This is a genomic window from Streptomyces bambusae (genome assembly GCF_019400985.1).
In the GTDB taxonomy this organism is placed as follows: Bacteria; Actinomycetota; Actinomycetes; order Streptomycetales; family Streptomycetaceae; genus Streptomyces; species Streptomyces bambusae_A.
Map to the genome: position 1 here is coordinate 1 of NZ_WTFF01000014.1, position 50,188 is coordinate 50,188.

The window sequence follows — 50,188 nt, forward strand, 5'->3', positions numbered from 1 at the left end:
GGCCTCGGCCGAGTTCGCGGAGCCGGCCGCCGGTGGGCCCGGCAGCGGCTGGTACTCCACCGCGCCCTTCGGCGCCACGGTCTCTCCCGCACCGCGCTCCGGGCCGGCCGCGGCCGCGCCCACGGCGACGTAACCGTCCCGCGCAGGGCCGCCGCACCCGGTCAGGGCCAGGGTGGCGGCGGCCGCGCACACAGCGAGGACGGTGCCCGGCGGTGTCGGCGGTGTCGGCGATCCCCTGCGACGCATCGCGCCAGTGTCGCTGACGGACCGTCAAATCACCAGAGCCGCACCGCTCATTCGCCGATGAGGCCCTGCCGCAGCTGTGCCAGGGTGCGGGTGAGCAGTCGGGAGACGTGCATCTGGGAGATGCCGACCTCCTCGCCGATCTGCGACTGCGTCATGTTGGCGAAGAAGCGCAGCATGATGATCTGGCGTTCGCGCGCCGGGAGTTTGGCCAGCAGCGGCTTGAGGGACTCGCGGTACTCGACGCCTTCGAGCGCGCTGTCCTCGTAGCCGAGCCGGTCCGCCAGCGAGCCCTCGCCGCCCTCGTCCTCCGGGGAGGGCGAGTCGAGCGAGGAGGCGGTGTACGCGTTGCCGACGGCCAGGCCGTCCACGACCTCTTCCTCGGACACCCCGAGCACGGCGGCGAGTTCCGGGACGGTCGGGGAGCGGTCGAGCTTCTGGGCCAGCTCGTCGCTCGCCTTGGTCAGCGCGAGCCGCAGCTCCTGGAGCCGGCGCGGGACCCGGACCGACCAGGAAGTGTCCCGAAAGAATCGTTTGATCTCGCCCACCACGGTCGGCATGGCGAAGGTCGGGAACTCCACGCCGCGTTCGCAGTCGAAGCGGTCGATCGCCTTGATCAGCCCGATCGTGCCGACCTGGACGATGTCCTCCATCGGCTCGTTGCGGCTGCGGAAGCGGGCGGCCGCGTACCGCACGAGCGGCAGGTTCAGCTCGATCAGGGTGTCGCGTACGTACGCCCGTTCGGGGCTGTCCATGTCCAGGGCGGCGAGACGCTGGAAGAGGGAGCGGGAGAGGGTGCGGGTGTCGATGGCTTCCGAGCGGTCGGACACGGTCGGCGCCTCGCTCTTGACGAGCGTGAGCACCTCGGAGCTGCCCTGTTCTACGGACATGCCACCCCCTTCAGGTCGCGGACGGTCGCGGCGGGCGTGACCGTCATCGGTAACGCAGCCTTCACCTGAATACCGGAGGCGGGGCTGCTCCAAACGCGGTTCCAGCAGAATGTCACATGTCGGCAACGCGCTGTAGCGCCAAGTCGACATATCAGTGCAGCGACAGACCGGAATGAGCCTGTTCTGTCGGCAAACGAGCTGAGGGACTTCACTCGTCCCGGTTACGCCTCGATCCTGTTTGCGGACCGCAGCCGCGCGAAGCTCCGCGCGAGCAGCCGGGAGACGTGCATCTGGGACACCCCGAGCTCCGCGCTGATCTGCGACTGCGTCAGATTGCTGTAGTAGCGCAGCAGCAGGATCCGCTGCTCCCGCTCGGGCAGCTGTACGAGCAGGTGGCGGACCAGGTCCCGGTGCTCGACCCCGGCCAGCTCGGGGTCCTCGTAGCCCAGCCGGTCCAGCAGGCCCGGCAGCCCGTCCCCCTCCTGGGCGGCCTCCAGGGAGGTGGCGTGGTACGAGCGTCCGGCCTCGATGCAGGAGAGCACCTCGTCCTCGCTGATGCGCAGCCGCTCGGCGATCTCCGGGGTGGTGGGGGTGCGCCCGTGCAGCGTGGTGAGGTCCTCGGTGGCCGCGTTGACCTGCACCCAGAGCTCGTGGAGGCGGCGCGGCACGTGGACGGTGCGCACGTTGTCCCGGAAGTACCGTTTGATCTCTCCGACCACCGTCGGCATCGCGAAGGTCGGGAACTGCACCCCGCGGTCCGGGTCGAACCGGTCGATCGCGTTGATGAGCCCGATCGTGCCGACCTGGACCACGTCCTCCATCGGCTCGTTGCGGCTGCGGAAGCGGGCGGCCGCGTAGCGCACGAGCGGCAGGTTGGCCTCGATCAGGGCCCCGCGGACCCGGGCGTACTCACCGGTGCCCGGCTCCAGGGTCTTCAGCTGCGCGAAGAGGACCTGGGTGAGGGCCCGGGTGTCGGCGCCCCGGCTCTGCGGCCGGGGGGCGGGCGGCAGGGTTCCCGGGGCGGGGGGCTGGGCCCCTGGGGCGGCGGTGAGGCCGGTGGGGCCGGTGGGGCCCGCGGGGGCGGAGGGCTCGTCCTGGGGGTCCTGCTGAGGTGGCACCTGAGGCGCAGTACTGGCCGGCACTGTCACGCCACCCCTTCATGTCAACTCGCGCAACACTTCCACCAAAAGCGGTCATAGCATCACAAGAGATGTGCACTGTGTGCAAGCACCGTATATCGCCGTGTTGAGGGCAAGTTGGACATCAAGCGGGCGTCGGTGAAAGTCGGTGAAAGTGGCGCGGCGCTTCCCCGTGCGGCTTCAGCGCACCAGTTCGGTCATGAAGCGGCCGATGCCGGTGGCCGCGTCCGAGATCCCCTGGAAGCCTATTTGGACGATCTCCGCGGCCTTGACCGGCTGGGTGATGATCGTGAAGAGGACGAAGACGACGAGCCCGCCCATGACGATCTTCTTGGTGTCCATGAGCGGTTTCGGCCTCCCCTGCCGGTCCTTGCACAAGTCGCGTGAGTCTAACCGGTCAGGTTCGGGCACTCACGCGCCGTATAAGGACCAACGGCCCACAGGTCCGGGCCCTTCGCCGAGCGCCGGGCGGAAGGGAAGGGTACAGAATCGGTCATGAGCCCACCGGTTCTGGCAGGAAACCGGAGGGCCGAGGGACAGGGCCTCACTGCGGGGCACGGGTCGCACGCTCCCCTGACGGCGGCCCGGGCCGACAGGTCCGTCCCCGTCGGGGGAAGCGGCGTGTCCCCCGAATGCCGCTTCCCCCGCCCGCACGGTACGAAGGCCCCGACCGGCCCCGGTCGGGGCCTTCGCGCGTCCGCAGCCGGACCGCCGTCCGCAGCCGGACCGCCGCCCCGCTGCCTGACCGCTGTCCGCTGCCCGACCGCTGTCCGCTGCCGGACCGCCGCCCCGCTACTGCACGGCGCCGGCCAGGCCCAGGACCGGCTGGACCGGGTCGACCAGCGGCTGGAGCTGGTCGGGCAGCGTCATCAGCTGGTTGAGCTGGTTCAGCTCGTTCAGCTTCGCGCCGATCTCCGGCACCGAGTTCGGTACCGCGCCCTCGGGCATGCCCGGGGCGGCGCTCGGCAGCTCCGGGAGCGTCAGCGGGGACGGAGGTGCGCCGGCGGCGGAGGCGGCGGGCGCGGCGAGGCCGGCGGCCGCGCCGGCGAGGGCGACGGCGGCGAGCAGGCGCTGGGTCTTGGTCATGCCGTGTCAACGGGATCCGCCCCGGGCCGGTCACGGCGCGCCCGCACGAGAGCCCGGTTCGTACGAACACGACAGCCTGGTCCGTAGGAAGCACGAGAGCCCCGGTTCGTACGAACCGGGGCTCTCGTCAGTGCGGTGGTGGAGGGATTTGAACCCCCGATGGGTTGCCCCATACTCGCTTTCGAGGCGAGCTCCTTCGGCCACTCGGACACACCACCGAGAGAGATCCTAGCCCACCCCGGGGAGTGCTTTGCAACTCGATACGCGTGGCCCTGCTCACCGTCGATACGCGTGGCCCGGCTCACCGCTCCCGGAAGAAGGCGGTGAGCAGGGCGGAGCACTCGTCCTCCAGCACCCCGCGGATCACCTCGGGCCGGTGGTTGAGCCGGCGGTCGCGTACGAGGTCCCACAGCGACCCGGCCGCGCCCGCCTTCTCGTCCGCCGCGCCGTAGACGACGCGGGCGACCCGCGACTGCACGAGCGCGCCCGCGCACATCACGCACGGCTCCAGGGTCACCACGAGGGTGCACCCCGGCAGCCGCCACTCGCCGAGCTTCGCGGCGGCCCGGCGGATCGCCAGCACCTCGGCGTGCGCGGTCGGGTCGCCCGTCGCCTCCCGTTCGTTGTAGCCGGTGCCCAGGACCTCGCCGGCCGGGCCGAGCACGACGGCGCCGACCGGCACATCGCCGGCCGGCACCGCCCGGGCCGCCTCCTGGAGCGCCAGGCGCATGGAGTCCCGCCACGGGTCCCGTACCGGGTCGGGGCCGGGGTCGTGCGTACTGCTGCCGGTCACTAGCGGACGGCCTCCAGCACCTCGGTCGCGCCGAGGGCGTCGGCGAGCTCCGAGAGGGCGTCCCCGTCGAGGGCCAGCAGCTTCTTGTGGTTCACGCCGAGGTCGTCCAGGAGGCGGGGGTCGCCGAGGGGGCCCGCCGGCACCGGCTCGGCGCCGCTGTCGCCCCCGTCGTCGTCCTCGTCGTCGGCGAACGCGGCGGCCGCGTCCTCCTCACCGTCCTCGGTGCCGTCGAGGTCCAGCTCGTCCAGCTCGTTGTCCTCCTCCTCGTCGCTGCCCAGCAGCTCGTCGGTGAGCATCGAGCCGTAGGAGCTGCGCGAGGCCAGGACCGCGTTGGAGACGAAGATCCGCGGGTCCTCCTCGCCGTCCACGCGGACGACGCCGAACCAGGCGTCCTCCTGCTCGATGAGGGCGACCACCGTGTCGTCGTCGACAGCGGCGGCACGGGCGAGATCGGTCAGATCCGTCAGCGACTCGACGTCGTCGAGTTCCATGTCGCTCGCTTCCCACCCGTCTTCGGTGCGCGCGAGCAGTGCGGCGAAGTACACCGTGACTCTCCCACTGGTCATAGGCGTGCCGGTTGGAGGTCCCCCCGGCCGGAGGTCGGGTCGGGGGGTTGAACGGCCTGATGCTTGCCGTTTCCTACCCCGCCCAATCGGCATCGTGGCAGAAACAGCGGCTTTGCGAGAGGTCTTCCGCGCTTGCGTCGTGCCGTGCCGCCCCCGCGGGGCCGCAACGAGGGCCCGTTCGGCAGCGGCACCCGGCGGCGCTCACCAGCGGAAGGTCCGCATCCGCATCTGTTGTCGCATCCGGGCGGCACGGGCGCGTCGGGGCTGCACCCGGTCGCGCAGCTCCCGTGCCTCGTTCAGTTCGCGGAGGAACTGCGCGCGCCGCGCCCTGCGCTGCGCCGCCGTCTCCGCGGTCTCGTCGTCTGCTGATGCTGTCGGCTGGTCGTCGGCCATCGGGCACCACCCCAGGCTGGTCCGGTCGTCCTCCTCCGCGTCGCGAAGCAGCCCCCCCGGTCCCAGCTTCCCCCGCGGAGCCGTTTTGATGCCACCCCCCGCGCCCTGCCCGTGGACTTCAGTCCCCCTCTTGAGCAGGTACGACGGCCACCGGGCAGGCCGCGTGGGTCAGCACGGCGTTGGCCACCGAGCCCATCAGCAGCGACCGGCCGAGCCGCCGGTGGTGCCGGCCGACGACGATCAGGCCCGCCTCCTCGGAGTCCTGGACCAGTGCCCCGGCCGCGTCACCGGGCACCGTGGCCACCTCGACCGGCACGTCCGGGTACCGCTCCCGGAAGGGCCGCAGCCGCTGCTCCTGCGAGCGCAGCATCTCCCGCTCGGCCGGCGCCCGGTCCTCGTCGCTCAAGGCCTCGGCCATCAGGTCCGGCGACACGACGGCGTACGGGCCGCCGACCACGAGCAGCGGGGAGGGCGGGACGGCGTACGCCGACAGCACCCGCAGGGCGGTGCCGCGGCGGGCGGCGGCCTCGGTGAAGGCGAAGTCGACCACGGCGTCGTCGGTCTCGGCGGCGTGCAGGCCGAGCACCACCTGCCGCTCCCCGGCCCCGGACCCCGGGGCCGGGGCGCTGCGCGCGTCGTGCGGGACGACCACGACGGGACAGGGCGCGGTCGTGGCCACCGCCCTGCTGTTGGAGCCCAGCAGCAGGGCGGTGAAGCCGCCCCGGCCGCGCGAGCCCATCACCAGCATCCTGGCGCCCCGGCCGGCCCCGCGCAGCGCCTCGGGTACGGAGCCCATCAGGGCCTCGTAGCGCAGGACGCCGGCCAGCACATCCGGGCCCAGGAACGCGCGGACCGGGTCGGCGGGCTCGGGGGCGGCGCTGCCCAGCGCCTCGCGGCGGCCGGCGTACCACTGGGTGTGGTCGGGCAGGACGTGGACGACCACCAGGGGCGCCCCGTGCCGTTCGGCGGCGGTGCGGGCCCACTCCAGCGCCCGGAGGCTGTGCTCCGAGCCGTCGACGGCCGCGACGACAGGTGCTTCGGTCACGACTTCAGGGTGGCACCGGCCCCCGCATCGCGCACGTGGCCACGGGGGGCGCCGACAGCGCGTAGCCTCTTGTGTTGCGGTTCGCGCGCTTGCGGCCGTTTTCGCAGGTCGGAACCCCTGAATGTCGAAGCTTTGGAGGATGCTGTGCGTCTGCAGGTCGTCGATCACCCCCTGGTTGCGCACAAACTCACCACGCTGCGCGACAAGCGCACCGACTCCGCCACCTTCCGCCGGCTGGCCGACGAGCTGGTGACCCTGCTCGCCTACGAGGCCACCCGGGACGTGCGGACCGAGCAGTCCGACATCGAGACGCCGGTCGCCGCCACCACCGGGGTGAAGCTGTCCCACCCGCGCCCGCTCGTCGTGCCGATCCTCCGGGCCGGCCTGGGGATGCTCGACGGCATGGTGCGGCTGCTGCCGACGGCCGAGGTGGGCTTCCTGGGCATGGTCCGCAACGAGGAGACCCTGGAGGCCTCGACGTACGCGACCCGCATGCCGGAGGACCTCTCGGGGCGGCAGGTCTACGTCGTGGACCCGATGCTCGCCACCGGCGGCACCCTGGTCGCGGCGATCCAGGAGCTGATCAAGCGCGGCGCCGACGACGTCACGGCCGTGGTGCTGCTGGCCGCGCCCGAGGGTGTCGCGGTGATGGAGCGCGACCTGGCGGGTACGCCGGTCACGGTCGTCACGGCGGCCGTGGACGAGCGGCTCAACGAGCACGGCTACATCGTGCCGGGCCTGGGCGACGCGGGCGACCGCATGTACGGCTCGGCCGAGTAGGCCCCGGGCCGACGGCAGGGGCCGGCGCCGGGGCCTGAGCGGCCCCGGCCGTCAGCAGGTCGGGAGCGGGGCCGGCTTGGGGTGGGCGAGCGTGTACAGCGCCTTGTCCGCCTCCTCCTTCGGACTCAGCTCCTTGAAGGCGTCGCCCAGGATCAGGTCGATGTCCGCGGTCTCGCGGGCGTCGGTCTGCTGGGTGACGCCGGCCAGCTGGGTGCCGAGGACCGAGTAGGCGCCCTTGTCGGTCTTGGGCGAGCCCAGCAGTATCCCGGTGCCGGGCACCTTCTTGTCGAAGTCGGGCGGGGCGTTCCCCACGTCACCGAGGGTGAACCCGCGCTTCTTGAGTTCCTCCGCGACGCCCTTGGCCAGGCCCGAGCGCGGAGTCGCGTTGTAGACGTTGACCTTGATCTGGCCGGGCTGGGGCAGGACCACGGGTGCCTGGGGGGCGACGGCCGGCGCGGCCTTCGTGCCCGCCTGCTTGGCGGCGCAGTCCTTCGCCGTGGCGCGGTGTTTGTCCTTGTCGCCCTGGAACACGTCGATGAGCTGCAAGGTCCCGTACCCGAGCAGGGCAAGGGCGAGGACCGACCCGAGGGCGGCCAGCACCAGGCGGCGGCGACGGCGGGGGCGGCGCATGCGCGGGTAGGCAGCTCCCGTGACGCGGTACTTTCCGCCCATGCCGGGGGGAGTGAGCATGCTCATGGGCGCAGCGTAGTGCGGCCCGATGACGATGCCTACTAAATGATCTGCTGATCGGGCAAGCCTGACCCGAAAGGCGCAATCAGCCCAGTTCGAGGACCCGGGCGTGCAGCACCTGGCGCTGCTGGAGCGCCGCCCGTACGGCGCGGTGCAGGCCGTCCTCCAGGTAGAGGTCGCCCTGCCACTTCACGACGTGGGCGAAGAGGTCGCCGTAGAAGGTGGAGTCCTCGGCGAGCAGCGTCTCGAGGTCCAGCTGACCCTTGGTGGTCACCAGCTGGTCGAGCCGGACCGGGCGCGGCGCGACGTCCGCCCACTGCCGGGTGCTTTCCCGGCCGTGGTCGGGGTACGGCCGCCCGTTTCCGATGCGCTTGAAGATCACACGGAAAGCCTACCGGGCCGGTGCCTGCGGGCGCAGCCTCGCTGCGTTGATGGAAAGGTGTCGAACGGGTCTATTTCGGGAGTGAGAGATGAGCGACAGCGCTTCCCCGGCCGACCGGATCGCCGCCGGGTACGCCTTCACCGGGCCCGCGCTCGACCTCGGGGCCCTGCTGTGGGACGGGGCCTGCCTGCCCGGGAAACAGGTCCGGATCCCGCTGTCGATGCTGGGCCGGCACGGCCTGATCGCGGGCGCCACCGGCACCGGCAAGACCAAGACCCTCCAGCTGATCGCCGAGCAGTTGTCGGCGCAGGGGGTCGCGGTGTTCCTCGCCGACATCAAGGGGGACGTCTCGGGCATCTCCGCGCCGGGCGCGGCGGGCGAGAAGGTCGCCGCGCGGGCCCAGGAGGTCGGGCAGTCCTGGGAGCCGGCCGGATTCCCGGCCGAGTTCTACGCGCTCGGCGGCATCGGCCCCGGCATCCCGGTGCGCGCCACGGTGACCAGCTTCGGGCCGGTGCTGATGGCGAAGGTGCTCCAGCTGAACCGGACCCAGGAGCAGTCGCTCGGGCTGATCTTCCACTACGCCGACGCCAAGGGCCTGGAGCTGGTCGACCTCAAGGACCTGCGCGCCGTCGTCGCGTTCCTCGTCTCCGACCGGGGCAAGGCCGAGCTGAAGGGCATCGGCGGGCTCTCCACGGCGACGGCGGGGGTGATCCTGCGGGCCCTGACGGCGTTCGAGCAGCAGGGGGCGGGCGCGTTCTTCGGCGAGCCGGAGTTCGACACGAGCGAGCTGCTGCGTACGGGTGCGGACGGGCGCGGGCTGGTCTCCGTCCTCGAACTGGCCGCCGTACAGGACCGGCCGCAGCTCTTCTCGACGTTCCTGATGTGGCTGCTGGCCGACCTGTGGGGCGAGCTGCCGGAGGTCGGCGACCTGGAGCGGCCCAAGCTCGTGTTCTTCTTCGACGAGGCCCACCTGCTCTTCGACGGGGCGTCGAAGGCGTTCCTGGAGTCGATCACGCAGACGGTGCGGCTGATCCGTTCGAAGGGGGTCGGCGTCTTCTTCGTCACCCAGACGCCGAAGGACGTGCCCGCGGACGTGCTGGGGCAGCTGGGCAACCGGGTGCAGCACGCGCTGCGGGCGTTCACGCCGGACGACGCGAAGGCGCTGAAGGCCACGGTGAGGACCTTCCCCCGTTCGGAGTACGACCTGGAGGAGCTGCTCACCCGGCTGGGCACCGGCGAGGCCGTGGTCACGGTGCTCAGCGAGAACGGCGCGCCCACCCCGGTCGCGGCCACGCGGCTGCGTGCACCGCAGTCCCTGATGGGCCCGATCGGGCAGGAGGCCCTGGAGGGGGCCGTCAAGGCCTCGCCGCTGTACCCGCGTTACGCCGAGGCGGTCGACCGGGAGTCGGCGTACGAGCGGATCAGCGCGGAGCAGGCGGCCGCCGAGGCCGCGGCGGAGGAGGCGGCGGCGGAGGAGGCGGAGGCGCAGAAGCGGGCGGAGAGGTCGGAGAAGGCGGAGAAGGCGGAGCGGGCGGAGCGGGCTGGGAAGGCCGAGAAGGCCGAGCAGGGGGCCGGGGCGGCGCGGCGGGAGCCCTCGCTGGCGGAACAAGTGGTGGGCAGCGGTGTCTTCCGCTCGCTGGCCCGGTCGATCGGCACCCAGCTGGGCCGGGAGATCTCCCGCTCGATCTTCGGGACGGCGCGCCGCCGCCGCTGACCGCCCGGGCTCCGGCTGATCGCCAGGACTCCGGCTGATCGCCGGACTCGCGCGGGCCCCGGCTGATCGCCCGGACCCGCGCGGCCCCCGGACCAGCCTCGGCCACCCGGACCGCCTCGGTCTCCCGGACTTCCTCCAGCCGGATTCGAGGCGCGCGCGTGCCCGGGCTGTGTCAGCCACTGTCAGACTCATGACATGCGGACCGAACTCACCGACACCACCTCCAGCCAGGTCGTCCGGGCCCTGCTCGCCGCCCGCCGGGCCATCGGCAGCCACACGACGGGTCTCACCCTGACCCTGCTGGTGGTCACCGACGAGGAGAACGCGTACGACGCCGTGCGCGCCGCGACCGAGGCCTCCCGCGAGCACCCGTGCCGGATCGTCGCGGTGATCAGGCGCACCGCGCGCGGCCCCCACACGCTGCGCCGCACCCGGCTCGACGCGGAACTCCGGGTGGGCGCGGACGCGGGCGCGGGCGAGGTGGTGCTGCTGCGCCTGCACGGCGAACTGACCGACCACGCGGGCACGGTGGTGCTGCCGCTGCTGGCGCCCGACGCGCCGGTGGTGGCCTGGTGGCCCGCCGACGCCCCGGCCGACCCCGCGCGGGACGAGCTCGGCATGCTGGCGCAGCGCCGGATCACCGACGCGCAGGAGGCCGCCGACCCGCTGGGCGTCCTCGACGAGCGGGCCGCCACGTACGCACCCGGCGACACCGACCTGGCGTGGACGCGGCTGACCTCGTGGCGGGCGCTGCTGGCGGCCGCCCTCGACCAGCGGCCGCTGACGGTCACGGCGGCGGGCGTGGAGAGCGAGGCGGACAACCCGAGCGCCGAGCTGCTCGCGCGCTGGCTGGAGGACCGGCTGGAGGTGCCGGTGGAGCGCGTGACGACCCGGGGACCGGTCATCACCCGCGTCCGGCTCGCCACCCCCGCCGGCGAGATACGGGTGGACCGCCCCGAGGGCGCCCTGGCCACGCTGGTCCTGCCCGACCGGGTGGACCGCAGGGTGGCCCTGAAGATCCGCGGCACCTCCGAGCTGATCGCGGAGGAGCTGCGGCGGCTCGACGCGGACGAGGTCTACGCGTCGGCGCTGCGGCGGCGGCCGGCCCAGGTGGCGCTCTCGGCGTAGTGGTTGTCGTAGACGGGCGAGGACGCCTTGATGTCCGCGACGGTGGCCTCGCCCGCGTTCACCCGGCCGAGCAGCCGGTAGTAGTCGAAGCGCTCCATGCCGGGCGCGAAGCCGACGAACACCTCTGCGGTGTGCCCGGCGGCCGGGGCGAAGGCGTGCTTGACGCCGGCCGGCACGGCGAGGAAGTCGCCCTTGCCGAGGGTCTTGACCTCGTCGTCGACGAGGACGTCGAGCCGGCCGTCGACGACGAAGAAGAACTCGGTGGCCTTGGTGTGGAAGTGCACCGGGGCTCCGGCGGCGCCCTCCTCGAAGGTGGCGGTGTTGCAGGTCAGACCGGGCTGGTCGACCAGCAGGGTGATCAGACTGCCGGGGCCGTCGGTGATGGCTTCGGCGGTGGCGTGGCGGGTGAGGTGCGCGTGCGTCGGCTGGCTCATGAAGATCACTCTACGGAGCTGTCCGACCCCTTTCAGGGGCCAATCGGGACGCGGAATCACCGGTCAATTCCTCAGTCATTGCCCCAGTCATTTCCCCTGCGCCTTGGCAGCCTTGGCGGCGGCCTTGGCCTCCTGCTTGTACGCGCGTACCTTCGCCAGCGACTCCGGTCCGGTGATGTCCGCCGCCGACCGGTACACGCCCGCCGCGCCGTACCCGCCGGCCGCCTCGCGCCAGCCGCTCGGTCGCACCCCGAGCTGCTTGCCCAGCAGGGCCAGGAAGATCTGCGCCTTCTGCTCCCCGAAGCCCGGCAGCGCCTTCAGCCGCCGCAGCAGCTCCGCCCCCGTCCCCGCGTCCGACCAGATCGCAGCCGCGTCCCCGTCGTAGTGCTCCACCAGGTACGCGCACAGCTGCTGCACCCGCTTGGCCATCGACCCCGGATAGCGGTGGACCGCCGGCTTCTCGGAGAGCAGCGCGGCGAAGGCCTCCGGGTCGTACGCGGCGATGGCGTGGGCGTCCAGGTCGTCGGCGCCGAGCCGCCGCGCGATCGTGTACGGGCCCGAGAAGGCCCATTCCATCGGTACCTGCTGGTCGAGGAGCATCCCCACCAGCGCGGCGAGCGGGCTCCGTGCGAGCAGGGCGTCGGCCTCCAGGTCCTGGGCCAGCCGCATCGTGATGTCCATGTCCTCCACGTCCTCCATGCCCTCCACCTTCTCGCGGAATCCGCCGGGGAGCAGGTCAGGAGCAGTCCAGGAGCAGTTCACCGCGCGGGTGTCAGACCCCCCGCCTAGCGTGGGAATCCCGAAAGGAGTGAGTCGCATCATGAAGGAATTCCCCGAGGGCGCCCCCTGCTGGGTGGACGCCATGTTCAAGGACGTCGAGGGCGCCAAGACCTTCTACGGCGAGGTGCTGGGCTGGACCTTCGGCGAGGCCGCCAGCGAGTACGGCAATTACACCCAGGCCTACTCGGACGGCAAGGCCGTGGCCGCCGTCGTCCCGCCCATGCCGGGTGGCGAGGACATGCCGTCTGCGTGGTGTCTCTACTTCGCCTCTCCGGACGTCGCGCAGACCGCCGAGAAGATCAAGGGCGCGGGCGGGCAGCTGCTGATGGAGCCGATGCAGGTCGGCAGCTTCGGCTCGATGGCGCTCGCCAAGGAGCCGAGCGGCGCCGTCTTCGGCGTCTGGCAGCCCGGTGAGCACAAGGGCTTCGAGAAGATGGGCGAGGCCGGCTCGTACTGCTGGGCCGAGGTGTTCACCCGCGAGCCGGCCAAGGCGGACGCCTTCCTGAAGCAGGTCTTCCCGTACGCCGCCCAGAAGATGGAGCCCGGTGACGACCCCGCGACGGCCGGCATGGACTTCACGGTGTTCAGCGTCGGTGGCGTGGAGAACCCGGTCCTCGGCCGGATGAAGATGGACAAGGACTTCCCGCCCGATCTGCCGCCGTACATCCAGGTCTACTTCGCGGTCCCGGACTGCGACGAGGCGGTCTCCAAGGCCCAGAAGCTGGGAGGCCAGCTGCACTTCGGCCCGATGGACAGCCCGTTCGGGCGGTTCGCCGCCCTGACCGACCAGCAGGGCGCGGCCTTCGCGGTCATCGACATGACCACCACGGCAGGCGAGATGCCGCAGATGAGCGACGCCTGAGACCGGCGTCGGTCCGGGATTCGGCACCTGACACCACGGGCGTGGCGCGCCCGCGGTGTCAGACGGCCGGGGCCGGGGTCGGGGCAGGGGACATGGCCATGGCCGGGGCCGCTACGGGTCGGCGCGCTCGGCGCGGGACAGCAGCAGGGCGCGTTCCCGGGCGTTGCGGGTCAGGGCTGCCGCCCGCTCGAACTCCGTACGCGCCTCCCGCCCGCGCCCGAGGCGCTCCAGCAGGTCACCGCGGACGCTCGGCAGCAAGTGGTAGTCCTTCAGCGCCGGTTCGGCGGCCAGCGCGTCCACCAGCTCCAGCCCGGCCGCCGGCCCCTGCGCCATCCCGACGGCGACCGCCCGGTTCAACTCCACCACCGGGGACGGCGCGAGCTCCCGCAGCCGCCCGTACAGCGCGGCGATCGCCGCCCAGTCGGTGTCCTCGTAGCGGACCGGCCGGGCGTGGTGCGCGGCGATGGCGGCCTGGAGGGAGTACGGCCCGTGGCCCGCCCGGCGCAGCGCCTCCAGGCCGCGCAGGACGAGCATCCGGTTCCAGCGGGAGCGGTCCTGGTCGGCGAGCAGCACCGGTTCGCCGCCGGGCCCGGTGCGCGCCGGGATCCGGGAGGCCTGCAACTCCAGCAGCGCGGCGAGCCCGTGGACCTCCGGCTCCTCCGGCATCAGGCCGGCCAGCACCCGCGCCAGCCGGAGCGCGTCCTCGCACAGCGCCGGGCGGACCAGGTCGTCGCCGGCGGTGGCCGAGTAGCCCTCGTTGAAGATCAGGTAGACCACCTCCAGCACGGAGGAGAGCCGGGCCTCGCGTTCGGCGCCGTACGGGACCTCGAAGGGCACGTCGGCCTTGGCGAGCGTGCGCTTTGCCCGGACGATGCGCTGGGCGACGGTGGCCTCCGGGGCCAGGAAGGCCCGGCTGATCTCCTGGGTCGTCAGACCGCCCAGCAGCCGCAGCGTGAGCGCGATCCGCGCCTGCGTGGACAGGACGGGATGGCAGGCCGTGAAGATCAGCCGCAGCAGGTCGTCGTCGATGTCGTCCGGCTCCGCGGGTTCGGGCGGCGGGGGAGCGTCCTGGAGGGTCCGGCCCACCTCCGCCAGCTTCCGCGCGTACGTCTCCTTGCGGCGGACCAGGTCGATCGCGCGGTGCCTGGCGGTGGCCATCAGCCAGCCGCCGGGACTGCGCGGGACCCCCGACTGCGGCCACTGCTCCAGGGCGGCGACCAGGGCGTCCTGCGCCAGTTCCTCGGCCAGGCCGACGTCGCGGACGATGCGGGCGACCACCGCGATGATCCGTGCGGACTCGATCCTGAACACCGTCTCGACCGCTTCGACCGCTTCAGATGCTTCGGCCGCTTCAGCCGCTCTGCCTGTGTTGTCTGCTGCCGTCACGACCACCCATCAGAGCAGAGGGGCCGGGGCGGGGGCGGCCAGCGCGCCGGGACCCCGACTCCGGCCCCTGCCCGCGGCCGCCCGCCCCTGACCGCCCCTGACCGCCCCGCCCCGGGGCGGTCACCCCTCGGTGATCTCCCGCACCTCGCAGGTGATGCTCCAGTGCGGCGGGTGCAGCTCCAGGAAGCGCCGGGTCCACTCCAGGGCCTCGGCCTTGTCCTTCGCCTGGATGATCGAGTACCCGCCCACGACCTCCTTGGTCTCGGTGAACGGCCCGTCGGTGTAGCCGATCTTCCCGCCGGACCAGGTCACCCGGGTGCCCTCGGCGGTCGGCGCGAGGCCGGCCGTGTCCAGCATGACCCCCGCCTTGGTGATCTCCTCGAACAGCGCGTTCATCCGGTCCATGAAGCCGGGGTCGGCATCCTCCATGCGGATGCCCTGCTCGTCGATGCGGATCAGCGTCATGTAGCGCGGCATGGCGACTCCTCGGTCGGTCGGGAGCGGGGCCGGTCCCCGCTCTCACCCCTGTGTCGAACGGAGCCGCCCCGGATCGACACCTCGCGCGGAGGATTTCACCGGCCGGGTCCTTCAGGCGCCAGCAGCGCGTCCGCCACCGCCGTCCGCGCGTACAGCACCGACCGCCCGCTGCGGTGCGCCGAGACCAGCCCCGCGTCGCGCAGGGCGGTCAGGTGCTGCGAGACCCCGGCCGCCGACAGCCCGACGTTCGCCGCGAGCTGCGTGGTCGAGGCCGGGGTGTCCAGCTCGGTCAGCAGCATCGTGCGGGACCGGCCGAGGACGGCGGCCACCGCGTCGGTGGAGGCGGTCGCGCGCGGCTCCCACAGGTTGCCGATCCCGCGCGCCGGGTACGCGAGCTGCGGCGGGTCCGGCGGCACCGAGCGGGTCAGCACCCGCGGCCACGCGAACGCCGAGGGCACGAGGAGCAGCCCCGAGCCCGTCTCGCCGCGGGTGAGCGTGCAGTGGCGGCGGATCAGGCGCAGGGTGCCGTCGTCCCACCGGACGGTCTCGTGCAGTTCGCCGAGCACGCGGGCCGAGCCATGCTCGGCGACCTGCCGGGCGCGGTGGAAGACGTCGGCCTCCAACAGCGCCCGGAGACGGGCCCAGTACGGCGCGAGCGCGAGCTCCCAGTAGGCCTCGATCTCGGTGGTGATCTTCTCCAGCGCCGCCTCGGGGGCTTCGAGCAGCACCCGCAGCCGGGGCGAGACCGGGGCGGCGAACAGCTCCAGGTCCCGCCGGACCTGCGCCGGCGTGGTCCGCCGGATCGCGCTCAACTCGTCGTCGAGCGACGGGAAGGGGGTCGCGGGCGTCGGATTCAGGAAGTCGGCGAGGTACCCCCGGGCCGGGACCAGCTCGGCGAGCCACCCCCGGTCGAGACCGGCCCGGACCAGCCGCGGCCGTACCTGCGCCGTCCACCGGCCGTGCGGCGGGGCGTCCGCGGCGGAGCGCAGCAGCCGGAAGCTGGTGACGACCTCCCACATCGGGGACACGGCGAACCGCGTCTGCGCCAGGTCGGCCGCGGAAAAACTGAGTCCGGTCTCCATACGTATCTCCCCCGTGTCCCGTGTCCCGTGTCCCGTGTCGCGTCTCGCGTGTCGCGTGTCGCGCGTCAAGTGCCCCGCGTCGCGGGGCCGGTCGGCCCTTCGGCCGGTCGGCCCGTGCCCCGCGTCCCGTCGGATTCGGTCTAGGCTTAATCATTCAGCGGCACGAGGCCCCGCGCCACAGGCTCGTGCCATGCTCACGACCTTCCGCGGACTGCCGCCCACCGTCTGGACCGTCTTCGCCGGCACGATCATCAACCGGCTCGGCTTCCTGGTCACGCCGTTCCTGGTGTTCTTCCTCGCGCACCGCGGGGTCACCGGGACGCAGACCTCGTACGTGCTCGGCGCCCTCGGCGCGGGCAACCTGATCGGCCCCGCGCTCGGCGGGCTGCTCGCCGACCGGATCGGCCGCCGCCCGACCATGCTGCTGGGCCTCCTCGGCTCGGCCGCCGCCCAGGGCGCGCTGTTCGCGGCGCCGGGCGTGGCGACGATGGCCGCGGCTGCGCTGCTGGTCAGCGCGGCCGGCGCGGTCGTCCCGCCGGCCGCGTACGCGCTGCTGGCCGACACCGTGGACGCGCAGCGGCGGCAGCGGGCGTACGCGCTGCTCGGCTGGGGCGTCAACATCGGCACGGCGGTGGCCGGCGTACTCGGCGGCTTCCTGGCCGCGCACGGCTACTGGCTGCTCTTCGCCGTCGACGCGACGACCATGCTGGTCTACGCCGCCGTGGTGGCGACCCGGCTCACCGAGCCCGCGCGCACCGCCCCGGAGCCGGCGGGGGCCGGGGCAGTCGGCGTGGGCCGTGGGGCCGGCACCGGCTACGGCGTGGTGTTCCGGGACCGCCTGGTCCTCGCCCTCCTCCCGCTCTTCGGCATCCAGCTCTTCGTCTACTCCCTCACCGAGGTCGCCCTGCCGCTCGCCGTCCACGACAGCGGGCTCTCCCCGGCCGTCTACGGCGCGATGGCGGCGGTCAACGCGGTCCTGGTCGTGGCCCTCCAGCCCCTCGCCACGGCCCGGCTCGCCCACCTGCCGCAGCTCCCCGTACAGAGCGCGGGCAGCCTGCTGATCGCCGCGGGCGTGGCCCTGACCGGCGTGGCGGACAGCGTGGCCGGGTACGCGTTCTCGGTCGTGGTCTGGTCCCTGGGCGAGGTCGTGGTGGCGGGCATCGCGGCCGCGGTGATCGCCAACCTGGCCCCGCCGTACGCCCGCGGCCGCTACCAGGGCGCCTTCAGCTGGACCTGGGGCCTGGCCCGGTTCGCCGCCCTCACCCTGGGCGTGACCCTCTACACCGGACTCGGCCCCGCGGTCCTGTGGTGGACGGCCCTCCTGGCCGGCGCCCTGAGCGCGGCCGTCATCCTCGCCCTGACCACCCGGGTCGCCCGCCGCACGGCGCACGCGCTGGCGGCGTGACGCGTCCCGGCGGCTCGGCCGGCGCCCCGCCCGAGGCCCGTCCGCCGCTGATGGCAGGTTCCTGCCGGTCATCCGCGGCACGTCGGCCGGGTGCGCGCCGGAGGATGGGGGGTGTGTCGTTCCGGCACGGCACGGCACGGCACGGCACGGCACCGCGCCCCGCCGGAGCGGCACCGCTCGGTACCGTCAGATCGTCAGACCGCCAGATCGCCAGAGAGATGAGGAACCACCGCTTCGTGGACATGATCCGCCGCCCCGCCGTCGAACAGCTGGCCGCCCTGGACCGGAAGGAGGTCTCCAGCCGGGAACTGGTCTCCCTGCACCTGGAGCGCGTCGCGGCGCACCCGGAGTACAACGCGGTGGTCACCCCCGACCCGGAAGGCGCCCTGGCCGCGGCCGCGGCGGCCGACGACCTGCGGGCCCGGAGCCGGGGCGGAGGCCGGGGCCGGGGCGGGGGCCGGGGCCAGGGAGGCGGGGCCGCCCTGCTCGGACTGCCCGTGACCGTCAAGGACGCGCTGGAGACCGCGGGACTGCGCACGACGTGCGGGGCGCGCGACCTCGCCGGGCACGTCCCGCAGCGGGACGCGGACGCCGTGGCCCGGCTCAGGGCGGCGGGCGCGGTGGTCCTCGGCAAGACCAACACCCCGCCGATGTGCCAGGACCTCCAGACCTCCAACGAGCTGTTCGGCACCACCCCCAACCCGCACGACTCCCGGCGGACGGCCGGCGGGTCCTCCGGCGGCTCGGCCGTAGCGGTCGCCGCTGCCTGAGCCCGCTCGACCTCGGCAGCGACCTGGGCGGCTCCCTGCGGCTGCCCGCCCACTACTGCGGGGTCCACAGCCTGCGCACCACGTACGGCACCGTGCCGAACCGCGGGCACCTCCCCCGCCCGCCCGGCTGGCTCACCACCTCGGACATGCTCGCCCTCGGCCCGCTCGGCCGCAGCCCCGCCGACCTCGACCTCGCGCTCGGCGTCCTGGCCGGCCCGGCGCCCGAGGAGGCCGCGGCGTGGCGGCTGGAGCTGCCGGCACCGCGGCACGAGCGGCTCGGCGACCACCGGATCGGCCTGTGGGCGGACGACCCGTACTGCCCGGTGGACGAGGCCACCCGCGCCCTGCTGGAGCAGGTCGCCGGGGTCCTGCACGCCGCCGGCTGCGCCGTCGACGCCGCGACCCGCCCGGTCGGCATGGCCGAGTCCGACCGGCTCTTCCAGTCCCTGATGTTCGCGGGCGGCTCGGCCGGCGCCGGCGAGGAGGCGTTCGCCGCCGAGGTCGAGGCGGCCGCCGCCCTGCCGGACGACACCGCCTCGCCGGCCGCGCCGTACCTGCGGGCCCGCACGATGCGGCACCGCGCCTGGCTGCTCGCCGCCGAGGAGAGGCGGCGGCTGCGCGAGCGCTGGACCGCGTACTTCGCCGGCCTCGACGTCCTCGTCACCCCGGCCGCGCCGACGGCCGCCGGGCCCGACCTGACGGGCGTACCCGTCGCCGAACGCCACATCACCGTGGACGGCGTACGCCGCAGCTACTGGCAGCAGACGACCTGGCTGGGCCTCGCCGGCCTCGCCGGCCTCCCGGCGGCCACGGTCCCCCTGACCCGGACCCCGGACGGCCTGCCCCTGGGCATCCAGCTCATCGGCCCCCCGTACGCGGACCGCACCCTGACCCGCCTGGCAACCCTGCTCACCGGGGCCTTCGCGGAGCACTGAGCAGGCCGGCCGCCGCTGCCGGGGCTCCCGCCGCCGCTGCCGGGGCTCCCCGGCCTACGGTCGGCCGAAGCGGTCCTGGGCCGATATGACGGCGTCCCCGTGGACCGCCGCCCAGGCGCCCATCGCGCGGATCGGGCCGATCAGCGCGCTGCCGGCCTCGGTGAGGGTGTAGTCGACGCGGGGCGGCGCCTCGGCGTAACGGCGGCGTTCCACCAGGCCGTTGTACTCGAGCCGGCGCAGTGCCTGGTTGAGCACCTTGGGGCTGATCCCCCCGATCCGGTCCAGCATGGCCCGCGGCCGCATCGGGCCGCTCTCGCCGAGGACGAAGACCACCACGCTGTCCCAGCGGTTGGCCAGCACCTCGAAGGCGATCCGGGCCCGGCAGTCCGCCGCGAACACGTCCCCCGCCATGTCGGCCACGTCGTCGTCCGGCTGTTCCATGGGGACATCCTGTCCCGTCGATGCCTACCACGTGGTGTCCATCGGCCCTCCTAGCGTCCGTCGGAGCACGGCATCCGCACCACGACGTGAACAGGAGCAAGGCGATGCGCATAGGCATTCTCGGTACGGGCGCCATGGCGGCGGCGCTGGGCGGGGCATGGGTACGGGCCGGGCACCAGGTCCTGGTCGGCGGGCGGGACGCCGCGGCCGCCGCCAGGTCGGCGGCCGGCGCCGGGGCCGCCGGGCACGGCAGCCTCGCCGAAGCGGCGCGGTACGGCGAGGCGGTGCTCGTCGCCGTACCCGCCGACATCGCGCCGGCGCTGGCCGCGGAACTGGCCCCGGCCCTGGCCGGCCGTACCGTGCTCGACTGCACGGTGCCGATGGCTCCCGGAGCCGGCGGACCGGCGCTGACCACGACGGGCGGTACGGACTCGGTCGCCGCCCGGATGGCGGCCGCCGCCCCCGACGCGCGGATCGCCAAGGTGTTCGGCATCTGCCACGAGAGCATCTGGACCCTGCCCGGGCCGGCCTTCGAAGGGGCGCCGCTGGCGGTGCCCTTCTGCACGGACAGCCCGCTCGCCGCCGAGCTGGTGGCCGAGCTGATCACATCGATGGGTCGCGCCCCGCTGGCCTGCGGAGGCCTGGACCGCGCGGCGCTGCTCGAAGCGGCGGCAGTCTTCGCGGTCGGTATCTGGTGGTCCGGAGCAGAGGCCCGGCACGCCTTCCCCGCCCCCGCCCTCGCCCCGGGCGCGACCGACGACGAGCCGTAGCCGCAGCCCACCTGCCACCTGCTGCGGCCGGACGCCACCCTCCGCCGGGCCGACATACGACGAAGGTCCCGGCCGCTGGGCGGTCGGGTCCTTCGTTTCGGCTGGTCAGCCGTGGCGGAGGATACGAGATTCGAACTCGTGAGGGGTTGCCCCCAACACACTTTCCAAATGTTCGTACGGGGGTCCGGCGGGGGTCGTAGTAGTCCTGACCTGCGGCGGAGCGTTCAGACCGGCCCCGCCCGAACAGCCCCGGACGGGGGTGAATGAGACCAGAGCTGAGACCAGGCAGCCTGGGTTCGGCGGGATCCAGCCTGCGGGACGGTCGGCCAGCCTAGGCTGTCCTCAGGTATGGGCCCGCGGACCGTTTCGTGGAGGAACCGATCATGAGTACTGCCCCGAACCTCCCGCTCCCACCCCGTCGGCCCGAAGACCCGCATCCGCTGCGCACCATCCGGGAGATCCGGGAGTCCTTGCCTGAGTACCAGCTCGGGCATTTCGACGCCGAACTCGCCGATACCGACATCGACGCACTGCCGGAGATGCTTCACCGCTGGGCCACCCTCGGCAGTGACGGGTTTCTTGAGCGGCTTACGTCAGCCCCGTTCGAGGGTCTGGAGTTCGGGCAGCGCTCGTACGATGACGCGGCGGGTGGCGAGTGATCCATCTTCTCGACACCAACGTGGTCGCCGAGATCACTACTCGGCCGAAGCCCGCTCCGGCTGTTGTCGCCTGGGCCCGTTCGGTCCCGGCCACCGGTGTCTACCTGAGTGTCATCACGATCGCGGAGATCGAGGCGGGCATCGCGGAGACACCGGACCTGGTGCGGCGTGCGGCTTTCGAGCGGGCGCTCGACGACATCCGCGATGACTACAGCGACCGGATCGCGGTCATCGGAGAACGGGAGGCCCTTGCCTACCTTGCCCTTCATCGGAAGCTGAAGAGCGCCGGGACCAGCATCGATCCACCGGATGCACTGATCGCCGCCACCGCCTTGGCGAACGGGTGGACTCTGGTGAGCCGGAACGTCAAGCACCTGGCCCGGACCGGCGCGCTCTTGCTCAACCCGTGGGAGTACGCGGGCTGAGCTGAGAACGGGTGTGCGAGGCCTCTTTCGGTCTGGCTCGGGGAAGATCCGAGCCAGGGCGCGGGGTGCCGTGGAACACCTGGCTGGTGTGCCAAGAGCGGTGGTGCGTCGCCACCGGGTGGACGCCCGGCTGTGGGCCGATGAGAGGGCGGCCTGCGAGAGCTATGACGTGCTCGCGGGCCGCGGGGCTGTGCCCGACGAAGCGCTGTGAGACGAGGATGCGGTGGCCGTCACCCACACCGAGGACGCCCTTGTCGAAGAGCTTGTGGTGCAGTGAGCACAGACAAAGGCCGTTGTCGACGTCATCCGGGCCGCCGAACGCCCACCAGCGCACGTGCGCGGCCTCCAGTCCGACCGGCACCGCCCCGATCCGGCCGTCGTAACCGCAGAAGGCGCACTGGTACTCGTAAGCCGTCAGCACCAGCTCCCGCATCCGCCGGTCCCTCGACCGCCGCGCTGACGACGGCCGGCCGGTCTCCGCTGGCTCCAGCTCCAGTCCGATCGCTTCGCACAGTTCGCCGTGCAGGGAGGGTGGGAAGTGCAGGTCGAGCAGTACGCGCGCCATCCGGCCTAGCAGCGACGGCTCCCGCCGCAGTGCCGTCCGCAGCTCTGGCGCCAGCCGCCCCGCAGCCCCGGTCGCCCGCAGCTCGCGCACCCCGCTGCCAGGACTGCCGAGTCCGTCATGGGTGCGCACTTCCCAGACTCCGTCGCTGGCCAGATGATGGAAGGGGTAGGCGGGCGTCGTCTTGTTGGGCGGACCGTACTCGGCCAGCAGCCGCTTCAGCTCCTCTTCCACCGCGCTGTAGATCAGCTCGCCGTCGGCATCCTGTTGAAACCGGCTGAGGGCGTACAGGAAGAGCAGCGGCTTGTGGGGAGCGCGAGCCCCGCCCTTGGTCCACTGCCGCAGTGTCGCGGTCCGCTCCAGCCAGTCCATGACCGGCGATCGTAGTGACCGCCGATCCGGACGTGCACGCACTTGTGTCTGAGGCCTTACCGGCATGGTTGTGGATGATTTGTAGGTGAATGCCCGAAGTAAATGAGACCAAAGCTGAGACTGGGCGCACGACGAAGGCCCCGACCGCATTGCGGTCGGGGCCTTCGTTTCGCCTGATCAGGCGGCTGCGGAGGATACGAGATTCGAACTCGTGAGGGGTTGCCCCCAACACGCTTTCCAAATGTTCGTACGCCCGTCCGGCGGGGGTCGTACCCGTCCTGACCTGCGGTGCAGCAGAGCGGCTTCCACCTGGCGAACGACCCTGGACAGGGGTGAATGCAACCAGAACTGCAACCAGGACTCCGCATAGTCGGTACTACGGGCGGCGACCACGCGGCCAGGCGTTGGCGGCCTCCTCAGCTGGATGTCGCTGTAGCCATTTGCGTGCGGCCTCGTCGCTGAAGCCGTGTGACCGGAGGACTTCACGGGCGAGTGCTCGCACTTCGCGCGCCTTGTCTACGAGGTTCAGGTGGGCCTTCATACGTGCCACCACGTCGTCGTAGTCGTACTCATAGCGGCCGTTGACCCTCTGAGCGAACAGCGGCAGGAGTTTGTAGTAGCGACGTTCGCTGATGCCGACTTGTGTCCACGGGTACCGGTCCGGCGCCTCGCTCTTCCGGTATTGCATGACCGCGATGCTCGCCTTCCGGCGCACGTACCGACGAGTCGCCTCCGCGCCCTGCGCCGGATCGAAGCCGGGGTGGATCAGTTGTTCTAGGAGTGTTGCGGCCGCAGCAGCTCTGTCTGGGGCGCGGGTCTCACGCTGGATGCGATCGACCTGCCGTGGGTACGCCATCGCGACGGCGTTCGTCAGCGCCGGCTCGTCGCCCCTGATGTAGCCGTGCCAGTAGGCCTTCAAGACCACCTGGCACGCGATCTCGTGAGAGGTCGAGACGGGGTCGAGGGTGATGGTCGGTATGCCGTGGCCATGGATAGCCTTCGCAAGCCTCCTCCACGGGCGATCGACAGGACGCTGAACCTGCTCGGTCCAGATGCGTGCTGTGAATGCCCAGTCTGCGGGGTGCCGCGTCATTGGGACCACGACGAGGATGGCCTCGGTGGCTGCCAGCGGCGGGACCTGTCCGCTGCTATTCGCCTTGTCCAGCAGCAGCTCGTAGAGCCGTCCGTCGTCCTCGGTCTCGTTCGTCACCCAAACGAGACGCCGGGCGATTTGGATCCACCATCCGTCGACAACGACCCCGAGGATCGGGACGTAAAAGCGAACGGCAGGGTCCATGATGCGGCCAAAGAGATCTTTTCTCTGCTCGTGGTCCACGGAAGTGCCCAGCCAATGGAGGACATGCTCCGCCGACAGGCGCCCCGTCTGCGATGCTCCGGCGGCGAGTTGGCCAGCAATCCAGAGTGCGTCAGCCGCACGCGCGGCACTGGGGACAGGGCTAGCCAAGGGCGAGACCTGCAGGACGTTCGCAATCTCGCCGTTCACCGGGTCAGGGACCTCCCACGCATCCGCCCCTGGCTCCATCGAGCCGACCTGCATGTCTGGGATGTCTACGAAGGGCAAGCCGTTGGGCTCTATGACTGAGGTCGCTCGGCGCAGCGGCTGGAAGCTGCGGCCCGAGAGAACATCAATCTCGCGGCCGGCGTGGACGAGCATGTCCGTCAGTACCTGGCGGTCTGGGCTACCGCCGATCAGCTTCATGGCCTCGTCGACAAGACTCTCAGACCAATGTCCCATACGGGCAGTATATGAGGGCATGGAGAATGCAAACCCAAGTCTCATGCGAGGGCAATCGCACGAGTGGGCCCGCGGCCGCGAGGAGGAAGCCCGCAAGGAGCCGGCCCTCAAGGCCCGCAGGGCACGCAACAAGGAGGCGGCTCGATGAGCTCACCGCTTCAGCAGCCGGCCGCCTCCCCCACGCCGTCCCCGCCCGGTCCGAACGGCCGGCGGATGCTGGGCGGGACCGTCCTCGGCGGCGGAGGCGCCATCGGTGCGCTCGCCTTTGTGGGGGCCCCATGGTGGGCGGTGGCCGTTGCCGTCGTCCTCACCATCACCGCGGCCTTCGGCATCCTCACCGCGTTGGTGCTTATGCCGTCGGACTCCGAGCACAAACGGGACCTGTGGCTGGCCGCTATGCGGTACCGCGACCGACGCTCCCAGCGTACCGAGCAGCGCAAGGTGCCCGCCTCGCGGAAGCCCCGGAAACACGCCCCCCAACGCGGATGCACCGAGTAGGAGCCCGCACGGCATGAAGCCGGGTTCGGTCCGCAGCCCGGCGACAAGTGCGGGCCGAACCCGGTTTCATCATGACGCCACGTCAGGGGCAAGCCGTGGAGGGCGGCCTCGTGCTCCCACCCGCGACAGAACCTGTGACGGACATCAGGAGGCGCGAAGCGCTTCCGGGAGGAAACGGTCGATCTCTGAGCTGCTGAACGTCATGTCCTCGTCGATCTGCAGGGCTCGCTGCGCAGCACGGTAGGCGCTACTCGACGTGTCCGGTGCCAGCCGGTAAACGTGGTTTAGCTTCTCGAGTAGCTCGTCTCTGCGGCGAGGTATGTCCACGGAGTGCGGGTCGGTCTGTATGTCGGTGAGCAGGTGCAGATACAGCTCCCGGATGTACCAGAGCTCCTTGGCGGCGGCACGGTGCTGCTCGGCGGCTTTCTCCGGAGTGAAGCTCAGCTGGAAGATGGTGAAGGCCAGGGCCAGGGCGGAGGCTCCACTACTGATGTAGAGAAGAAGCTGCTTGTTCGTGATCACCGAGGCGAGCAGCGTCCCGGACGTCAGCGTCACGAGGGTGATGTTGACCCACTTGGCCTTATCCGCTTTGGCGGCTTCAAGCTCACGGGCCTTTTCGTGGGCCTTGTGTGAGTAGACGACGCGGCCGAAGGCTTCCCGGATCGCCTGTACGTTCGCCGTGTGCCCGGTGCCCTGGCTAGAACTCATACTGCTCCCCGAAGATCTTGCGCCACTCCAGTGCGGCCTCGATGTGCCGATTCTCGGATTCGAGCTGGCATGCCTTGACTGCTCGGGCGTGTGCGCTGGTCGCCCTGCTGAGCCAGGCGTCACCGTAGTGCTTGAACTCACTGGTGCCAGGGATCAGCCGGGAATGGTTGGCCTTCTTGGTCAGTTCGGCAAAGAAGTCGCGGACCATCCAGTCGTAGTAGACCGTGGACTCGCGGGCGTAGGCCCATGTCTGCAGGAATGCGACGCTTTCCAGCTCCAAGACGAGTGACTTGATGGGTACAGAGCAACAGTCCTGCCAGACCTTCATCATCTGGATGAGGCTGCGGGTGTTGCCGTTGGTCCGGGCGTCTGATTCAGCGATGTGAGCGATCTCAGCGTGGTGATCAACATGCTGCCAGCTTCCCCCGTTGTGGGTGTTGGGCACGATCATCCCGCCGCCCTGCCGGCGCCATCCGGGCAGAACTTCCACCCTGTGCCTGGTGGAGAACTCGACGACCACGACCTGGCCGTCGCCTCGGATCTCGGTACGTGGGTAGCGACCGAGGAGCAGCCCCTTGATCTCCTGCAGGAGGGCTGACTGCCCGTTGTGCCTGTACCCGGTGTAGCGGGTGTGTTCGTGTGCGGGCAGGAAGAACAGCAGGTCGACGTCTCGCGGCGGGCTGATCGCCGTGCCCTTCCCGTACGAACCGACGATCATCCGCCAGTCGTCCGTGTACTGGGCGTTGCTGTAGTGCCCGTGCAGTTTGCGGGCGATGGCGTTGACGCTGGTCAGAGCGTCCGTGTGGTGCTCTTCCTTCGCCTTGATGTTCTTCAGGAAGGTGTTGAACCTGCTCGCTGTGCTCAAGTGCCCCCCTTGCTCGTGCTGGAGGGGTGAGCTTAGGGGCTGCCACCGACAATGGCGGGTCTCGGGATCTAGACCCATCCGTCCACGGAGACCTGCGGTCCGCCTGCGAGGTACTGACGGTGCGGGACTCGGGGTGGGCGTACCGTGCTGGGGTGACGGATGTGACCCGAGAAGACGATCTTCTGGCGGCTCTCCCGACCCTGTCCCGTGCGTTCGGGCTGGGCGAGATCCGCGATCGGCAGTTCCTTGCCCATGGCCTGATGAACCGGAACTGGCGGCTGGAGACGGCTGCCGGGACGTACGCCCTGAAAGAGGTCACCGACGTTCCTCTGCCGAAGGTACGCAGGAACCTCGGGGTCCTGGTGGATCTGGCTCTCGAGAGGATCCCGGTCCCGGCGCCGCTGCTGGCTGATGGCGGGGATCTCGTGGTCGAGGTCGGCGGTCACGGCTACTGCGTCCTGCCATGGGTGGACGGCGAGCACGTTCAAGGGACAGACCTCCCGCTCGACCAAGTTCGTGATCTCGGAGCTCTCCTGGCCCGCCTACACGAGGGCTTGCGCCGGCACGGCCCCGGCCCGGTCCCGGAGCAGGCGCCAGCTGCGAAGGTCCGCGATGTGGCCGAGGCGGACCGGGCAGCCGCCGCCCTTCTGGGTCGCCTTCCGGCCGATCCGGTGACCGACCTCGACAAGGCGGCCGCCGAGGCCCTTCACCACCGGCGTGGCCTCCTCGTGCGGTACGCCGATGCCCCACCGGAGGGTGAGGTGCCGGCTGGGCCCTACGGGTGGACGCACGGCGACTTCCAGTACCGCAACCTGCTGCGGCAGAGCGGCCGGGTGGTGGCGGTCCTGGACTGGGACCGGCTGGGTGTCCGCCCGTACGGGGAGGAGGTCGCGCGGACCGCGCAGGTGCAGTTCGGGGTGGGTGGCGTCTTCGACCTCGATCGCATCGCCGCCTTCTGCGCCGGCTACCGGTCCGTGATCGATCTGTCCGAGGGGGACCTCGCCGATGCCGTGAAGCGGTTGTGGTGGAAGCGGCTGACCGATTTCTGGCAGCTGGAGTTCTACCTCGACCGCCAGGACCCCACCTTCGGCGTGATGTTCCTGACGGACGAGGCACTACTGAACTGGTGGACCGACCGCGCCGACGAGGTCCAGGCCGCCTACGCGGCCCGCTAGCCAGCGGCTGCCGCCGGGATCAGCCCGGCGGCAGCCAGCTCGGGCAGGCACGGCCGGACCAGCGGCACCGCCCCTGTGCGGGCCTTCGCGCCGAGGCCGGTCCGGTCGGCGGACTCGATGGCCTTCACCCAGGCGTCCGCGTCGTCCGGGTGGAGGATCACTCCACCGTCCCCGATAGCCTCGGGAATGCCGCCCCGGGACGAGCCGACCGTGGCGACGCCGTGGAGCCCGGCCTCCACGATCACCCTGGGGAACGCGTCCTCGACCTGTGAGGGAACCAGCAGCAGGTCGCTTCCGGCGTACAAGGAGCCCATGGCGTAGGTGCGCGGCACCCAGCGGACGTTCGGGTATCCGGTGAACTCCCGGGCGGTGTCCCACCACCCTTCGACGAGGGTGAACCGGCGGCCGGGGAGCCGGTGGATCAGCTGGTGAAGGAGGACCGATCCCTTGGCAGGGATGGGGTTGACCATCAGCACACCCCCCGGAGCGTGATCGAGCCCGGCGAGGCTGGTGGGGAGGGTCAGGTCACTCTCCGCGGGGGCGAAGGGTGGATAGAAGACCACGGTTTTTGTCCGGGCCGGGGTCTGCGCCCGTCCGGCGACAAACTTCGACGTGGCGAGGGCGACGTGTGGCCCACCGTGCAGGACCCCGTGGCTGTTGGCGGAGACGGAGTGCAGCCACCCGGCCACCCTGGACGTGCGGCGCGCGAGGGCGGCGATGTCGGCGGCCCCTTCCTGTGACGTCACCACCAACTCTGGTCGTACTTCGCTTAGGACTTCCCACAGGGTCTTCTCCAGTCGATCCTGCGGCACGGCCCGGCACGAGACGCCGTTCCACCGGTAACGGACTTCCCCGCCGGCTTCCTCCCACTGAGTGCCGTAGGCGAGGAGGTGGGCACGCAGGTGCCCGATCTGCGCGGACCCGTTCCAGGGAGCCTCGTGGCTGCCGAGATAGACGACCCGCCACCCGGCCCGGACGAACTCTTCCGCCAGGAGCTGCTGGGAGACCTCCGCGCCGCCGATCAGCAGCGGTGGCGGGGTCCGCCGCCACGCGAACACCACCGTCGGTCCGCTCACCGGCCACCCGCCCAGTACGTGAAGAGGGCCTGCACGACCGCGGCCGTCTCCTGCCGGTCGCCGTCCCCGGAGGCTACGGCTATCTCCCCGGCCGCCGGGCGTCGGCCAGGGCTACAGAAGTAGTCGCGGAAGTGCGAGAGGAACGCGGGGTCGTGGAGGAAGTACTCCGGCTCCACGTCGTGGTGTCCGGCGGCCTTGCGCCGCAGGTGCAGCAGCTCTGGTGTCACGTCCAGGTACAGGGTGTGGTCCGGCCGCAGGTGCGGCATCTCCTCCACCCGCTGGGACAGTTCCGGCAGGACGCCGAAGCCGTGGATCTCGTCCATGGCGTGGGCATGGGCGAGGAGGGTGTCGACGGTCCGGTCCAGGACCACCAGTCCACCGTGCTGGCGGGCGGCACGAACGCGCTCGCCCTCGATCTCCATGAACGTCATGAACGCTTTGACCTGCTCGGCGGCCGACTGGGTGGAGGGAGTGGGGATGTCCTCGCGGCGCGCGAACGACTTCACGTAGCAGGAGAAGAACATCGCGTCCTGCATCGCCGGCACCCGGCGCAGCCGCCCCAGGGCGGAGGTCTTGCCCCCGTACGAGGGGCCTTCCAGGCCGAGGATCATCACGACCCCCCGAATCGGTAGAAGCGCTCGGCGAACTGGCCGCGCGGACGGCCGTCCGGGTCGGGCAGCAGGTTGGCGGCGACGGTGTGGGCGTGGCGGATCGGCCGGTACATCTTCCGCGCGGGGTGCATCTGGGATCCGTGCATGTGCAGCAGGGTCACCTTGTCCAGGACGGTGGCGGTGATGTCCTCCAGCTCCGGGTCGAAGACGTCGCCGGTCCGCTGCTGGAACAGCTGCCGGTCGCACCCGGACAGGCCGTAGGTGGACCAGAAGGCGACGTCCTCCCAGAACCACCGGCAGCCCAGGCGGCGAGCCGCCTCGTGGACGGCGAGGTGGTCGGGGTGGCGGGTGACGGCGGCCGGGGCGAGCAGCTCGGCGTCCGCGATCCCGTCGAGCACCTCCGCGAGTTCCGAGGTGATCTGGTCCACCTGTGCGGGCTCGGGTGCCCGGTAGGGCTTCTCGGCGTCCTTGTGCCCGAGCCCGACCCGGGCGGCCCCCAGGGGTAACAGGGACTGGGCGGCCTCGCGGTCGCGGAGTTCGGAGACCGTCTCCACGCTGTTGTAGGTGTTCTCCAGGGAGGGGTGGACGCTGCGGGAGCGGGTGAAGACGGTGACCACGGTCAGCGGCCGGGGACGGACGAGGAAGGTCCCGGAGGCGGACAGGACGAAGTCGTCGTGGTGAGGTTCGATGACGACCACCGGCCGCCCGGACGGCTTGCGCGGCTCGATCCAGTACGGCGCGAGGGTCAGCGGCGCGGTCAGCGTCGTGATCTCTTTCGCCCCGGTCAGGGAGTCCATCCGTGCCCGGTGCGCGGCCAGGAGGTCGGTGGGGAAGGTGTAGATGCCGTCGGCGTCCGGCAGGGGAAGGCGGGTCACCTGGGGTTCTCCGATCATCGGACGGTGGTGGTGTACCAGTTGCGCCAGAAGCGGGGCGAGGTCAGGCCGAGCCGGACGACCACGGGGTTCTGCCACCAGAGCATCCGGGCCGTGGACCAGGCGTCGTAGCGGCGGGTGGAGGGCCGCACGCGGAGGTCTTCGAGGACCGCGACCGGCCCGCCCGTGCTGCGTCCGTATGCGGTCAGGCGGGCGAAGAACTCCATGTCCTCGCTCATGAAGTAGTCGGGGCGGTAGCCGTGCACGGCCTTGAAGGCGTCCCGGGTGCAGAACTGGTTGACGCCCTGGGCGCCGCCGTGGCGGGAGCGGTGGTAGTCCCAGTAGGCGCAGAGCAGGCGGGCCGCGAACCGGGCGGGGGTGTAGAGCGGCGGGATCGCCCCGCCGACGGCCCCGGCGTCCATCGCGGCGACGGCGGCCGTGATCCCCTCCAGCGGCAGGGCCACGTCGGCGTCTACGAAGAACAGCATCCGCCCCTCGGCCGCGCGGGCTCCGGTGTTGCGGACCAGGCCGATGCTGCGGACCAGCTCCGACACCACCCTGGCCCCCAGCTCCTTCGCGACGGTCGCGGTCTCGTCGGTGGAGGCGTTGTCCACCACGATTACCTCTCCGACCAGGCCGGAGACGGATTCCCAGGCTCGGAGGGAAGCGAAGACGGTGGGCAGGTAGCGGGGCAGGTACTTGGCCTCGTTGTATGCGGGGATGATCACCGACAGATCGGGATCGGTCACAGCACGGTCCTTCCTGGTTGCGGGGACAGGGCAAGGTGCAGGCGGGCCGCCCAGGCTTCGCGGTCGCGGCCCTCCCGTTGGGCGGCGTAGGTCCAGCCGCGTACGGCCTGGAAGGCCACGTAGGCGTCCAGGAGGCGGGTGTCGAGGGGCCGTCCGTAGGCGGCGGCCATGAACACCCGGTCGGACGGTTCCAGGGCGTCGCAGGTCACGAGGGTCTGGGCGAGGTCGTACTCGGGGACCTCCACGGTCGCGGCCTCGAAGTCCACGACGTACTCGGGCAGATGAGGCTCGCCAACTGCGCCGGCGATGAGGTGCCGGTCACCTCCGCGGATCACGTTCTCCAGGTGGAGGTCTCCGTGGCACCACACCAGACGTTCCCGGCGGGCCCCACCCGCGATGACCTCCAGCGCGGGCGCGAGCCGGACGAAGACCTGCCGGGGGCAGTGGGCGGCCAGGGCGCTGACCTGCTGACCGATCCCCGGGAACAGGCGAATCCCGACCGGGGCCTCCATGGCGTGGAACGCGGCCATCAGCAGCGCGAGCCGCAGCAGGGCCGCCGGACGCGGCATCTGCCCGGCCCGCACGGCGTCGCGGAGGGTCCTGGTCCCGGCATCGGCGGTGATCAGCGCGGAGACGGTCAGCCCGGGGACGGGGCCGTGCCCGATCACGGCCGGTACTCGCACCCGTCCGGCCTCCGTCACGGCGACCAGGAGCCGGGCCTCGTCGGCCGCGCTGTGGGAGACGTCAGCCGCGAACAGCTTCACTACCACGCGACGGCCGTCGGCCAGCCGGACCCGGTAGACGGCCGTCTTCGGCCCGGTACGGACCCGGACCGTCTCGGCCGGAGTCGACCCGGCCAGCTCTGTACAGGCCCGCTCCACCGCCAGAACCGTGCCGCCGGTCACCGGGCACCCACCCGGCCCAGGTGCGCGAGCGTGCGGCGCATCTGCCGCCGGTAGACCCGGACGTCCTCCGTGCCGGGGCACGCGCGCATCCACGGCTTCTGCGAGCCGACGAAGTGCACCACGCGCCCGTCGCGGCGGGTGACCGGCCGACGAAGGACCCGGCGGACCCAGTCCCCGCGATCGAGGAACCGGTCCACCTCGAACCTGTTGAACACCGGCTCCACCGGGTGGGCGGCACCGGAGGACAGCAGCCACAGGTTCAGGGCGCACTGGTCGTTGTGCTTGATGTACTCCCGGCCGCCGATCAGGGCCCGCTGGACCCCCGCCCGCATGGGGGCGAGCATCACCGTGGGCGCCCACAGCATCCCGGCGTTGAAGTAGGGCCGCCCCACCAGGTGCGGCCACCGTTCGGCGAGGCCGGGCAGGGCCGGGCACTGGCCGACGGCCGGGTTGAACTCGTCCTGCACCGCTCCGATGCGGTGCTCAGGAAGCCTTGCCAGCGGCGCGGAGATGTCGCCGCGTACGTGCACGTCGGCGTCCACGTAGATCAGGAATGGCCGGTCGAGGAAGCCCGGGGTGAACCCGAACCTCAGGTAGGTCGCGACGGAGATGTAGGCGGTGTCCGCCATGACGCTCTCGCGCGGCGGGGCCTGCCAGCGCAGGTCGAAGGAGCCGAACCCGCAGCGGCGGGCGAAGGACTCCACCACCGCCGCCTGCCCCGGGGACAGGCCGTTGGTCAGCACCCGTACCGCGCTCTCGCGGCGGTCGGCCACCGGTAGATGGTCGGCGACCGAGCCGAGCGTGACCAGGGCGGGCAACAGGTAGCGGGCATCGACGCACATGCCGATCGCGTACACGCGGGTGCCTCCAGGGCGAGGTTCGACGGGATCCGGCGCCGGGCCGGGTAGATGAAGAGCTCCCGGTACCGGCGCCCCCAGGGCAGACCGGTACCGGAAGCGGCTCAGGCGGATCGCAGAAGGTCGGTGTTGCGTGCGAGGTGAGCCACCGACTTGGCCAGCAGGCGCAGCGCTATGGCGGGATCGCTCCCGCAGCCGCCGGCGACTTTGAGGGCGAACCGCACGGTGTTGGCTGCGATGTCCTTCTCCCGGCTTTCCGGCAGCAGATCCGCGTACCGCTCGGCGGGTACCGCCAATGTCTGGATGTGCCCGCGGAGCCGCTCCCGCAGCTGTACGGCGACCTGCCCGGCCGGGTGGTGGTCGGCGAGGCTGAGGGCGGCCTCGACGTCCCCGGCGACGGAGGCGGTCGCGGACGTGGGCGATGCCGCCGCGCTGCTGATCGCGGCTGGACCGATGTCGGGAAAGCCAAGCTGGTGTTGCGCTGTCACGAGCGGGCCTCCTGAGCTGCCAGGCTGTGGAGCACGGGGCGAGGCTGCGACCTCGTGCGGTCACCGCCCTGCCGGGGCGAAGTCGCAGTGTTCTCCGCCCGACCCGCCCGAACGAGGCCCCAAGCGCTGTCTAACGAGGCCCTTTCGTGCCCAACCGATGTCTATTCGCGGCCTACGCGAGATTTCTCGACAACACCTCTGCGCTCAGACGCGGTTGGTGCATAGCGTGGTCGCCGGAGGCAGAGGCCGTCGCGAGGGAGCCGCTGTGGAACGGACAGGACCGACCCTCTTCCAGACCCTGATCAACCAGCGGGGCTGGCAGGACTACCAGGTCTTCAAGAAGCGGTACGAGCAGGCGGCCAAGCAGTTAGCCGAGCTGGAGGGACCGCCCTCGATCTCGACCGCGACCATCGAAAAGCGCCAGTTCTTCCGGTACGCGCACGGCGAGGTCCGCACCCCGCAGACCGTCGCCCGCCGGATTCTGGAGTTCATGTTCCCGGGAATCCCGGCGGCACGGCTCCTCGGACCCGTGCCGTCCGGGCACGAGTCCGCGCCGCGCCATCCCGCGGCAGAGCAACACCTTGCAGTGGAACCGTTCGAGTACGGCCTTGAGGACGTGGTGACGGCGGCGGCCAACGAGTCGGCGCGCTTCGCCGCCAGGGCAGAGAGCAGCAACGTGGGACCGCACACGCTGGAGCAGCTGGAAGCTGACATCCGCCGGATAGTCGATTCGTACCCCAACCGTCCCGTAGGGCCGTTGTTCCGCGAGGTACGCGCCCTGCGCGACCGCGCCTTCGAACTCCTCGAAGGGCGCCAGCCACCGCAGTACACCCGCGACCTGTACGTCGGCGCCGGCGTGTTGTGCGGCGTACTGGCGAACGCCAGCTTCGACCTCGGCCGCTACGACGCCGCCGAGACCCAGGCCCGCACCGCCTTCCTCTTCGGCGAGCTGGCCGGCCACAACGGCCTCCGCTCCTGGGTACGCGGACTCCAGGCGCTGATCTCGTACTGGGACGGGCGCCCGGCCGACGCCGTACGCCTCGCCGAGTCAGGCTCGGCCTTCACGCCAGAGTCGGGTACCGCGCAGATCAGGCTGGAGAGCATCAAGGCACGCGCGTACGGTCAGCTGAACCGGCCCGGCGATGCCCTCGCCGCCCTTGGTGCTGCCGACCACCTGCGCGAGCGCCTCGCCGAGGGGGACGAGCTGCCGGGCGGCATGATGGCCTTCCCCGTCGAAAAGCAGCTCTTCTACGCCAGCAGCACCCACCTCTGGCTGGCCGGGGCCCAGCACCTGGCCGACGCCGAGGCCCGTGCCGACGAGGCGGTGGAGATGTTCCAGGCCGCCCCACCGGAGCGCCAGCGGCTCGGCGAAATGTCCCTGGCCCGCATGGACCTGGCCATGGCCCGCCTCGGCCGGGGTGACCTGGACGGTGCCGCGGCCCAGATCCACAGGGTCCTCGCCACCAGCGCCCGGCGCCGCACCGAGAGTGTGGACCGTCGCATCGGCCACTTCACGCGCCAGCTGGCGCTCCACCCCGGTGCGGGTGCGCCTGTCGCGATCGGCCTGCGAGAGTCGATCATTGCCCATCAGGAACGCACCATCGCTGAACTCCCGCCAGGAGGCCACCTGTGACCACCGTGACCGTCTTGCACCCCGGCGCCATGGGATCCGCCGTCGCCGCCCAGGCCGCGGCGGCGGGACACGAGGTGCTGTGGGTGCCGGTGGGCCGGAGCGAGGCCACCCGGGAGCGGGCGCGCATGGTGGGAGCGGTGCCGGTCGACACCCTGGCCGAGGCCCTGGAACGCAGCGCCGTCGTCCTGTCGGTGTGCCCGCCGCAGGCCGCCGAAGAGGTGGCGGAGCTGGTCAGCGCTCACGGCTTCGCAGGCGTCTACGTCGACGCCAACGCGATCAACCCGCAGCGGATTCGGCACATCGCCGAAGCCATCGCTCCCGGGACGTCCGTGCTGGACGGTGCGATCTTCGGTCCGCCTCCAGGCGGGGCTCGGACCGCCCGTCTCTATCTGGCCGGGGAAGGCCCAGCGATCCACCTGGTGGAGGGCCTGTTCAAGGACACGGCCCTGCACACCCGCCAGTCGAGTGGCGCCATCGGCTCCGCCTCCGCACTCAAGATGGCCTTCGCCGGCTATCAGAAGGCCGCCCGCACCCTGGCCGGCGTGGCCCACGCGCTTGCCGACGCCCACGGCGTCGGCGAGGAGCTGACCGCAGAGGCCCAGGTCATGGCCTCCAACATCCTCTCCGACCCCGAATACCTCCCCAGCGTCGCGGCCCGCGCCTGGCGCTGGGCGCCGGAGATGCAGGACATCGCCGACACGCTCCGCGCGGCCGACCTGCCGCCGGACATGGCCGAGGCCGCGGTGACTGTGATGTCGCGCTGGGAGCGGGACAAGGACCGGTACGACCTGTCGGTCGCGGACGTCCTCGCCCACCTGCGGAGGCCTGGCATCTGATTGCAGTAGGCGCCCAACCCACATGTTCACTCAGTGAACTGGGCGGCCGTTCAGTCGGTGAACGGCCAGCTGTTCACTGAGTGAACAGCCCTGGGAGCGCGGTTCAGAATCCGGATGGGGCCCCGTTCCCTCAGGGAACGAGGCGGTCGTTCCTCAAGGGAACACCGACGGTGTTCCCTTGAGGAACATGCCGGTCGGCAGTGATAGTGGCGGTCTTTCGGCTACCGGCCGCTTCGTCGGGATCCCAGCTGTCGGGAGTGACCAAGGACGGCTGTGCTCGACCCCGGGCGGATGGTGCCTGCGGAGTCGGGATGAGTGGGCCCTTCACCGGCCATGCCGATCAGGCGGTTCAGCCGCCATGTAAGGACGTCACTGATCGAGGTGGCGGTGTCGAGTTCGCGGTGGCGGGCGGCTTGGGCGAGGAGGGGCGCGGGGTCGAGGCCGACGGTCTGTGCGTCGGCGAGGGTGGCGGCGAGGGCCAGCCAGCCAGGCTCGGCGACGATCTGCCCGGCCAGGTCCGGTAGCGCTTGGTGGACGATGGCGGCCTGCTGCTGAGCAACCGAGACGCCGAGGCGGAGGCCGCGCTCGTGGATAACGGTCAGGGGCTGGACGGTGGCTGCCAGGTAGGCGGCGCGTAGGTGTTCGGCTGCCTGGTGGGCGGCTTCGGCTTGCTGGTCGTGGTGGCGCGTGCGGTGCCAGTGCTGTGCTGCGACGACGGCCAGGAGGAGGGCGTCGAGGAGGATCGCGATGAGGGCTCCGTCCTTGGGGGCGGGTTCGCGCACGATCGCCTTGATCGCCCGTCGTGTGGCCTGGGCCTGCTGGTGGCGGGCGCGGATACGGGAGCGGCTGGCCCGCTCGAAGGCCGCGGCTGCCTGGGCCAGCTGGGGCTTGTAGTTGGCGGGAGCGATCAGGGGGAGTGCATCGAGGGTTTCGGCGAGCACGGTGATGTGGGCCTGGGCCACGGCGTCGTCGGCTTCGTCGAGAATGTCGGGGATGCGGGTGGCCGCGTCAGTGACCTGCTGCCAGGCCGTACGCCGACGGCCGGGGGGCCGATCCGTGGGGCCGGGTCCGGTGGGTGCGAGGCGTTCGCTGATCTTGGGGTAGGACAGGTCCGGGGCCAGGGCGGAACCGGAGAACCACACCGGCTCTCCGTCCTTGTTGGTGTCGCCCCCGAGGGCGACTTTGTAGCCTCGGATGTCGCCGGAGGGAAAGTGCTGGATGTCCACCAGGACGCCGGCGCCACGGAGGATGGTGAAGAACTCCTTGGTGTCGGTGGCAGCCGCCACCGCTGTGCGGACGGTGGTGCGCAGCCTCTCCCGGGGCGTGACAGCGTGGCCGGAGCGGCGGGCCTTCTCCTGTTCGGCGCGGGTGGGGCGCTTGGCGGCGGTGTGGTCGCCGCGTATGACCTGGCGCAGTCCGTATTCCTTCTCGATGGCGGCGAGTTCCTTGTCGGCGCGCGGGTAGTCGTTCCAGTTGCGGGGTTGGCGGAGGTCGCCGCGGACTTTGGTGGCGACGATGTGGATGTGGTCGTCGGCGTGGCGGACGGCGACCCAGCGGCAGGCGTCGGGGTCGCCGGCCGGGGCGATGCCGGTGGCGTTCAGGACACGGCGGGCGATCACCGCCCACTCCCCGTCCGTCAGGATCCGGTCCTCGGGGGCGGCCCGGACCGAGCAGTGCCAGACGTGCTGGTCGGGCGCGCGGTCGCCAGCCTGCTTCACGCGTAGGTCGAGGACGGCGGCGAGCTGGGCGAGTGTGGCGGTCTCGTCGCGGCCGGGGTCCGGGGCGAAGCCGTCCCATGACGCGACCAGGTGCGGGTCGATGTGCTCGTTGGCGCGACCCGGCCCGTAGAGGTAGCGCAGGACGCCGCGGGTGTCGGCGCCGGAGCCGATTTTCGCGATCAATCAGGCCGCCCTCTTCGCGGTGGCGGTTCTGTCCGCCGCCATGTCGATCGCTGTGGCGGCATCACGGGCCAGGCCGAGGATGCGTCCGGCTTCCGCGAGGACGGTGGTGTCCCCAGGGTGTGGATGGCCACCGGCGTTGAGCTTGTGGGCGATCTGGTTGACGTTGGTGCCGATCCTGGCGATCGCGGTGCGCAGGGTGGCTAGCTCGTCGATCAGGTCGTCGTGGCTGGTGCGTTGGCCGGGCAGAGCGAGGTCGTCGGCGAGGTAGGCCATGACGACGGCGCCGACGAAGTGGGCGCCGGCCAGGTTCAGGCGGCGGGCCTCGGCGGTGATCGCGGTGTGCTCGGCGAGGCTGTAGCGGACGTCGACGCGCATCTTGCGCTGCTCGGTGTCACGTGCACGGCGACGTGCGATGCGGCGGAGCGCGGCTTCATCGGCGGCGCGTACGGGCACGGCAGCCCCTGTTTCCCCCTCCGGCGCGCCCTCGCGCCGGAGCCCTGCCTCCGCCACCCCTGGGGCGGAGGCTGAGTTGGACCGGCCCTTGGACGGTCCAACGCCATACCTTGCTGCGCTGTGGGCTGGGGTGGCGGACGACTGCTGCCGGGGCGTGATGGGTTTGTGGTTCGGCTCGTGCATGAGTCTCCGGTCGGGGCGTGGAGGGGCGGGAGGCTGGGCGAGGGGGTTGTCAGCCGTCGTGAGAAGCGTTCAGTTCGGCCTTGACCGCTCGGACGATCTCGCCGGCGTGATCGCTGGCGACGCTGTATCCGTCGTCGCGTACGGCCTGCTCCAGGAGGTCACGGGATAGGCGGCCATGCTGGTCGTGGAGACGGTGGGCGTAATCGCGAAGGATGTCGTCGGAGGCGTGGGGTTTACGGCCCGGCCGCTTCGCCTTCGGCGTAGCGCGTCTGGCCGGTGGGGTACGCGAGCCGCTGCCCGTGGGTGGCGGAACCGCCTCCTGTGGGCGGGCTGCCCGTGCGGGGCGGGCTGTCGGTTTCGGGCCGGAGCGGGCGGTGGCATTCGGGCGGGCGGATCGCGGGCGGGCGCCCGGATGGGGTTCCTCATCGCCCGAATCTGATGGGTGCGGGCGGGGTCGGTCTTCTGCCCGCCCGTCGCCCTCTGCCCGCTCGTCGGCGTCCGCCCGGGAGTGGTCGGGCTGCACTGCGGGCGGGCTGACGGGCTGCCCGGCGGGCGTAGACCATCGCCCGGGCAGGTCGATGGTGGCCAGGGCTGCTGCTTGGCGGCGGGTCGCGAGCTGGCGCAGCAGCTGCTCGTTGCGGCGTGGGTCGGCGTCGATGCCGGAGCGGGCGAGGGCCTTGGACAGGCGGCGCACGGTGCGTCGGCCCGCCCCTTCGGTGCGCTGTTCGGGCGTCATCTCGGCGAGGCGGGCGGCGAGGGCGACGGCCCGGTGCATGGCCCGGTCGCGGATGATCTCGGCGGCGCCCTGGTCCTGCTCGGTGATCCCCAGGCGGGCGAACAGCCGCTCGCGGGCCTGCCGGGTGAGAACGGCGACGAGTCCGCGGGACTCGGCGTCGGGGGTGCGCTGGCGGAACTCGATGCCCATGGCCAGGTGCCACAGCACGGCCGCCAGCACCGGACCGGCGAAGGCGCGCACGGCGCCGCCGACCAGGCCGGACTCGGCGTAGGCGGGGATGGTCTGCATGGCGGTGATCACCCAGACCAGGGCACCGGGCAGGCCGGCCGCCCGCCGCGGCCCGTGCAGGTTCTGCCGGGCCATCAGCGCCATCGAGAACAGAGCGAGTTCTGCGGCAGCGAACATCGCGGTGCGCTCGGCGGTGTTGCGCATGTCGAGGTAGTGGGCGGCGAACCGCCAACTGGTGTCCGCGCTGTAGGCGGTGCACACCAGTGCTGCCACGGCCGCGGTGACGATGGCGGCCGAGGGGCGCCGCTTCCGATCGTGGATGCGGCGTTGCCTATGTCGGGCGATCAGGCCCGCAACCAGCGCGCCGACCGCGAAGGCCGAGACGGCCAGGGGCAAGAGCAGACCACCGGCGTACGGGAGGGACGCGGTCGGGAAGGTGTCGGTCATGGCAGGGGGCATTTACGGGGCTGCTCCGAGGGGGTGATGAGGAGGCGATCACGGCGTTCACGGCGAGGGCGTACACGCGAGCCCCCTCCTAAAGGGGGGCTCGCGCGTGAACGCCTGGGCGCGTGTACGGCGTGCACGGTCGCGTGAACGTTTGACCTGCGGGTTTGTGGCGACCGTGTGCGCTTCGGGTCGACTGTGGGCCCGTGCGGTCGGGAGGGGTGCGTGTACGCCCCTGTGTACGGTCCGGAGGGCGCGGCGGGTGCCTAGGAGACGGCGCCGATGTGGCGGACAGAGGCGCGGTAGCGTGCCTGCTGGCCGCCTCCGGTGCCGCCCGCGGCGCCTTCGGCCTTGGTGGCCAGTCCGGCCTTGACGAGGCGGTCCAGGGTGCGTCGGGCCTTCTCGGTGGCGGCACGGTCGGGGTTGGTCTCGCCGCTCTGGACGGCGGCGAGTTCGCGGACGGTCAGCCCGTCCGGGCGGGTGCGCAGGATCTGCACCGGATCGAGCGCTGGGTCGACCGAGCTGGTGCCGCGCTCGTGGTCGTGGATGACCTGGAGTGGGCCGATCTCCCCGGTCGGGGTCTTCAGGTGGTGGACGGTGACGGCGAGGTCGCCGGCCTCTCCGGCCACGTACAGGACGCTGCCCGCGCCGGAGACGATCCACGTGGAGCCGTACACGCGGTCCAGGGTGGGTTTCTGGGCGCGCGGGGTGTTCTCGCTGGCCTTGCGCTGGTGGTGCAGTTCCAGGACTTCCACCCCGGCGCGCATGGCCCGCTGGCGGGCGTTGTTGTAGGCGACGCCGAGGGCGTCGTCTACCAGGGTGCTCACCGCGTCCTTGAGACTGTCGATCACGATGGTGTCGGCCTGGTGGGCGGCGGCGAGGTCGGCCAGGAGGTCGGGCTCCTTGTCCAGCGTGGCCGGAAGCGGGCCCTGCCAGACGGCGAGCCCGTCTCGTATTCGGCTTTCATGCTCGGGCTGGATACGGCGGGCCAGGGCGCGGGCGATCTGCTTGTACCGGTCCAGCGCCAGGTACAGCACGCGCTTGCTGGGAGCGACTGGCATGTCCAGGACGCTGTCGGCCAGCCCCAGGCGGCCGAGGACGACCTGGTGGGCCAGGGTCGTCTTTCCGACGCCCGGCGCGCCGACGATCATCAGGCTCTCCCCAGAGGACCAGGCGGTCTGCTCGCGGGTTCCCCACAGAGGCTCGGTGTCCGCGCCGGTCTCGGTGACGAAGCTCCACCCGTCGGTGATGAACCGGGCCAGCCGCCCCTGTCCCGAGGCCAGTGCGCGTTCCCGCTCGGAGCGGACCTCGCTCTCGACCTCGCTGCGGATGGCGTCGGGGTCGGCGCCCGGCTCCATGGTCCGCTGCACGGTGCGCAGGCCTGAGGTACGAAGGCGGCGCAGGTCCGCCTTCTTGCGCACGATCTCGGCGTACCAGACGGCGCCACCGACCGAGGGCGTGGCGTCCGCGAGCTGGTGGAGGTAGGTCGCGCCGCCCACGCGTTCCAGGTCGCCCTGGTCGCGGAGGCGGTCGCCGAGCACGATCGGGTCGGTCGGCTTGTCCTCGCTCCGCAGGGCCAGGACCGCCCGCCACACCGTCTCGTGCGCGGGCCGGTAGAAGTCCGGCCCGTCTAGCAGGTTCCGGACGGCGTCGATCACCGCCGCGTCGTGCATGCAGGCGCCCAGTACGGCCGCCTCGGCCCGCACGTCGTGCGGCGGTACCGCGGTGACGTCAACGGGAGGCTGGTGCTGGTCGTTCGAGTGGTGTGGCGCGTACGGGCGAGATTCGTCCATACTGGGCACTGAGCTCCTCACTCGCGGGCTGTACGGGACGGCGAATCCCAGGCCATGCGGGTCAATCGTTCAGGGATGGGCGGTTTCGAGGGTTCGAACTTGGCCCCCGGTGTTCGTAGCACCGGGGGCTTTTTGCGTTCACCCCCGTGCGGGGGTGGACGACCACAGTACCTGACGTTTTTGGAACCGCAACGGTTGCATTCTGCTCCGCAATGAGCTTTCCTTGGATCATCGCCCCGGTGTACGCCGGGCCAGATGGAGGAGGTGAACGAGTGAGCAGCGACGAGGGCGCGGCCCGCGCCGGGCCGGACCGCCCGCTGCCGGAGGACTACGTCGCCGACCGCGTCAAGCTCGAACGAGAAGCCCGCGGTTGGAGCACCGTTACGCTCGCGGAGAAGATGGCCGAGGCCGGCCACCCGGTGAACCAGTCCGCCATCTGGCGCATCGAGAGCGGCAAACCGCGCCGCCGGGTCAACCTCGACGAGGCGCTCGGCTTCTGCAAGGTCTTCGACCTCACTCTGGACGACCTCACCAGCCCGCCAGGGCAGCTCGCCAACGCGCATGTCCGGCGCCTCATCGCCCAGTACGTCGCCAACTGGAGGGAGTGGAGCGTCCTCAACAAGGACATGCGGCGGATCCTGGCCGAGCTGAAGGAGTACACGGACGCCAATCCGAACCAGGAAGACCTGGTCAAAGGCCTGCTCGGGCATGAGGTCGCGGTCGCCGCGGAAGGCCGGTTCCACAGGCACTTCCCGCCGCCGAAGCTGGTCAGCTACCTCGGCGAGCACATGGACAAGATCAACAAGAAGGACTGACCGCGCGCTTCGCTTTGGCTGCTACGAACAGCCAGGGCTCGCCCGCGCCCGGCCGGTCAACATGCATGCCCATCCCTGAACGCACTCTGCCTGCCCATTCGCCTTCCCTGGGCCGGCTACGAGAGGACCCCTCCTTGCACCGAAGCGACCTTCCGCTTGCCCACATAGCCCAGCTCCTGGACGTCCCCGAAGACGCCCTGCGCACCCTCATGGCCGAGCAGTCCTCCGCCGGTGACACGACCCTCGTCGCCCTCACCGTCGCCGAAGCCGCCCGCCGGATCGGCATCGGCCGTACCAAGCTGTACGAGTACGTCTCCTCCGGCGAGATCGCCTCCGTCAAGATCGGCAGCTTGCGCCGCATCCCAGCAGAGGCGGTGAACGACTTCCTCACCCGCCGCCTGTCGGCGAGCGACTTCGGAGCCGCCGCGTGACGCGAGCCTCCGCACCGAAGACCCGCCAGCCCAACGGGGCCTCGTCGATCTTCCAGGGCAAGGACGGCCGATGGCATGGCTACGTCACCGTCGGCACCAAGGACAACGGCAGCCCCGACCGGCGCCACGTCAGCCGCAAGACCCGCCCTGAGGTCACCAAGCTCGTGCGCGAGCTGGAACGGCAGCGCGACAAGGGCGCCGTCCGCCAGGTCGGCAAGAGCTGGACGCTGGAGACGTGGCTGACGCACTGGGTGGAGAACATCGCCGCCGCGCACGTCTCGGAGAACACCATCGACGGCTACCGCGTCGCGGTGAACCACCACCTCATACCCGGCCTCGGCGCCCACCGCCTGGAGAAGCTCGAGCCCGAACACCTGGAGCGCTTCTACAAGAAGATGCAGGACTCCGGCAGCGCCGCCGGCACCGCCCACCAGGTCCACCGCACCGTACGCACCGCCCTCAACGAAGCGGTCCGCCGCGCCCACCTCACCGTCAACCCGGCCACGATCGCCAAGGCCCCTCGCCTGGAAGAGGAGGAGGTCGAGCCGTACTCGGTCGAGGAGGTCCAGCGTCTGCTTGCCGAGGCCGCCAAGCACCGCAACACCGCCCGCTGGGTCATCGCCCTGGCCCTCGGCTTGCGACAGGGCGAGGTCCTCGGCATGCAGTGGGACGACGTCGACTTCGACCTCGGCGTCATCCGCGTACGGCGTGGTCGGCTGCGGCCCCGCTACAAGCATGGCTGCGGCGACCGCTGCGGACGCAAGCCCGGCTACTGCCCCCAGAAGATCAACACCCGGCGCGAGACCAAGAACGCCAAGTCCCGCGCCGGCCAACGGCCCATCGGCGCCCCCGACGAGCTGCTCCAGCTGCTGCGCCAGCACAAGGAGGGGCAAGCCCACGAGCGTGCCCTTGCCCGCGACCTGTGGACCGAGAAGGGGTACGTCTTCACCTCGCCCACCGGCGAGCCCCTGAACCCGAACACCGACTACCACAAGTGGAAGGAGCTGCTGAAGGCCGCAGGCGTCCGCGACGCTCGCCTCCACGATGCCCGCCACACGGCTGCCACCGTCCTGCTCATCCTCGGCGTCCCCGACGCGGTCGTCGACGCCATCATGGGCTGGGAGCCCGGCAAGTCCGCCAGGATGCGCCGCCGCTACCAGCACCTGACCAGCCGCGTCCTCAAGGACACCGCGGACAAGGTCGGCGGCCTCCTGTGGGGCACCGACCAGGCTGATCTGGGTGGTGGCGCGGTGAGCCGAAGCCCCGTTCCCGCCGAACTCGTGCTCCACGTCGCACGGCTGGGTGAGCGCTTGGTTCCCTTCGCCCATGCGGATCACGCCGCCGAAGTGGTTGATCGGTGGCGGGAGGACTGGCCGGACCACAGCGCTGCAGTCGAGCAGTGGGACCGGCGCCGTTGGGAGCGTGAGGGGCCCGGCGGCCTACGGGCCGTCCGCGACCGGGTCCCTCAACAGGCCAGGGTGTTCCACGCCCACGCCGTCTTTCTTCCGGGCGGCGCACGAGAAGCCAGGCTGCCGGAGACCTGGTCCGTGCCGGCCTGGGACTTCGAGACCGACTCCTACACCGACCGCCCATCGGCGTGGCGAACGGTACGCCGGCCCGGACCAGGTGAGGAGGTGGAGGCACACGTTCGCGGCACAGACGAGGTCGCCGTGAAGGCTGCCTTCGCCGAGGCGTGTGCACAGGCTGTGGACCGTGCCCAGAATCCCGGGAAGTACGGCGATACCGACGAGTGGTAGGTCCGGACGCAGTCCGACTGGGTCAGGCTGTCGACTCGGCGTTGGCAGCCAGAGACTCGCGCAGGTACTCATGGACGGCGTGTTCGGGTACCCGGAAGGAACGGCCGACACGGATCGCCGGCAGATGGCCGTTGTGGACGAGCCGGTAGACGGTCATCTTTGAGACGGCCATGACCGATGCAACCTCGGCAACTGTGAGGAACTTGACCTCGTGCAGCGGGCGCTCGCCTGTGCGTCCGCTCTGCGGCCGTGCGGGCCGAGCCTCTGCCGACGCTGCTTCACGTGCCATCCGCCCCCGAAGCTGGGCAAGCCGCTGCTCGGTTTCGGCTTGGTCGGCCCACAGTCCGTCCACGGCCTGCGCGGCGCTCTGCAGCATGTCTTCGATGCTCATCATGCACCTCCGTCTACGTCTGCCAGGAGCGTCTTCAGCGTGGCACGGGCGTGGTGAAGGTGAGTCTTCACGGACCCCGTGGAGATGCCCATGATCTCGGCGATCTCGCTGAGGGGGTGGTCGAACTGGAGCTGAAGGGCCATCGCTGTGGCCTGTTGTTGCGGGAGCTTCCGCACGGCGTCGAGGACGGCGAGCTGCTCCACTTTCCGTGCCATGGCATCGGACGTCATGCGATGGTCTGGCAGCTCACGGGGGTCGGTGATCACGCCCTGGCGCTGCCGGGCCTGGCGCAGGCGGCTCAGCCGTTGCCCGGCAATCCGGAACAGCCATGCCTTCTTGTTCTCAAGTCCGGATAACCGGTTCCAGTACCTGTGTGCGGCGATCATCGTGTCCTGAGCGGCATCGTCGATCAGGCTCAGATCGCCCTCTAACCAGATCAGGTACCGGCGGACTTGACGATCCCAGTGGTTGAAGAAGTGGGCGAACTCTTCCGGAGTAGGCGCCATGCAACCCCCTTACCTCGTGCCGCCCGCTCAACGACGAGGACTGTTCTCGGTGAGATCCCCGGCGATGACTGTGCGGCGCCCCTGGACCGTATCTTCCACCCGCAGCCCGGCCTTCGGCAGCTGTTCCAGCATTACGACCAGGGTGGCCCTTCGCTCACGCTCCAGACCGGCTTTCACACGGCCCTGGGCGAGTTCGTGAAGAACGTCCCATAGCCCCGTACGCCCCTTGCGGGACCGCAGGATGAGACCAATCAGCCCCATCAGGACGGGGACGCCCACTGCGAGAACCTCAACGCTCACCGGCTCAACTCCGCCTGCCTCGCGCTGTGGCCCGCTGCCACAGCCCTGCCCACTACAGCGCTTTCCGTGGGCAGGGGTTGAACAGGCGGCCAGAATTTTTCCCGGCGCCGTCGGACGGCTCCCCGTCAGGGGATTCAGTCGGACGACTGCTCGGCTGCATGCGGGTTCCTCAGCCCGGGAATCAGCGGACGGTCGTGGTCGAAGTCGTGCACCAGGACGTGGCCACGTACGGAGGCCGGAAGATCGTTGTCCGCGACCACGACCTGGAACGGGTCGGTGGTGATGCCCGCGCCAGCCCGGGCGGTGACGAAGTCCACGAAGCTGCTGTAAATGCGCTGAGCGAAGCGGGTGTCCCAGTCGTTGCGGCCGACGTTCTTGGTCGGTGAGTCGATCATCAGGAAGGTCGGCAGATCACCGACGCGGTTGGTCAGCAGGTATCGCAGCAGGCTGACGTGGTAGCCGACGGTGACTGCGGCGCGAGTACCTCCGCCGAGACGTTCGACGCCCTGTCCGTCCACGATGGGGAGGTACGTGTCGCGGTCGATGCGGGCGTCTCCGGCGTACCAGGGCAGGTCCATCTCGGCGACGACGTCTCCGAAGATGTCGTTGAGGCTGTCCAGGACGTCGCTGCGGCGTACGGCGTAGCTGGCGATCAGATCTTTGCGTGCCTCGGTGAGTTCGGCTCGCCGTTCCTCGGCTTCCCGCAGCTGCTCCTTCAGGGTGCGCAGCCGCTGGTGAGGCTCGACCAGGCGTTGCAGGCTCTGGAGACGGGCAGCCGCCTCGGCGACAGCTACTCGGGCATCGGCGAGCTGGTCGGCATGGGGAGCGATGAGGCGGCGGGTCGCCTCGTCAAGACGCTGCTGGAGATCTCCGACCCGCGCATCGGCCGCGGCGGCTGCCTTCTCCGCCTCAGCCACTCGCGCTTGGCCTTGGACGACCCGGTCACGGGCAGCGTCCAGCTGCTGCTGGAGCAGGGCCGTTGCTGCTGCAAGATCGGTCTTTGTCTCAGTACACAGGGGGCACGCGGTCGCTGGCAGGGTGCGCCGACTCAGGTCGGTGTGGCAGTGAAGGCACTGCAAAACCGGCTTGTGGGCCTTCTCCAAGCGCTTGCGAAGCTGGTCCACGCTGTTCTCGCTGTCAGACAGAGCACGGCGTGCACTGCTGGCCCGTCGGTGCGCGGCTTCAGCCTCATCAACGGCCTGCCGCAAGGCGGCGCGCAGAGGTTCAGCGGCGCCGGTCAAGGCAGTCAGTTCGGCCTCGATGACCTTCAGCCTTCGCTCCGCGGCCTCGTGTTCCTCAGTCGCGCGCGCGATGTCGGCTTGGATGGCGTCGAGGTTCGTAGCGGTCGAGGCGTTGAGAAAGGTAGAGATGCTGGCCTGGTCCTGGGTGAGCTGCCGAATGGTGTCGCTGACGCCGCGTAGCTCCGCCTCCAGGGCCGGGAGGTCCGGGGTGGACAGTCCAAAGAGCAGCTCGAAAAGGGTCTGCCTCAGGGCGCTGGGCCGGTCAGCCCTGTGGCCGGCGATCTTCTGGTCGATGGTCGATTGCCGCACGTACACGAAGTCGAGCAGCTCGTTGAAGGTGACCGGCTTCCTTCCCCGGCGTGCGGTGCCCAGCAGATTGGACAGGCTCAGTGCATCCAGCAGCCACTGGGACAGGGTGGTGCGGCCAGTATCGTCCGCGTCTTTGAGCGGCAGGATCTCGGTGAGCGTCCCGTCGGGTTCGAGGAGCTCGACCTGGCGGTTCGCGCCACGCACGCTGCGGCGCAGCCGCACATGCTGTCCGCCCAGAAGGACCTCGGTCTCTACCCGGTGTACGAAGCGGTCCATGGCGACCGGCCAGACTGGTTCCGCCCCGAACGTGTAGGCGACTCCCTCGAAGAACGAGGTCTTGCCCGTGTTGACCGCACCGACCAAGGCGACGAGGTCGCTATCGAGCGCGTAGGAGTGCCAGCCGGCCTCGGTCTCCACCGAGTAGCGCTTCAGCCGGATCGGATGTGCCATGACCTGGTCCCTCCAGGACTCGCTGCCCGCCTGGATGGCCGGCGCGCCATGCCCTGCGTAACGATGTAACGCTGCTGGAGATGATCCGGACCAGCTGAAACTGCCAGAACGTGGCTGAGGACGCCCGCGCGTTGACGGTCCGCAGCCGTGGCGTCCGCCAGTGGGAAGGTCACTTGCCCGGTACCAGCTCCAGAAGCCGGCCCACACGGTGCCAGCCGCCGACGAGGATGGCTGCCAACACGGCGCACCCCACGATGAGCCATGGGCGCAGGTCGTCGTTCACTCCTAGCGTGGGCAGTGCAGAGGAAGCCCCGACGGCAGCCGTCATGGCGGCGATGATGACCACAGCCACGTGGATCGACTCCCGGACCGTCGTGCGTGCAGCGGATACGGGGGCAACGTCCACGAGGGATTCCGCCGGCAGCATGGACCCGACGCGGCCCTCCGCACACCGTTCGCCGATCTCGGCCAACATGGCCCCCAGACGGGGCAGCGCGGTTTCTGGGTCCACGTCGATCCGCAGCGACTCTGCTCGGAGTGCACCTGCGACCTGTGCCGCATGCGCACGTGCTGCTGCCTGCCTGGCAGAACGGCGGGGGATGGTTCCTGCGTATCGGTGGGCACGAAGGATGGCGTCCTCGGTTGCACGGAGGCCGAGGTCGAGCGCTCGGAGCTGTGAGGCACGCTGTCCGGGCGGCCGGCTGTATGCCTCGGCACAGAGGTTGAGCGCTTCCACGGTCTGGATAGTCGCCCGGTGTCGCAAGACGGCTCCTCGTGCCGGGCGCCGCTTCAGCAGCCACCAGACCGGCGTGATCAAGGCAGCCACCCAAGTGATCATGTAGATCAGTGCGTCCCATCCATGCACGGGCTGATTCGCAGCTTCTGGGCGCAGAACCCACAGGAAGTGCTTCGCAGCTCTTGCGACAGACTCGCTGCCGAGTGCGACGGCCAAGTCACGGACGACGACCGCGGAGAACTTGATCAGCCTCAAGCCGAGCCAAAGGGCGAGGAGGGTCAAGGCTATGGATCCGTAGGGCGCTGTTTCGAGGGTTGCCCGGGTGTCCCGCAGTGCTCGCCGAGTGTGGGGAAGCCTCCTTTCCGCCACCTGCAGTACTTGGAGTGACGAGGTGAGGCTGCGGAGACGGGTGCCGATGACCCGCCGGTTGACGCGGAGACGCCAGGATTCGAGCCGTAATCGGGCTTGTGTGACATATGGAACCACCTGCTGGGTGGTCGTGCGGGCCAGGCTCAAGGCATCCCCTCCATCGGTGTGGATGAACCGATGGTGCCGGGAACGGAGGAGTTGTTGCGCCGTCTCACCCAAATGATCTTCGGTGGGTGGGCCCGAAGGCTGGGGCGGCAACTGCAACCAAAACTGCAACCACGGAACGACGAAGGACCCGGCCGCAGTGCGGTCGGGTCCTTCGTTTGCCCTGGTGGGCAGGTGCGGAGGATACGAGATTCGAACTCGTGAGGGGTTGCCCCCAACACGCTTTCCAAGCGTGCGCCCTAGGCCTCTAGGCGAATCCTCCGCCGCAAACAATACAAGACGTTGAGGAGTGCTCGCGAACTCGATTCCCGGGGCCAGGATCGGCTAGGGTGGGGGCAGCCCCTCACGTGGCGCTATCTCACCCAACTCCCCCAGGGCCGGAAGGCAGCAAGGGTAAGTGGGCTCTGGCGGGTGCGTGGGGGGCGCTTTGCGTTCGGTGGCCGCTGTTGTCGGTGGGCCCGGATACGCTCGTAAGCGTGTCGTCCCTTGCGCTGTACCGCCGCTATCGCCCCGAGTCGTTCGCCGAGGTCATCGGGCAGGAGCATGTCACTGCCCCCCTGATGCAGGCCCTGCGGAACAACCGGGTCAATCACGCGTACCTGTTCAGCGGCCCCCGGGGCTGTGGCAAGACCACCAGCGCGCGCATCCTGGCCCGCTGCCTGAACTGTGAGCAGGGTCCCACTCCGACGCCCTGCGGGGAGTGTCAGTCCTGCCGCGACCTCGCCCGGAACGGGCCGGGGTCGATCGACGTGATCGAGATCGACGCGGCTTCCCACGGTGGCGTGGACGACGCCCGTGACCTGCGGGAGAAGGCGTTCTTCGGGCCGGCGTCGAGCCGGTACAAGATCTACATCATCGACGAGGCCCACATGGTCACGTCGGCCGGCTTCAACGCGCTGCTCAAGGTCGTCGAGGAGCCGCCGGAGCATCTCAAGTTCATCTTCGCCACGACGGAGCCGGAGAAGGTGATCGGGACCATCCGGTCCCGGACCCACCACTACCCCTTCCGGCTCGTGCCGCCCGGCACCCTGCGGGAGTACCTGAACGAGGTGTGCGGACGCGAGGGCATCCCCGTCGAGGACGGGGTGCTGCCCCTGGTCGTGCGCGCCGGCGCCGGGTCCGTGCGTGACTCGATGTCCGTCATGGACCAGCTGCTCGCGGGCGCGGCCAGCGACGGTGTGACGTACGCCATGGCCACCTCGCTGCTCGGCTACACGGACGGCTCGCTGCTCGACGCGGTCGTGGACGCCTTCGCTGCCGGGGACGGTGCGGCGGCGTTCGAGGTCGTGGACCGGGTGGTCGAGGGCGGCAACGACCCGCGGCGCTTCGTCGCCGACCTGCTGGAGCGGCTGCGCGACCTGGTGATCCTGGCCGCCGTGCCGGACGCCGGGGAGAAGGGGCTGATCGACGCCCCGGCCGATGTGGTGGAGCGGATGCAGGCGCAGGCGTCGGTGTTCGGGGCGGCCGAGCTGTCGCGCGCCGCCGACCTGGTCAACACCGGGCTGACCGAGATGCGCGGTGCGACCTCGCCGCGGCTGCAGCTGGAGCTGATCTGCGCGCGGGTGCTGCTGCCCGCCGCCTTCGACGACGAGCGGTCCTTCCAGGCCCGGCTGGACCGGCTGGAGCGGGGCGCCGGCCCGGCGATCGCGGCCGGTGCGGCGATGGCGGCCGGTGCGGGGGCGCCGGCCATGGGGTACGTGCCCGGGCCCGAGGCCCATGGCATGGCCCCGGTGGGCCCGGGC

54 protein-coding genes, 2 tRNA genes, 1 other RNA gene and 1 pseudogene are annotated in these 50,188 nt (G+C 71.0%); 19 read left to right on the forward strand and 39 right to left on the reverse strand.

Annotated elements, in window-relative coordinates; genetic code table 11:
- The 10 genes and pseudogenes from GPJ59_RS04180 to GPJ59_RS04225 form a co-directional block, all read right to left on the reverse strand.
- A pseudogene (locus tag GPJ59_RS04180) lies at positions 1–246 on the reverse strand (hypothetical protein); the annotation flags it as partial.
- Positions 247–293: 47 nt separating this feature from the next.
- Entirely contained in the window at positions 294–1,133 is an 840-nt protein-coding gene (locus GPJ59_RS04185; protein WP_219664990.1) for an RNA polymerase sigma factor SigF, read from the reverse strand.
- Positions 1,134–1,354: 221 nt separating this feature from the next.
- A complete protein-coding gene (locus tag GPJ59_RS04190; protein WP_219664991.1) occupies positions 1,355–2,275 on the reverse strand; it encodes an RNA polymerase sigma factor SigF in 921 nt (306 codons plus the stop codon).
- A 177-nt stretch (positions 2,276–2,452) separates the two neighbouring features.
- On the reverse strand, positions 2,453–2,614 hold the full coding sequence (locus GPJ59_RS04195; RefSeq protein ID WP_219664992.1) for a hypothetical protein: 162 nt from the start codon (positions 2,612–2,614) through the stop codon (positions 2,453–2,455).
- A 450-nt stretch (positions 2,615–3,064) separates the two neighbouring features.
- Positions 3,065–3,358: a hypothetical protein gene (locus GPJ59_RS04200; RefSeq protein WP_219664993.1), complete on the reverse strand. Its 294-nt coding sequence runs from the start codon at positions 3,356–3,358 to the stop codon at positions 3,065–3,067.
- A 133-nt stretch (positions 3,359–3,491) separates the two neighbouring features.
- Positions 3,492–3,576 (reverse strand) — tRNA-Ser (locus GPJ59_RS04205).
- Between the two features lie 83 nt (positions 3,577–3,659).
- A complete protein-coding gene (gene tadA / locus GPJ59_RS04210) occupies positions 3,660–4,151 on the reverse strand; it encodes a tRNA adenosine(34) deaminase TadA (RefSeq protein ID WP_308120123.1) in 492 nt (163 codons plus the stop codon).
- The gene (locus GPJ59_RS04215; protein WP_219665033.1) at positions 4,151–4,696 is read right to left on the reverse strand and encodes a tRNA adenosine deaminase-associated protein; all 546 of its coding nucleotides are present in this window, start codon (positions 4,694–4,696) and stop codon (positions 4,151–4,153) included. Before GPJ59_RS04215 ends, tadA begins: the two co-directional genes overlap by 1 nt.
- A 222-nt stretch (positions 4,697–4,918) precedes the next feature.
- Positions 4,919–5,110 carry a hypothetical protein gene (locus GPJ59_RS04220; protein ID WP_219664994.1) on the reverse strand — a complete coding sequence of 64 codons (192 nt, stop codon included), beginning with the start codon at positions 5,108–5,110 and terminating at the stop codon, positions 4,919–4,921.
- A 118-nt stretch (positions 5,111–5,228) separates the two neighbouring features.
- The gene (locus GPJ59_RS04225) at positions 5,229–6,155 is read right to left on the reverse strand and encodes a universal stress protein (RefSeq protein WP_219664995.1); all 927 of its coding nucleotides are present in this window, start codon (positions 6,153–6,155) and stop codon (positions 5,229–5,231) included.
- A gap of 144 nt (positions 6,156–6,299) precedes the next feature.
- Here GPJ59_RS04225 and upp point away from each other — a divergent pair, with 144 nt between their 5' ends.
- Positions 6,300–6,935, forward strand: coding sequence for a uracil phosphoribosyltransferase (upp, locus tag GPJ59_RS04230; RefSeq protein WP_219664996.1), 636 nt, complete (start codon positions 6,300–6,302; stop codon positions 6,933–6,935).
- Positions 6,936–6,986: 51 nt separating this feature from the next.
- On the opposite strand, the gene GPJ59_RS04235 is transcribed toward upp, so the two are convergent.
- Together GPJ59_RS04235 and GPJ59_RS04240 are read right to left on the reverse strand one after the other, a co-directional pair.
- Entirely contained in the window at positions 6,987–7,607 is a 621-nt protein-coding gene (locus tag GPJ59_RS04235; protein ID WP_219665034.1) for a LytR C-terminal domain-containing protein, read from the reverse strand.
- Between the two features lie 103 nt (positions 7,608–7,710).
- Positions 7,711–8,007, reverse strand: coding sequence for a type II toxin-antitoxin system VapB family antitoxin (locus tag GPJ59_RS04240; protein ID WP_003955420.1), 297 nt, complete (start codon positions 8,005–8,007; stop codon positions 7,711–7,713).
- An 88-nt stretch (positions 8,008–8,095) separates the two neighbouring features.
- Here GPJ59_RS04240 and GPJ59_RS04245 point away from each other — a divergent pair, with 88 nt between their 5' ends.
- Positions 8,096–9,721: a helicase HerA-like domain-containing protein gene (locus tag GPJ59_RS04245; protein WP_219664997.1), complete on the forward strand. Its 1,626-nt coding sequence runs from the start codon at positions 8,096–8,098 to the stop codon at positions 9,719–9,721.
- 195 nt (positions 9,722–9,916) lie between these two features.
- The gene (gene opcA, locus GPJ59_RS04250) at positions 9,917–10,849 is read left to right on the forward strand and encodes a glucose-6-phosphate dehydrogenase assembly protein OpcA (RefSeq protein ID WP_219664998.1); all 933 of its coding nucleotides are present in this window, start codon (positions 9,917–9,919) and stop codon (positions 10,847–10,849) included.
- Here the strand turns inward: opcA and GPJ59_RS04255 are convergent.
- On the reverse strand, positions 10,798–11,283 hold the full coding sequence (locus tag GPJ59_RS04255) for a cupin domain-containing protein (RefSeq protein ID WP_219664999.1): 486 nt from the start codon (positions 11,281–11,283) through the stop codon (positions 10,798–10,800). The two genes, opcA and GPJ59_RS04255, sit on opposite strands and share 52 nt — an antisense overlap.
- Positions 11,284–11,370: 87 nt before the next feature.
- Positions 11,371–11,964 (reverse strand): HhH-GPD-type base excision DNA repair protein, encoded by a 594-nt coding sequence (locus GPJ59_RS04260; protein ID WP_219665035.1) that lies wholly within the window; start codon positions 11,962–11,964, stop codon positions 11,371–11,373.
- A 139-nt stretch (positions 11,965–12,103) separates the two neighbouring features.
- On the opposite strand from GPJ59_RS04260, the gene GPJ59_RS04265 reads away from it, so the two are divergent.
- The gene (locus GPJ59_RS04265; protein WP_219665000.1) at positions 12,104–12,925 is read left to right on the forward strand and encodes a VOC family protein; all 822 of its coding nucleotides are present in this window, start codon (positions 12,104–12,106) and stop codon (positions 12,923–12,925) included.
- Positions 12,926–13,036: 111 nt separating this feature from the next.
- Here GPJ59_RS04265 and GPJ59_RS04270 read toward each other — a convergent pair whose 3' ends face one another.
- From GPJ59_RS04270 to GPJ59_RS04280, 3 genes are all read right to left on the reverse strand, one after another.
- A complete protein-coding gene (locus tag GPJ59_RS04270; protein ID WP_308120124.1) occupies positions 13,037–14,311 on the reverse strand; it encodes an RNA polymerase sigma factor in 1,275 nt (424 codons plus the stop codon).
- A 120-nt stretch (positions 14,312–14,431) separates the two neighbouring features.
- Entirely contained in the window at positions 14,432–14,788 is a 357-nt protein-coding gene (locus tag GPJ59_RS04275; RefSeq protein ID WP_219665002.1) for a YciI family protein, read from the reverse strand.
- 95 nt (positions 14,789–14,883) lie between these two features.
- Complete coding sequence (locus tag GPJ59_RS04280; RefSeq protein ID WP_219665003.1) at positions 14,884–15,870, reverse strand: ArsR/SmtB family transcription factor; 987 nt, start codon at positions 15,868–15,870, stop codon at positions 14,884–14,886.
- Positions 15,871–16,060: 190 nt separating this feature from the next.
- Here GPJ59_RS04280 and GPJ59_RS04285 point away from each other — a divergent pair, with 190 nt between their 5' ends.
- The 3 genes from GPJ59_RS04285 (at position 16,061) to GPJ59_RS37100 (ending at position 18,980) form a co-directional block, all read left to right on the forward strand.
- Complete coding sequence (locus tag GPJ59_RS04285; RefSeq protein ID WP_219665004.1) at positions 16,061–17,275, forward strand: MFS transporter; 1,215 nt, start codon at positions 16,061–16,063, stop codon at positions 17,273–17,275.
- Between the two features lie 218 nt (positions 17,276–17,493).
- Positions 17,494–18,045 carry an amidase family protein gene (locus GPJ59_RS37095; protein WP_258023846.1) on the forward strand — a complete coding sequence of 184 codons (552 nt, stop codon included), beginning with the start codon at positions 17,494–17,496 and terminating at the stop codon, positions 18,043–18,045.
- Entirely contained in the window at positions 17,928–18,980 is a 1,053-nt protein-coding gene (locus GPJ59_RS37100; RefSeq protein WP_308120125.1) for an amidase family protein, read from the forward strand. Before GPJ59_RS37095 ends, GPJ59_RS37100 begins: the two co-directional genes overlap by 118 nt.
- A 54-nt stretch (positions 18,981–19,034) precedes the next feature.
- Here the strand turns inward: GPJ59_RS37100 and GPJ59_RS04295 are convergent, their stop codons facing one another.
- On the reverse strand, positions 19,035–19,421 hold the full coding sequence (locus GPJ59_RS04295) for a winged helix-turn-helix transcriptional regulator (protein WP_258023847.1): 387 nt from the start codon (positions 19,419–19,421) through the stop codon (positions 19,035–19,037).
- A 104-nt stretch (positions 19,422–19,525) separates the two neighbouring features.
- On the opposite strand from GPJ59_RS04295, the gene GPJ59_RS04300 reads away from it, so the two are divergent.
- The 3 genes from GPJ59_RS04300 (at position 19,526) to GPJ59_RS04310 (ending at position 21,275) form a co-directional block, all read left to right on the forward strand.
- Positions 19,526–20,191, forward strand: a complete 666-nt coding sequence (locus GPJ59_RS04300; RefSeq protein WP_219665005.1) for an NAD(P)-binding domain-containing protein — start codon at positions 19,526–19,528, stop codon at positions 20,189–20,191.
- Positions 20,192–20,574: 383 nt separating this feature from the next.
- The gene (locus GPJ59_RS04305; RefSeq protein ID WP_219665006.1) at positions 20,575–20,850 is read left to right on the forward strand and encodes a hypothetical protein; all 276 of its coding nucleotides are present in this window, start codon (positions 20,575–20,577) and stop codon (positions 20,848–20,850) included.
- Positions 20,847–21,275, forward strand: a complete 429-nt coding sequence (locus tag GPJ59_RS04310) for a type II toxin-antitoxin system VapC family toxin (RefSeq protein ID WP_219665007.1) — start codon at positions 20,847–20,849, stop codon at positions 21,273–21,275. Before GPJ59_RS04305 ends, GPJ59_RS04310 begins: the two co-directional genes overlap by 4 nt.
- Here GPJ59_RS04310 and GPJ59_RS04315 read toward each other — a convergent pair.
- Both GPJ59_RS04315 and GPJ59_RS04320 read right to left on the reverse strand, forming a co-directional pair.
- Positions 21,250–22,209 (reverse strand): phosphorothioated DNA-binding restriction endonuclease, encoded by a 960-nt coding sequence (locus tag GPJ59_RS04315; RefSeq protein ID WP_219665008.1) that lies wholly within the window; start codon positions 22,207–22,209, stop codon positions 21,250–21,252. The genes GPJ59_RS04310 and GPJ59_RS04315 overlap by 26 nt on opposite strands.
- 376 nt (positions 22,210–22,585) lie before the next feature.
- Complete coding sequence (locus GPJ59_RS04320) at positions 22,586–23,965, reverse strand: hypothetical protein (RefSeq protein WP_219665009.1); 1,380 nt, start codon at positions 23,963–23,965, stop codon at positions 22,586–22,588.
- Positions 23,966–24,109: 144 nt separating this feature from the next.
- Between GPJ59_RS04320 and GPJ59_RS04325 the strand changes: the two genes are divergently transcribed.
- Positions 24,110–24,463, forward strand: coding sequence for a hypothetical protein (locus GPJ59_RS04325; protein ID WP_258023848.1), 354 nt, complete (start codon positions 24,110–24,112; stop codon positions 24,461–24,463).
- Between the two features lie 144 nt (positions 24,464–24,607).
- Here GPJ59_RS04325 and GPJ59_RS04330 read toward each other — a convergent pair whose 3' ends face one another.
- Complete coding sequence (locus tag GPJ59_RS04330) at positions 24,608–25,171, reverse strand: SLATT domain-containing protein (protein WP_219665010.1); 564 nt, start codon at positions 25,169–25,171, stop codon at positions 24,608–24,610.
- Positions 25,161–26,036, reverse strand: coding sequence for an SMODS domain-containing nucleotidyltransferase (locus tag GPJ59_RS04335; RefSeq protein ID WP_219665011.1), 876 nt, complete (start codon positions 26,034–26,036; stop codon positions 25,161–25,163). The genes GPJ59_RS04330 and GPJ59_RS04335 overlap by 11 nt, the downstream gene beginning before the upstream one ends.
- A 152-nt stretch (positions 26,037–26,188) precedes the next feature.
- Here GPJ59_RS04335 and GPJ59_RS04340 point away from each other — a divergent pair, with 152 nt between their 5' ends.
- On the forward strand, positions 26,189–27,211 hold the full coding sequence (locus GPJ59_RS04340; RefSeq protein ID WP_308120126.1) for a phosphotransferase: 1,023 nt from the start codon (positions 26,189–26,191) through the stop codon (positions 27,209–27,211).
- Here GPJ59_RS04340 and GPJ59_RS04345 read toward each other — a convergent pair.
- From GPJ59_RS04345 to GPJ59_RS04375, 7 genes are all read right to left on the reverse strand, one after another.
- A complete protein-coding gene (locus tag GPJ59_RS04345; RefSeq protein WP_219665012.1) occupies positions 27,208–28,287 on the reverse strand; it encodes a glycosyltransferase in 1,080 nt (359 codons plus the stop codon). The genes GPJ59_RS04340 and GPJ59_RS04345 overlap by 4 nt on opposite strands.
- Complete coding sequence (locus GPJ59_RS04350) at positions 28,284–28,898, reverse strand: hypothetical protein (RefSeq protein WP_258023849.1); 615 nt, start codon at positions 28,896–28,898, stop codon at positions 28,284–28,286. Before GPJ59_RS04350 ends, GPJ59_RS04345 begins: the two co-directional genes overlap by 4 nt.
- Positions 28,898–29,791 (reverse strand): PIG-L deacetylase family protein, encoded by an 894-nt coding sequence (locus GPJ59_RS04355; RefSeq protein WP_219665014.1) that lies wholly within the window; start codon positions 29,789–29,791, stop codon positions 28,898–28,900. Before GPJ59_RS04355 ends, GPJ59_RS04350 begins: the two co-directional genes overlap by 1 nt.
- Positions 29,788–30,519, reverse strand: a complete 732-nt coding sequence (locus tag GPJ59_RS04360; RefSeq protein ID WP_219665015.1) for a glycosyltransferase — start codon at positions 30,517–30,519, stop codon at positions 29,788–29,790. Before GPJ59_RS04360 ends, GPJ59_RS04355 begins: the two co-directional genes overlap by 4 nt.
- Positions 30,516–31,424, reverse strand: a complete 909-nt coding sequence (locus tag GPJ59_RS04365) for an aminoglycoside phosphotransferase family protein (protein WP_219665016.1) — start codon at positions 31,422–31,424, stop codon at positions 30,516–30,518. The genes GPJ59_RS04360 and GPJ59_RS04365 overlap by 4 nt, the downstream gene beginning before the upstream one ends.
- Positions 31,421–32,281 (reverse strand): glycosyltransferase family 8 protein, encoded by an 861-nt coding sequence (locus tag GPJ59_RS04370; RefSeq protein ID WP_219665017.1) that lies wholly within the window; start codon positions 32,279–32,281, stop codon positions 31,421–31,423. The genes GPJ59_RS04365 and GPJ59_RS04370 overlap by 4 nt, the downstream gene beginning before the upstream one ends.
- 104 nt (positions 32,282–32,385) lie before the next feature.
- A complete protein-coding gene (locus tag GPJ59_RS04375) occupies positions 32,386–32,769 on the reverse strand; it encodes a DUF6415 family natural product biosynthesis protein (RefSeq protein WP_219665018.1) in 384 nt (127 codons plus the stop codon).
- A 265-nt stretch (positions 32,770–33,034) separates the two neighbouring features.
- On the opposite strand from GPJ59_RS04375, the gene GPJ59_RS04380 reads away from it, so the two are divergent.
- Both GPJ59_RS04380 and GPJ59_RS04385 read left to right on the forward strand, forming a co-directional pair.
- Positions 33,035–34,402 (forward strand): hypothetical protein, encoded by a 1,368-nt coding sequence (locus GPJ59_RS04380; RefSeq protein ID WP_219665019.1) that lies wholly within the window; start codon positions 33,035–33,037, stop codon positions 34,400–34,402.
- The gene (locus GPJ59_RS04385; protein ID WP_219665020.1) at positions 34,399–35,238 is read left to right on the forward strand and encodes an NAD(P)-dependent oxidoreductase; all 840 of its coding nucleotides are present in this window, start codon (positions 34,399–34,401) and stop codon (positions 35,236–35,238) included. Before GPJ59_RS04380 ends, GPJ59_RS04385 begins: the two co-directional genes overlap by 4 nt.
- A 221-nt stretch (positions 35,239–35,459) precedes the next feature.
- On the opposite strand, the gene GPJ59_RS04390 is transcribed toward GPJ59_RS04385, so the two are convergent.
- The 4 genes from GPJ59_RS04390 to GPJ59_RS04405 all read right to left on the reverse strand — a co-directional run bounded on the left by GPJ59_RS04390 (position 35,460) and on the right by GPJ59_RS04405 (position 40,976).
- Positions 35,460–37,139, reverse strand: a complete 1,680-nt coding sequence (locus GPJ59_RS04390; RefSeq protein WP_219665021.1) for a relaxase/mobilization nuclease domain-containing protein — start codon at positions 37,137–37,139, stop codon at positions 35,460–35,462.
- Positions 37,140–37,592 carry a plasmid mobilization relaxosome protein MobC gene (gene mobC / locus GPJ59_RS04395; protein WP_308120127.1) on the reverse strand — a complete coding sequence of 151 codons (453 nt, stop codon included), beginning with the start codon at positions 37,590–37,592 and terminating at the stop codon, positions 37,140–37,142.
- A gap of 232 nt (positions 37,593–37,824) precedes the next feature.
- Complete coding sequence (locus GPJ59_RS04400) at positions 37,825–39,186, reverse strand: hypothetical protein (RefSeq protein ID WP_308120128.1); 1,362 nt, start codon at positions 39,184–39,186, stop codon at positions 37,825–37,827.
- Positions 39,187–39,449: 263 nt separating this feature from the next.
- Positions 39,450–40,976 (reverse strand): DnaB-like helicase N-terminal domain-containing protein, encoded by a 1,527-nt coding sequence (locus tag GPJ59_RS04405; RefSeq protein ID WP_258023851.1) that lies wholly within the window; start codon positions 40,974–40,976, stop codon positions 39,450–39,452.
- A gap of 272 nt (positions 40,977–41,248) precedes the next feature.
- Between GPJ59_RS04405 and GPJ59_RS04410 the strand changes: the two genes are divergently transcribed.
- The 3 genes from GPJ59_RS04410 to GPJ59_RS04420 all read left to right on the forward strand — a co-directional run bounded on the left by GPJ59_RS04410 (position 41,249) and on the right by GPJ59_RS04420 (position 43,979).
- On the forward strand, positions 41,249–41,791 hold the full coding sequence (locus GPJ59_RS04410) for a helix-turn-helix domain-containing protein (protein WP_219665024.1): 543 nt from the start codon (positions 41,249–41,251) through the stop codon (positions 41,789–41,791).
- A 134-nt stretch (positions 41,792–41,925) separates the two neighbouring features.
- Positions 41,926–42,222, forward strand: coding sequence for a helix-turn-helix domain-containing protein (locus GPJ59_RS04415; RefSeq protein ID WP_219665025.1), 297 nt, complete (start codon positions 41,926–41,928; stop codon positions 42,220–42,222).
- Positions 42,219–43,979, forward strand: a complete 1,761-nt coding sequence (locus tag GPJ59_RS04420) for a tyrosine-type recombinase/integrase (protein ID WP_219665026.1) — start codon at positions 42,219–42,221, stop codon at positions 43,977–43,979. The genes GPJ59_RS04415 and GPJ59_RS04420 overlap by 4 nt, the downstream gene beginning before the upstream one ends.
- A gap of 22 nt (positions 43,980–44,001) precedes the next feature.
- Here the strand turns inward: GPJ59_RS04420 and GPJ59_RS04425 are convergent, their stop codons facing one another.
- The 6 genes from GPJ59_RS04425 to GPJ59_RS04450 form a co-directional block, all read right to left on the reverse strand.
- A complete protein-coding gene (locus tag GPJ59_RS04425) occupies positions 44,002–44,268 on the reverse strand; it encodes a helix-turn-helix domain-containing protein (RefSeq protein WP_374200781.1) in 267 nt (88 codons plus the stop codon).
- Between the two features lie 101 nt (positions 44,269–44,369).
- Positions 44,370–44,876 carry an RNA polymerase sigma factor gene (locus GPJ59_RS04430; RefSeq protein ID WP_219665027.1) on the reverse strand — a complete coding sequence of 169 codons (507 nt, stop codon included), beginning with the start codon at positions 44,874–44,876 and terminating at the stop codon, positions 44,370–44,372.
- A 27-nt stretch (positions 44,877–44,903) separates the two neighbouring features.
- Positions 44,904–45,176 (reverse strand): hypothetical protein, encoded by a 273-nt coding sequence (locus GPJ59_RS04435; protein WP_219665028.1) that lies wholly within the window; start codon positions 45,174–45,176, stop codon positions 44,904–44,906.
- A gap of 134 nt (positions 45,177–45,310) precedes the next feature.
- On the reverse strand, positions 45,311–47,176 hold the full coding sequence (locus GPJ59_RS04440) for a hypothetical protein (RefSeq protein ID WP_219665029.1): 1,866 nt from the start codon (positions 47,174–47,176) through the stop codon (positions 45,311–45,313).
- 169 nt (positions 47,177–47,345) lie between these two features.
- A complete protein-coding gene (locus GPJ59_RS04445; RefSeq protein WP_219665030.1) occupies positions 47,346–48,194 on the reverse strand; it encodes a hypothetical protein in 849 nt (282 codons plus the stop codon).
- A gap of 429 nt (positions 48,195–48,623) precedes the next feature.
- Positions 48,624–48,708, reverse strand: a tRNA-Ser gene (locus tag GPJ59_RS04450).
- A 72-nt stretch (positions 48,709–48,780) separates the two neighbouring features.
- Between GPJ59_RS04450 and ffs the strand changes: the two genes are divergently transcribed.
- Positions 48,781–48,879, forward strand: an RNA gene (gene ffs / locus GPJ59_RS04455) — signal recognition particle sRNA small type.
- Between the two features lie 43 nt (positions 48,880–48,922).
- A partial coding sequence (locus GPJ59_RS04460) for a DNA polymerase III subunit gamma and tau (protein ID WP_219665031.1) occupies positions 48,923–50,188 on the forward strand: 1,266 nt, incomplete at its 3' end.

Bases quoted from the DNA above. Each gene is read 5' to 3' on its own strand.
- opcA (WP_219664998.1), top strand. From the start codon at position 9,917: ATGCGGACCGAACTCACCGACACCACCTCCAGCCAGGTCGTCCGGGCC.
- GPJ59_RS04430 (WP_219665027.1), bottom strand. From the start codon at position 44,876: ATGGCGCCTACTCCGGAAGAGTTCGCCCACTTCTTCAACCACTGGGAT.
- GPJ59_RS04425 (WP_374200781.1), bottom strand. From the start codon at position 44,268: ATGGCACGTGAAGCAGCGTCGGCAGAGGCTCGGCCCGCACGGCCGCAG.
- GPJ59_RS04285 (WP_219665004.1), top strand. From the start codon at position 16,061: ATGCTCACGACCTTCCGCGGACTGCCGCCCACCGTCTGGACCGTCTTC.
- GPJ59_RS04355 (WP_219665014.1), bottom strand. From the start codon at position 29,791: ATGATCGGAGAACCCCAGGTGACCCGCCTTCCCCTGCCGGACGCCGAC.
- GPJ59_RS04220 (WP_219664994.1), bottom strand. From the start codon at position 5,110: ATGGCCGACGACCAGCCGACAGCATCAGCAGACGACGAGACCGCGGAG.
- GPJ59_RS04255 (WP_219664999.1), bottom strand. From the start codon at position 11,283: ATGAGCCAGCCGACGCACGCGCACCTCACCCGCCACGCCACCGCCGAA.
- GPJ59_RS04440 (WP_219665029.1), bottom strand. From the start codon at position 47,176: ATGGCACATCCGATCCGGCTGAAGCGCTACTCGGTGGAGACCGAGGCC.
- GPJ59_RS04245 (WP_219664997.1), top strand. From the start codon at position 8,096: ATGAGCGACAGCGCTTCCCCGGCCGACCGGATCGCCGCCGGGTACGCC.
- GPJ59_RS04350 (WP_258023849.1), bottom strand. From the start codon at position 28,898: ATGATCCTCGGCCTGGAAGGCCCCTCGTACGGGGGCAAGACCTCCGCC.
- GPJ59_RS04325 (WP_258023848.1), top strand. From the start codon at position 24,110: ATGAGCTCACCGCTTCAGCAGCCGGCCGCCTCCCCCACGCCGTCCCCG.
- GPJ59_RS04305 (WP_219665006.1), top strand. From the start codon at position 20,575: ATGAGTACTGCCCCGAACCTCCCGCTCCCACCCCGTCGGCCCGAAGAC.
- GPJ59_RS37095 (WP_258023846.1), top strand. From the start codon at position 17,494: ATGAGGAACCACCGCTTCGTGGACATGATCCGCCGCCCCGCCGTCGAA.
- GPJ59_RS04260 (WP_219665035.1), bottom strand. From the start codon at position 11,964: ATGGACATCACGATGCGGCTGGCCCAGGACCTGGAGGCCGACGCCCTG.
- GPJ59_RS04320 (WP_219665009.1), bottom strand. From the start codon at position 23,965: ATGGGACATTGGTCTGAGAGTCTTGTCGACGAGGCCATGAAGCTGATC.
- GPJ59_RS04200 (WP_219664993.1), bottom strand. From the start codon at position 3,358: ATGACCAAGACCCAGCGCCTGCTCGCCGCCGTCGCCCTCGCCGGCGCG.
- GPJ59_RS04400 (WP_308120128.1), bottom strand. From the start codon at position 39,186: ATGACCGACACCTTCCCGACCGCGTCCCTCCCGTACGCCGGTGGTCTG.
- GPJ59_RS04330 (WP_219665010.1), bottom strand. From the start codon at position 25,171: ATGAGTTCTAGCCAGGGCACCGGGCACACGGCGAACGTACAGGCGATC.
- GPJ59_RS04300 (WP_219665005.1), top strand. From the start codon at position 19,526: ATGCGCATAGGCATTCTCGGTACGGGCGCCATGGCGGCGGCGCTGGGC.
- GPJ59_RS04235 (WP_219665034.1), bottom strand. From the start codon at position 7,607: ATGGGCGGAAAGTACCGCGTCACGGGAGCTGCCTACCCGCGCATGCGC.
- GPJ59_RS04275 (WP_219665002.1), bottom strand. From the start codon at position 14,788: ATGCCGCGCTACATGACGCTGATCCGCATCGACGAGCAGGGCATCCGC.
- GPJ59_RS04405 (WP_258023851.1), bottom strand. From the start codon at position 40,976: ATGGACGAATCTCGCCCGTACGCGCCACACCACTCGAACGACCAGCAC.
- GPJ59_RS04265 (WP_219665000.1), top strand. From the start codon at position 12,104: ATGAAGGAATTCCCCGAGGGCGCCCCCTGCTGGGTGGACGCCATGTTC.
- GPJ59_RS04295 (WP_258023847.1), bottom strand. From the start codon at position 19,421: ATGGAACAGCCGGACGACGACGTGGCCGACATGGCGGGGGACGTGTTC.
- GPJ59_RS04315 (WP_219665008.1), bottom strand. From the start codon at position 22,209: ATGGACTGGCTGGAGCGGACCGCGACACTGCGGCAGTGGACCAAGGGC.
- GPJ59_RS04195 (WP_219664992.1), bottom strand. From the start codon at position 2,614: ATGGACACCAAGAAGATCGTCATGGGCGGGCTCGTCGTCTTCGTCCTC.
- GPJ59_RS04185 (WP_219664990.1), bottom strand. From the start codon at position 1,133: ATGTCCGTAGAACAGGGCAGCTCCGAGGTGCTCACGCTCGTCAAGAGC.
- GPJ59_RS04280 (WP_219665003.1), bottom strand. From the start codon at position 15,870: ATGGAGACCGGACTCAGTTTTTCCGCGGCCGACCTGGCGCAGACGCGG.